Here is a 56331-nt window from a genome sequence, read left to right as displayed (position 1 = left end):
GGCCCGTCGCCGATCACGACCAGGCGGAACGCGAGCCCGTCGCGGTGCAGCAGCGCGGCGGTGCGCAGCAGCCGGGCGAGGTTCTTCTCGGCGCGCAGCCGCGCGACCGTGCCGATCACCGGGCCGTCGCCGGGCGGGGCAAGCGTGGCGCGCGGACCTTCGGGGTGAAAGCGGGCGAGGTCGAGCCCGTTCGGGATGTAGTGCAGCCGCTCCCCGGGCAGCCGCCAGGTCTCGCGCGCGGCCTTGAGCAGTGTCAGCGAGGGCAGAGCGACGGTCGAGCGGCGCAGGACGAGCCGGCGGAACAGCACCCTTCGCGGCTTCTGCCCGCCGGCTTCGTCTGGACCGAAGCCGTCCTCGGTGTGGAGGTGGCGGATGCGCGGCGGGATCAGGTTGGCGGCCGCCCACTCGATCGCGCCCCAGTTGCTGGTGATGATGACCGCCGGGGCGAGCCGGTGCAGGAAGCCCCGGATGCGCCGGAAGCGCAGAGGGCCGTCGCCCGGCCCGACCGGCGACGGCAGCACGGCGAACGCGACCCCTGGCTCCAGCCGCTCGGCGCAGTCTGCCCGGCCGTCGAGCGCGACGATGGCGTGGCGCCAGCGGCCGCCGAACCGGTTGGCGAGCGCGGCGAACCGCACCTGGGCGCCGCCGATCGCGAAGGTCGGGAAGACGTGAAGCAGCAGTGGTGCCGTTCCCGGCGGCGGGGCTGGACCCCGGGCAGGCGCGGCAGGCATGGTCAGGCGATCCCCCGCTGCGAAGGACCGACCGGATGATCCGTCTGGCCCTGCTGCTCGCCCTGCTGCTGACCGCGCCGGCCGCGGCCGAGACGCTGCGCGTCGGCCCCGGCGAGCGCTTCACCGTGCCGAGCCAGGCCGCGCGCGTCGCCCAGCCGGGCGACCGGGTGGTGATCGCGCCCGGCCTCTACCGCGACTGCGCGGTCTGGCGTGCCCCTGACCTGACGATCGAGGCAGGGGGTGGCGAGGTCGTGATCACCGGGCCGATCTGCGCGCAGAAGGCGCTGTTCGTGATTGCCGCCCCGCGGGTGACGGTGATCGGGCTGACCTTCCGCGGCGCGGCCTTCGCGGGCGGCAACGCCGCCGGCATCCGCGCCGAAGGGGGCGATCTGCGCATCGTCCGGTCGCGCTTCGAGGACAACCAGAACGGCATCCTGACCCACCACAGCCTGCCGGAGGCCCGGCTCACGATCGAGGACAGCGTGTTCGTCGGCAACGGTGCGCTGATCCACGAATGCGCCCATGGGCTCTATGCCGGGCAGTGGGCGCTCGTCGCGATCCGGCGCAGCCGGTTCGAGGCCACCCGGATCTGCCACCATGTGAAGTCGCGCGCGCGCGCCACCGAGATCGAGGACAGCGCGATCCTGGACACGCCGGGCAATCGGGCGAGCTACCTGGTCGACATCCCCAATGGCGGCGACCTGCTGCTGCGCAACACCGTGCTGCGCAAGGGCCCCGATCACGGCAATCCGACCACAGCGGTGATGATCGGGGCCGAGGGGGTGCGCCACCCCACCACCAGCCTGCGGGTGACCGGCAACCGGTTCGAGAACCTGATGCCGCGCGGCACCCATTTCGTCGAGAACCGCACCGCCACGCCGGTACTGGTGGAGGGCAACGAGATCCGCGGCGCGGTCGTGGTGCTGGTCGGGCCGGGCGAGGTGCGCTGAGCTCACCGCGCCAGCTCCCGGGCAAGCCCGGCCACCCGCCGGGCATTGCCGGCCCAGGTGCGCTCGCGGCCGATCACCTCGTCGCGCGCCGCCTGCCCGAGCCGGGCGCGCAGGGCCGGGTCGGCGGCGAGGCGGCGGATCGCCTGCCACAACCCGTCGGACTGTTTCACGTCAAACAATATCGCGGTGCGCCCGTCCTCCAGCACCTCGCGGATGTTGGGCTGGTCCGGCGCGACGATCGCCCGCCCGGCGGCCATGTACTCGAACACCTTCAGGGGCGAGGCGTAGGGCACCACGGCTGGCTGCAGCGCAACGTCGAAGCCGGCGACGAGCCCGGGGATCGCCTCGCGCCTGGCGAGCCCGGTGAACTCCACCCGATCCGCGATGCCGAACTCTGCGGCGAGGCGTTCGAGCCCAGGCCGCGCCGGCCCCTCCCCCACCACGCGCAGCTTCAGCCGCGTCGGGCCGTCCCAGGCGGCGATGCCGCGCACCACGGCATCGAGCCCGTGCCAGTCGCGCACGAAGCCGACGAAGCCGAGCACCAGCTCGGCCTCCGGGCCGGACTGGCGCGCCGCAGGCACCTCGGGGAAGTCTTCCAGGTCGATGCCGTTCGGGATGACGACGATCCGCTCGGCCGGCACCCCGGCGGCCGTCACGTGCCCGCCCAGCACCGCGGTGACGGGAAGCACCCGGTCGGCGCGGCGCCAGACGAAGCGTTCGGACCAGCGGGCCAGCCCCTTGAGCGCGAGGCCGCCGAAGCGCGCGCGCTCCTCGGCCAGCGGCGCGTTCACCTCGACCAGGAAGGGCAGGCGCCGACGACGGGCCACGAGCGCACCTGCGAGGTAGAACAAGTTGTAGCGCTCGTAGAGGGCATCCGGGGTGAATTCGCGTGCAGCCCGGTCGAGCTTCAGGAAAGCGGGGAGGCTGTAGGCGAGCTCCAGGAGTTCGACCGCGAAGCGCGGCAGCAGACGGCGGATCAGCGGCACGAGCCGGCTCTCGCCCCCCAGCTCCGCCTGGTCGTAGGCGGACGGCCCGACCACGCGCACCTCGTGGCCGTCCGCCCGCAGCGCGGCGACCAGGGCGTCGAGATGCACGCCCTGGCCGTCGCGCGACTGGATGCGGTGGCTGTAGAGGATCCTCATCGGCGGATCCGACGCAGCAGCCGTCCCGCCGCCTGGCGCGCGAGCGCGGCCAGCCCGGCCGGGTGGCGCGGATCGGCAAGAACGAGGCCGATCAGCTGCACCCGGTCCGCGACCCAGTGCGCCTTGTAGGCGTCGTCGCCCCGGCCGAAGTCGAGCGTGCGCACCCGGTCCTCCGTTATGAGATGGCGCAGCATCATGGCGGTGAGCACCGTGCCGGGCGAGGCCGTGCGCTCGGTCTCCAGGTGGAAGAGCTTGGGCACGGTGGCGCGCGCCCCGCCCTGGTCGAGGATCCAGTACTGCGCGGCGAGCGGCGTGTCGTCGGCGACTCGGGTGAGCACGCCGAGTCGCAGCGCGCCGGCAGCGGCGGCGGCCCGCATCAGCGCGGCGTCGAAGTCCGGGAAGGGTTCGGCGGGCTTCCAGGAGCCGGCACGCACCGCGTGGAACGCCTCGATCCCGGCCTCGAGCGCCGCACCGGGGGCGGCGATCAGGCTGAAGCGGGTTTCGCGCGCGGCCCGCTTCCCCTTGCGCTCGACCGTATGGCGCAGGCTGGAGGGGCGGCCGGCGAGGTAGTCCTCCCAGCCCTGCCCCTCCGGCAGGGTCTCGCGCCAGACGCCGACATGGTCGAACCGCGCCGACCGGATGCCGCTGCCGCGCAGCCCGGCGAGAAAGGGGGCGAGCCAGGCGCCGGCGGGATCGATCGCCTCCAGCAGCACGGGCGGGCGGAGCCGCAGCAGGGCGCCGAAGCCCTGCCCGGCGTCCTGCCAGCCGGTGGCGCCGAGCCCGGGAGGACCAAGCGGGCGCCAGTCCTGGGTGTAGGGCGTGGTCAGGCTGCGGAGCGCCTCGCCGGTGCGGAGCAGCGGCACGGCGCCGGCGCCGCAGCGTGCGGCGACCGGCTCGGCGCCGAGCGGCAGGGCATGCGCGAGCGTGGTGTCGTACCAGATCCGACCTGACCAGAAGGCGCGCGGGTCGAGCAGCGGCTCGGCCCAGCCGGGCAGGCCGGCGCGCGGCAGGGGATCGAGGCGGGGAGGCGGATCGTCCATGACGATCGTTGCCCGCCTGCTAGCCCTGGGGGCCGGTCTCGGCCAGCAGGGCGGCGAGATCGCGGGAGAGCACGGGGAGATCCTGCTGCACGGTCCGCCAGACGACCGCATCGTCAACCACCGCATAGCCGTGGATCAGCAGATTGCGGAACGCGACGGCCTGCGCGAGGCCCGGGACGCGGGCGGCAAGGTCGGGAGCGACCTTCGCCAGGCGGTTCAGGGCCTCGCCGACCACCTCGCACTGGCGCTCGACGGCGGAGCGCAACATCCGGTCCGCTCGATACTCCGCGAGCGTGTGGCCGCGGATGAACACCGCGACCGTCTCGGCCGCATCGTGCGCGTCCCACAGCAGGCCCCGCGGGTCAGCCCGCATAGAGCGGGGTACGGGCGCGCTCCATCTCGGCGCGTACGAACGGATTGCGCAGCCCGGAGGCCATGATGAGGTCGACCGGCCGGCCGAGCAGCTTGGCGAGTGCGTCACGCAGGCCGAAGAAGGCGCCGAGCGAGGGGGTGGCCTCGGGCACATACTCGACGAGGAAATCCACGTCCGACCGGACGGGATCGAAATCCGTCCCCCGCGCCGCCGAACCGACCACATCGAGCCGACGGACGCCGAAGCGGCGGCAGAGTTCGGCAATTTCAGCGCGGTGCTGATCGAGCTCGGGAATCATCCGAGTGGCTCCTTCCGATTCCCCATAGCACGGCCGGGCGGTCAGCGGCCCGTCCTGGAATCAGCGGGGCCGGGCGCCCCCCCGAGGCCCGGCCCCGCCTCGCCTCCCCTGAAGGGGGCGATCAGGCGTGGACGGTGCTGCGCTGCGTCCGCCACGCCAGCCCGAGCCCCAGCAGGGCGAGGCCGAACAGGGCCAGCCCGGCGGGTTCGGGGATCGGAGCGGCATCGGCGCTCCAGCTGAAGGTGCCGGTGAGTGCGCCGCCCGCGGTGTTGCCGCTGAACGCCCAGGTGCCGAGGGTGTCGTCGAAGCCGGCGAGCATCAGCGTGCCGCGGCCCATCAGCCCGAGGGTGTTGTCGGTCTGGGTGGTGATCCAGAGCTGCGCGAGGTCGAAGGAGAGCCCGCCGACCGAGAAGAACCCCGCGATCGGGGCGAAGGGCGCGAACGGCAGATCCGTGATCGTACCGACCGAGGCGATCGGGATTCCGGCGAGATCGCCGGTCGAGCCGGTGACCAGGAAGATGCCGGAATTGCCGCTGCTGACCGGGCCGGCGTTCAGGCCGAGGAAGTCGATCCCGACCGCCTGGCTGAACGGCACGTTCACGCCGGCCGCGTCCTTGGCCTGGAACTGGAACGCCATCCCGATCGAGCCGGAGATCGGCGCGGCGACGGCGGCGGTGGCGGAGGCCGCGAGGACCGCGCCGGCGAGAAGGAGGGATCGGATCTGGCGCACGGGAGCTCCTGTCGGGTCGGGTGGCGGCCGCGGGTGGACCGCAGCCGGAGACGGGAGCCGATGTGCAAATGACGGGCCAAGTCAACAAAACTGGGACATTCAGCTACACGCCCAGCGTGCAGTCGTCTGCCGTGTAAGATTTCCTGACACACACGAGCCGCGTGTGCCGCGGCCGGCGGAACCTGTCGGGGGTTGGGGGTATGGCCAGGGTGATCGCATGTGCCCTTTCCCCGACCAGGCGGGAGAGAGGGTTGGGTGAGGGGGCTGGCGCCGAGAGCCCGCCAACGGACGTTTGCAACGCTTCCCACCCTCACCCCGACCATCTCCCGCCCAGGCGGGAGAGGGAGAAGCGCGTGGCGCCCAGACACAAGCAGCGGCCCCTTGCGGGACCGCTGCCTCGTCACGGGGTAGCCCCCCGACCACCCCGGAAACGCCCGAGAGCCGGGCTTGCGGCCTTGCGCCGCCGGTCACGATCCAGCAATGGCCGTGCCAGTGTCAGCATTTCAAGGGGTTGTGGGCCTGGCCGTCCGTCCGTGACACTGGACTGTAAAATCCGCCGACACGATCCGAAGCCGGGCGGGCCTGCCGCCGCCAGGGAAGCCTGGGGATGTAAAGTTTTCCGACGCCCCGACGGGGCGCGCAAACGAAAGCAGCGGTCCCTTGCGGGACCGCTGCCTTGGTGGAGCGGCACGGGGCCGCCCCGATCGGAAGGCTAGCCCAGGTTCAGGCGGCGCGCCGGCGGGCGGCGAAGCCGAGGCCGAGCAGGCCCATGCCGAGCAGCGCCAGCGAGGCGGGCTCGGGGATGACCGCGGCGGTGCTCGAACTCCAGGAGAACGTGCCCCCCAGCGAGTTGGCAGTGAGGACCCAGTCGCCGGGTGTCGGATCGAAGCCAGGCAGGCTCAGGATACCGGTCCCGCTGAGCTGCAGAGTTGAACTGTTCTGGCTGATAATGCTGACCGTGTTGAGGTCGAAGCTCAGCGTGGCGACGCCGTCGAACGCGGTGAACAGCGGCGAGACCGGCGGCGGCACCGAGACGAACTGGAAGTCCGTCATGGTCAGCGTACCGGCCGCGGTGCTGACACTGCCGAACGAGGCGAGAGTACCGCTTGCCCCGGTTGCGAAGCTCGCGCCGAAGTCGATGCCCGTCGCGGCAGCGAGGGTGGTCGGAGCGCTGAAGCCGTCGATGGGCGTGAACCCGCCCGCCAAGCTGATGCCGCCCGTGATCGGCGCCGCATCGGCCGCCGCGCCGAGGCCCACCACCATCGCACCGGCCAGAAGCGCTGTCCTGAACTTGCTCATCGTCCTGTCCTTTCGGAACCGTGTCCCCTGGGTAGCGCCCCCGGCGCCACGCTCACCACGCATAGAAGCAATGCATGTGCCAGTGGCGGATTCCGGCGGGTTAGCGGCTGGGTGGGGTGGGCTCCTGACCCCGACCGTAAAGTTTTCCGACGCGGTTCCTCGGCCCACCCCCCCCGGCCCCGCGGAGAGGCAGGAAAAGCCTCGGTTTCCACCGCCGCCGGCAAGCCTCCCGGCGGGGTCGGGCGGGGGAAGGCGTCGGAAAACTTTACACCCGCGCGCCCGCGCCGGCCCCGTCACCGCCGCCGCGGCCGGTCCGCCAGAAGCTCCGCCGGGCTCGCCACGGTCAGGGCCGGGAACAGCCCGGTCCTGTGGCGCGTGTTCCAGGTGATCAGGAGCGGGATGCCATGGACGACCGCCACCTGTCCGATCAGGACGTCGTACAGCCGGGCGCCGATGCCGTCCGTCGCCGCATAGGCGCGCACGACATCGAAGCCCTGCGCCGGCGTGAGTCCGACAAGCGCCGTCACGGCGCGCAGGCTTTGCAGCGCCGCCCAGGCCTCGGCAGCGGTGAAGCGGAACGGTGCCGGCGGTCCGGTCCGGGTCAGCGTCGCATAGGCCTCGGCGTAGCTGTGCGCGCCGACGGCGTAGCGCCGCGGGTTCCCCTCGGCCAGCAGCGTGAGCGAAGGGGCGTGGTGCTCGTGCGCCTCGGCGAGGCAGGCGATGACGACGGTGCTGTCGAGCAGTCCGGCCGGCGCGCTCACGCCGGCCGGTCACGGGAGGCCGCGAGGGCGGCCTCGGCCTCGTCCAGCGTGATCGGGGACGGACCAGCAGCGGGCCGCGCCGCATCATGGCTACGCAGAAGACGGCATTCTGCCTGCGCGCCTTGGCGTTGCCACAGAGGCCGGGCACAACTTACGATGGTGTGACTGGCGCCGCGGCCGCCTCGCACCAGATCTGTGGTGGATCCGCAACAGGAGCGCGGGCCATGTCGACGACCAGGGATGCGGACGGAGGCAGACGATGACCAGATTCGGACCCGAAGGCCGCCCGGCGCGGGCCGCTTCCCTGCCCGCCGAGACCGAGGCCGTCCTGCCGGAACGGCTGTCCTGGCCCGCCGCGGCGGCGGTGATCGCGGTGGTCTCGCTCGGGCTCTGGGGTGTGATCGGGCTCGGGATCGCCTGGCTGATCGGCTGAGCCTCTTTCCGGGTTTCCCGATTTCGGGCTTTCCGGCCCCTCCTACCCCGCCCCGGCCAGCCCCGGCCGCCCGGCCCTGAGCCACGCCACCACCTCCGCCAGCCCCTCCGCGAGCCCCCTGGGCGGACCGAGCCCCAGCAGCGCGCGCGCCGCCTCGGCCGAGCCCACCGAGTGGCGGATCTCCCCCGCGCGGGGCTCGCGGTGCGCGATCGCCGGCGCCACCCCGCAGAGCCCCGCGATCGTGCGGGCGAGCTCCAGCACCGAGGTCGCCTGCCCCGTGCACAGGTTCAGCACCGGGGCGTCGGTCGAGGCCGCCGCCAGTCCGGCCAGCAGCCCGGCGACGATGTCGGAGACCGCGATGAAGTCGCGCGTCTGGCCGCCATCGCCGTAGACCTCCACCCCTTCGCCGCGGGCGAACCGGTCGCAGAAGATCGAGATCACCCCCGAATAGGGCGAGCGCGGGTCCTGGCGCGGCCCGAACACGTTGAAGAAGCGCAAGCCCATCGTCGGCACGCCGTGCACCGCGCCGGCGACCCGCGCGTGCAGCTCCGAGCCGAGCTTGTCGGCGCCATAGGCCGAGAGCGGGCGGCAGGGCGCGTCCTCGGTGATCGGCAGCCGCGCCTGCTCGCCGTACACCGCCGCCGAGGAGGCATAGACGACCGGCACGGGCGCCCTGCCCCGCCCGGCCCGGGCCGCGTCGAACACCGCGATCGTGCCGCCCAGGTTCACCCGGTGCGCGCCCAGCCAGTCCTCGGTGCAGCGCTGCACGGAGGCGATCGCGGCGAGGTGGACCACCCCGTCCACCCCCGCCATGGCAGCGCGCACCGTGGCCGGATCGGCGACATCGCCCACCACCAGCTCGGCGCCGGGCGCGAGATTGGCGCGCGACCCGGTGGAGAGGTCGTCGAGCACGCGCACGGCGTCGCCGCGGGCGATCAGCGCGGCGGCGAGGTGCGAGCCGATGAAGCCGCAGCCGCCGGTGACGAGGTGGAGGGGCATGGGGGGCTGCTCCTGGGCTCAGGCGGTCCGGCGGGTGAACCGGGCGAGCGCGCCGCCGGCCATGCGGGCGAGATGCGACTCGGCCGACTGGCCGGGCCGGCCGGAGGCCTGCCACAGCGCGAGGGTGACGGTGAGATAGACCGCCGCGCCGGCGGCGGCCTTGATCCCGAGCGTGGCGGCGATCGGCCAGGGCAGGCTGAGCCGCACGGCCGCATCGGCCGGAATGGCGAGCACCGACCCGGCCATCAGCGCCGCGGCGAGGGCCGGCCGCCACAGCGCGCCGAGCATCCAGCCCGGCCGCTGGCCGAGCAGCCGTCCGGCCATCGCCTGCCACAGCGCGACATTGAGGCACGCGGCGCCCAGCATGGCCCAGGCCGCGCCGATCAGCCCATACGTATCGGCCGCATAGACCACCGATCCGAGCCGCAGCAGCATCACGCCGTAGCCGGTCAGCACCATGCGGGCCTGCCGGTCCAGCACGATGAACAGAGTGGCGAGATACCCCGCGAGCGCGTCGAACAGCGCGAACATCGCCACGATCGGCATCAGCGGCACGAGCGCGGTCCAGCGGTCGCCCAGGAACACGAGCGTCACCTCGCGCGCGGTCAGCGCGATCCCGGCCGAGAGCGGCAGGATCACCAGCCACTGGAGCGCGAGCCCCGCCAGCACGTAGCGGACGAGCTCGCCCGGGTGGTGCCGGACCTTGGCGAACCCGGCATAGGCCGGCTGGCCGAGCGGGGCGGCGATCTCGCTGATCGGCAGGGCGGCGATCTGGTAGGCGATCTGGTAGAGCCCCACCGCCGCCATGCCCTGGAACCGGCCGATCACCAGGTTCATCATCTGCTGGTTGATGATCGCCGAGATGTTGCCGAGGAACAGCCATTTGGAGAAATGGAAGAACTCGCGCCAGGCGCCGAGCGCGAGGCGCGGCCGGTGCGGGGCGAGCCGATAGCTCAGCGGGATCATGACGATCCGGCTGAGCGGCGCGGCCAGCACCAGGGCCCAGTAGCTGCGCAGCCAGAACGCGAGCGGGATGACGATCGCGAAGCCGAGCAGCTTCTGCAGCACGTGGTAGCGCAGCAGCGTGTCGAACCGGAGCTCGCGCTGCAGATCGAACATCCGGATGCTCTCGAGCGACTGCATCAGCGCCGTCAGCGCCATCACCCACATCACCGGCGCGACCCGGGGCTCGCCCATGAACCCGGCCTGCCACCAGGACGTGCCGGCAATGCCGCCGGCGACCACCAGGCCGCGCAGCACGGTGAGGGTGAAGGCGGTGTCGTAGTGCACCCGCTGCGGCTCGCGCATGCGGATCAGCGCCAGCCCGAAGCCGGTCGAGGTGAGGCCCTCCAGGGCGGTCTGGACCACCGCGGCGACGCCGATGATGCCGAAATCCTCGGGCGTCAGCAGCCGGGCCAGGATCACCGTGCTGACCAGGCCGATCCCGCGCAGGATCACCCGCTGCAGGATCGCGTAGAGCGAGGCGAGCGCGACCCGTTGGCCGAGCCGGGGCGCGGCCGGCGGCGGGGGGGGGCCGCTCACGTCGCCGGGGGCCGCATCCAGAGCACGTCGCCGCGCAGCGTCCCCTCCAGCCGGACCGTGCCGCCGTCAGGGCGGAGCCCATGCGGGTCGAGCCCGAGGCCGCGCAGCAGGGCGGCGATGTCCTCGATGCGGTGGCCGTAGCGGCCGGCGTGCTGGGGCTGGAGCTCGGTCTGGATGACGATCCCGGGGCTCGCCGCGATCGTCCGCGCCGCGCCGTGCAGCACCGGCAGTTCGAACCCCTCGACGTCGATCTTGAGGTAGTCCACCGCGCCGAGCCCCTGCCCTTCCAGGGCATCGTCCAGCGGGACCATCGCGACCTCGGTCGTGCGCGTCTCGGCGGCGGTCGCGACATGGGTCTCGCCGGGATTGGCGGGGCTGAACGCCATCGCGATCCGGCCCGGCCCCGCGCCGAGCGCGAGGTTCAGCGCGGTGACGTTGGCGAGCCCGTTGGCGGCGACGTTGCGGGCGAGGAAGCCGAAGGTCACCGGATGCGCCTCGAAGGCGATCACCCGGCCCGCGGGACCGACCAGCCGGGCGGCCGGCAGGGTGTAGCTGCCGACATTCGCCCCGGCATCGACGACCACCGCCCCCGGCCCCAGGCGGCGGCGGATGAACGCCCAGATCAGCGGGTCGCGCGCCCCGGCGACCGCCATGGCGAAGGAGCTGAAGTTGTTCGGCATGGTGGCGAGCACCAGCCCGTCCGGTGTGCGGGCGGTGATCTCGCCCCCGCCGAGCTCGGCCAGGGTGAAGCGCAGCGCGCGGCCGAGCGTGGCGAGCGGGGCCTCGGCATAGGCCGGGCTGTGGCGTACCCAGAGCGGCCGCCAGCAGAGCGCGCGGATCGGGACAGAGAGGAACGGATGGAGCGAGGTCACGGACGGACTACTCCCACAGCCGGCTCACGCGGAGGTTAACCGGCAACTCCGTCGCCGGTCCTGGGGGCGAGGTGCACTACCAGCCGTCACACCCGGGCCGGCGTGCGCGCGGCATCGCTCATGAGGTCTGGCTTTCGTGGCGACGCACAGCGAAGTCGGCTGTCACGGGTGTCATCGGGAAGCGCTGCGGGAAGGAAACAAGATTGTGGCGGACGAAGATCTCGTGGAACTTTGGCGAATAGGCCCTGAGCGGCAGCAGCGTCCCGTTCAAACAGATCCGCGCGATCCCATACCCGCCTTCCTCAAGCACGTCGAAGAAGTCACGCATGGCGATCCGCCTGACCACGTTCGAACCGATGAACTCGAAGTGAATCAGCCCGATCCGGCCCTCGGCCAGTAGCCGGCGCGCGCCCTTGAGCACGTTCAGGTCGAAGCCCTCAGTGTCGATCTTGAGCAGATGGATGGTGTCGATGTCCCGCTCCTCGGCGAAAGCATCCAGGGTGGTACACGTCACCTCATGGCTGACCGGAGCCATCCCGCCATGAAGCATGATCACACCGGGATCGAGACTCGCCTGGGTGGAGCCGTCGGTATCAGGGAAATCATAGAGGCTGGCCGTTCCGGCGGTGTCGCTGACCGCGACGTTGATCGCCTCGAAGCGATGCGTCTCGGCGGCCCGCAGGAGCCTGGCGAATGTGCGTGGATGAGGCTCGAACGCGACGATGCGCGCCTCAGGAGCGAGGCTGCGGACGTAACGGGCATAATCCCCTGCATTGGCGCCGACATCCAGCACAGTGCCAGTGCGGAAGCCCGGAGCCGCTCGGCGCAGGAAACGCTCCTCGCCGCGCGCAAGCCCTGAGGGGCCGGTGGCGTTGTTGCCGATGCCGTTGCAGCGCAATGCGAACTCGTAGATCAGCCGGCCGACGCCAGCGAAGCGCGGCCGGTTCAGCAGATAGACCGCCGGGGCGGCGAGATGCTCGATGGCCGCCCGGCTGCGCGACGGCTTCCAGCGTTCCAGGTTGACCATGGAGTGCGGGCCTCAACTGCCGGGGACCAGGACAGTCTCTATCCTCGCGGGACACGACCAGCGGGTAAAGGAGAACTCGCAGGCGGCACTCCGGTCAGCCCGACCATCCGGCCGCGGTCGCGCAACCGCTTGAGCGAGGCCGGCGCCCAGGCCGCGCCGCCGCGCGGCGGGCGCACGCCGAGGCGTAGCAGCGCAGCGCCGAGCTCGGCGAGCGTGGCGTCGGGGCGGCCGCGCAGGTAGGCGGCGGCGGCGAGCTCGATGGCCCGGAACCGCCCCCCTGCCCTGCCCCGGCGCCGGGCCGGCGTGAGCACGGCGGCGTCGAGCAAGCCATGGCAGACGAAGCTGCGCGCGAGGCGCTTGAGGCGTGCGACGGAGAGCGTCAAGGCGCCCGGCGGCAGACCGGCGTTCACCGTCCGCGCGACTTCCGGCCAGGGGGTGGTCGGACGCAGGCATCGGACCGGGCCGAGCCAAGTCTCGGCGGCCGGTAGCGCGCGGGCGAGTCGGGCGTCCTCGCGTGCCCGGGCCAGCCGGGCGATGGCGGCGGGATCGCGCGCCACCAACCCCGGATTGCCCCCTCGCCTGCCCCGCGCCCGCGCTGCGGCGAGCCCGGCGCGGGTGCGCTCGCGGATCAGCGCCCGCTCGAACTCCGCGACCGCGCCGAGGATCTGCAGCACGAGCGTGCCCGAGGGTCCCGCGGTGTCGATCGGGTCCGACAGGGAGCGAAACCCCACCCCCCTCGCCTGCAGTTGAGCGATCACGGCGAGCAGGTGGGCGAGCGAGCGGGCCAGCCGGTCGAGCCGAGCCACGACCAGGGTGTCGCCGCGGCCGATCCGAGCCAGCAGCCGACCGAGCGCAGGGCGCCCGGGGTCGGCTCCCGAGGCGGTCTCCTCGACGATCTCCGCGCAACCGGCGGCTTCAAGGGCTGCGCGCTGTGCGGCGAGATCCTGTTCCGCGGTCGAGACGCGGGCGTAGCCGATCAATCTCATGCGCTTTCATATCTGGGCACATATAATCAAACCACCATTTGAAACGGCGCCTCAGAAGGGAATGCCACCTGCCAGCGTCTGCCTGTGGCATGCCGGCCACGATCCCGCGCCCTTGTTTGTCGGCTTTCAGGATTTCCCGAAACCCGGCTTGCCTGAGACACTGAAACCCGGCTGTCCTGGTTTCCGGCTTTCCGGCCGAGTCGGAGGAGGGACGGGATGGCGATCATCACCTTCGCCCAGGTGAAGGGCGGCAGCGGCAAGACCACGCTCGCGAAATGCACCGTGGCCGAGTTCGTCGCGCGCGGCCGGTCGGTCGCGGCGATGGATCTCGATCCGAACCGCCCGCTCGGGCGGTTCTTCGCCCGCATCCCCGAACTTGCGGGCGTCGAGGTCGCCGTGCCGGATGGCGAACGACGCGTCAGCGTATTGGTGCGCGATCTCGCCGCGCGCCACGACACCGTGGTGATCGACCTGATGGGGGCGGCGACCAACGACACCCAGGTGGCGATGGCGCTGTCGGATCTGGTGATCGTGCCGTCGCAGATGAGCGAGGACGATTTCCGCGGCGGGATCGAGACCTGGCGCCAGATCGAGGAGGCCGAGGCGGTGGCGCGCCGGCCGATCGGCCGCGGCGTGCTGATGGTGCGCACGTCGTCCGGCGCGGTGCGCCCGCGCGTCGAGGGCTTCCTGCGCGAAGCCTACGAGAGCGCCGGCGCGCGCGTGCTCACCGCGAGCTTCGGCGAACGCACGGTGTGGAAGGAGATGAGCTACGCGCACTGGGTGCCGCCGCTGCACGATCGCGACAGCCACGCCGCGCAGAACTTCGCCGCGATCTTCGACGAGATGCTCGGGCTGCTGGCCGCGCTGCCGGCGGATGCGGCGGCCTGAGGGGAGGGGAGGGATGAGCCAGACGACCCGCCGACCGGGGCTTCAGCCGCCGGTGATCGAGCCCGCGACGCGCGCGCGTGTGGCGCCCGACGATCCGCGCTTCGCGGTCGCCGAGAGCCTCGAGCGGCCCGAGGTGATCCGCGAGGCGGTTGCCGCGGGCCGGGTGCGCGCGATCAACACCGAGACCGCGACCGGGCTGCTCGCGCCGCCGGCGCGCGTCTCGCGCCGCACCGCCCCGGAGGTGGCGCTCTCGACCAAGGTGCCGGACTACGTGCTGCGCCAGTTGCGCCGGCGCTATGCCGAGAGCGGGGTGACGATCCGCAACCAGATCCTGTTCGCGCTGCGCCTCGCCGGAGTGGAGGTGCGGGATGCCGACATCACCGACGAGCGCAAAAGCCGGAAATAGGGAAAGCGGGAGAGCGGGCAACACGGAAAGACAGTCAGTCGCAAAGATGGAAGGCCCGAGAGCAGGGCGACGGAACCGGAGGGGCTTGGCGTCTCACGACATCGGCTTGTCGAACCGTGCGCCGCGATAGGCGAGCATATCGAGTGACGTCATCGCCACCCGGTAGCCGTGGCCAAGCAGCAGCTCGGCCATCGCGACCTTGTCCGCCCGCGACAGGTTGGCGTGCTCGGCCATCACGATGCTCGGTGCGAGGGTTGCCAGGTCGACCATCCGCAGGATCTCGAGATCGTAGCCCTCGGTGTCGATCTTCAGGACGTCGACCGTCTGCCGCCTGGCGTGCGCGAGCACGCTCACGAAGGAGAGCACCGGGACGTCGCGGGCGACGATGCGCTGCTCGATGTCCGGATACCAGCTGCGGGCCTTCAGCAGCACCGCCCGGTCGAACGAGGAGTGCAGCGAGATTCGCTCCACCTCCTTGTCCGAGGCCGCCACCGAGTAGATCGTGCCCATGCCGTCGCTCGGCCCCACCGCTGCGTTTACCAGCGTCACGTGCGGCAGGGTCTCGTAGTTCCGCGTGAGTGCGGCGAACGCCTCCGGGATCGGCTCGACCATCACGCCGGGCCAGTTGAAAGCCCGGATGAAGGGGTAGAGGGGGTCGTGGGTGACCCCGTCATTCGCTCCGATGCCGAGAAAGAACGGCCGCGGCCGCGTCAGCATCAGATGCCCGGCGAGGAACTCGAAATCGAGCGCGAGCTGGTGTTCACGCCGTGCCAGTACCTGTGGCGGCAGCCACGAGAGGGTATAGCCGCGCGCCGCGAGCTCGCTGTTGAGCCGCCGCTTGAGCCAGCGGACGGCGCGGGGGATCACGGCGCTGCCTGTCGCCCGACGGGAGGGCGCATGCGTCAGCCGCCGGGGAGAAAGATGAAGTTGTAGGCGTAGGGATCCATCGGCCGGCCCGTCGCGTCTTGGCGCTGATGGCGCGCCTTGTCGAAGGCGTGGATGCTGTGCAGTCGCTGGCGCAGCAGGAACAGCCCCTCGTAGCCGCGTTCCCCCAGGAACCGGAACACGTGCTCAGGCGCCTCCGGGTTCAGGATCGGGGCGCTCTCAACCAGCAGCGCCGGCCGATCCCGCTCGAGGATGCCCGCGGCCCCCCGCAGCACCGCGAGCTCGTGGCCCTCGACGTCGATCTTGATGAAGCCGACAGGCTCCGGCACCACCTCGTCGAGCGTCACCAGCTCGCAGGTGACCGCGCGGAGGTCATCGCGCGCGGTGACGGGGTTGGCCGCCTCTAGGGTCGCGTTGGCGACCGCCGGTTCGCCGCTCGCCTTGCTTGGCACCAGCAGCTCGGCGGTCCCCGCATGGTCGGAGACGGCCGCGCGCCGGACCACGGCCGAGGGCGGCATCCGCAGCGCCAGCCGCTCGGCGGTCTCGGGGAAGGGCTCGAAGCAGTAGACGCGCGTGGCGAGCCGGGCGAGCCGGCCGGCATAGCCGCCGTAATTGGCACCGACATCGACCGCCGCCCGGTTCGGATCGACCAGATGGTCCAGCAGATGCCACTCGGCTTCCTCGTGGTTGCCCTGCCAGGTCCAGAGGACCTGCCGGACCCGGAAGCGGAGCCGCCGGTAGAGGCCCGGCCGTCCAAGAAAGCTCGCGAGGCTTTCTCCGGGATAGAGCAGCGGCAGCATGGGCTGGGCTCCTCAGGCGGCCCGGTTGGTCAGCAGATCGCGGATCAGCGCGGCGCCGGCGCGGGCGAAGCGCTGCCGCTCGAAGCGGTAGCTGCCGATGAAGTGGCCGAACCGCACCCGGCTCATGTCGGCCTCGGGGCCGATCGTGGCGTAGTCCGGATGCGGCAGCACCACCGGGTCGGGCGAGTTCGCCACCACGAAGTTGGAGGCGACCTGCTCGGTGCCCCATTCGCGCCACCGCGCGCGCCCCAGGATCTCCTCCATCCGGACATGGAAGTCCTCGGCGAGCGCGCGCGTCACCCCGCCCTTGGCGAAGCCCGCGAAGCCCGAGGAGCCGCGGATGTAGTTCAGCCGCGCGCGGTCCGGGTGCTGCGCGAAGGCATACTGGGTGGCGTCGATGATGTGGGTGGGGGAGGGGACGTTGGCCTCCATCCAGGCGACCGCCTCGTCGAAGCTCTGCAGCGGAATGCCCTCGGCCAGCGTGAAGGCGCGGTTGGCCGCGATCGCGTCGCGTGCCTCGGGGATGTCGCCGATCGCCAGCGTGTCGGCGTCCATCTGCACCACGTAGTGCCGCTCGGACCAGTCGAGGCAGGTGAGCAGCCGCTCCCAGGTGCCGCCCCGCTGGCAGCGCCCGACCGGGATGTCCTCCAGGATCACGAACTCGACCGCGCCGCCGAGATGGCGGCTGAGCGCGTCGCGGCGCGGCTGCGGCAGGTCGCGGTCGATGATGAGGACGAACCGCCCATGGCCGAGCCGCCGGTACAGCACCTTGGCGGCCATCAGGTACATCGCGATGTCGCGCTCGGCGATCATGCTGAGGATGCGCAGGTCCGACTCGACCACCCGCACGGGCGGCGTGTCGTGCACGGCGGCGATGATCCGCTCGAACTGCCAGTAGTTGTACCGCTGCCGCAGCCTGTAGAGCATCCTCTCCGCCCCGTCGTCGCACCGCTGGTACCCTGGGTCGCGGCGCGCGGCCGGCCGGGCGGGCGCCACAGAACCCGCTCGGCACTGGCTTGGCAAGGGTGAGGCTGCGATCTCGCCCGCGCGCGGCGGCGGATGCCCGCTACACGCCGAAGAAGGCGCCCGCGGCCGCGTAGAGGCCGGCCTCCTCGGTGCCGACCGTCAGGGCGCTCGCCAGCACCAGCTCGGCGCAGCGGCCGGGCCACGGGTTGTGGCCCTGATTGTTCGTCCCCAGCGTCACCTGCGCATTGCTGGTGGTCAGCGCGTTGTTGCCGCCGGTCGACACCTCGACCGCGCGGGCGGTGAAGCCGACGCGGTTGCGGTCCGCGGCGCTGATGACGTTGCGGTGGCGCGCGTAGAGGATCACGTTCTGGCCCGCCGTGGTGGTCTGGGAGTGCTTCACCCCGCCATTGCCCAGCAGCAGATAGGGCGGGCCGCTGTCCGTCATCAGCTGCAGCTCGGCGACCGCGGCGATCCGCTGGAACCCGGCGACGGAGCTGTGCATCTGCACCGCCGTGTAGAGCGCCAGCGTGTCGCCGGCGGGCAGGACCGTGAAGGTATGGTCCATCCGCCGGTTCGAGCCGAACAGCGCGCCCGCGCGGTTGTTCGCGCCCACGCGCGTGAACCCGCCGGAGGCGCCGCCGAGCGGCTGGACCGAGGCATTGGCCTGCTGGAGATGTGCGCCCTCGGTGGACTGGTCGTAGATCGTGCGGATGAACCAGTTGCTCGCGCCGGCGAAGCCCGTCACCGCCGCCTCGTCGAGCACGTGGTGCCCGCCGCTCGGCACGAAGCCGATATCGGCTTCCGCGTTGTCGCTCGCACGGCGGATGCGGATCAGCGGCCCCGTGTAGGTCTCCACCAGGCGGCGCGCGATCGACCAGACGCCGATATAGGTCAGGCTCGGCGCGGCCGCGCGGTGCACCCAGGGCTGCGCGACGTTGACCGTGACGACCGCGCTCGACGGATTGGCGGCGTTGGCGGCGTTGTACATCTGGATGGTCGGGGTGATCTGCGCCACGTCGCGCTTGCGCACCGGTCCGGCCGTGAACAGGCGCACCTGCGCGCCGTCGATGGTGAGCGGCGAGGCCAGCAGGCCGGCGTCGTTGCCCGCGATGATGGCCGCGCTGCCCGGCGGGTCGCCGGTGTAGGCGATCGTGCTCTCGGCCTGCTGGCCCGCGGTCATCGTCTCGCGCAGTTCGATCGTCTGTCCAAGCGTGACGACCGATGCCGTCACGTTCTCGACCACGCCGACCGAGACATCGATCGTGGCCTGGCCGTGCGCGTTCTCGACGCGCAGCGTCAGCGGATAGGTGCCGAGGCTCAGCGTCGCCCTGGTGCGCACGACGTAGCTGTTGCCGGTCGCGGGCACGAACTCGAACAGCGTCGTGTTGCCGCTCGCGATGCTGGGGGTGATTGGCGCATTGCCGCGCACCGCCACGGTATAGATCGTCGTGCCGACCGGCGCGCCGACCAGCACCTCCTGCGGGCTCGCTGGGGTGACCGAGAGGATCTCCGCCGGCACCGCGGTCGTGGTGATGCTCACCGTCACCGGCGCGGACAGGATGGGCGTGGTGGAGTTCTGGTTGTAGGTCCGCGCGCGCACGGTCACGCTCGACGTGCCGGCGGCGGGCGGGTTGCCGGCGAGGCTGATCGCGCCGCCCTGGCTGATCGTGAACGGATCGCCGGCGGGCTGCGCCGTGATCTCCCACGCCTTGGTTGCCGGCGTCAGCCCGGAGTCGCTGTTGCGCGGGATCGGCCCGGTGAACCGCACCACGCCGACGATCGCGCCGGGCGCCGCATCGCCCGCGACCTGGAAGGACTGCCCCGGCACGATCACGGGCGCGCTGTCCCACTGCCAGGTCACGCCGAGCGACGTGACCGTGTTCGACATGAAGAAGCTCGAGAAGAAGTCGTTCGGCTGGGTGCGCGGATGCGGGTGCGCCTGCGCGTTCTGCCGCTCCGAGCGCAGCAGCACGAGCGAGTCCGCGACCCGCGCCTTCAGCCCGACCGGCAGGTCGAGATCGAGCATCAGCGCGAGCCCGGACAGCGTGTTGCGCTGCCAGTCGCCCTCCTGCTGTCCAGCCGACCAGTCCTCCGGCACGGTCGGCATGCCGGCCGCCTGCGACTTGGCCCAGGCTTCGGCCCAGGTCTGCGCGTTGAACGGCGGCTGGGGGTTGCCGCGCACGTTGATGTTCCCGCCGGCGAGCGCGCTGCGATAGGGATAGCCGCCGTCGATCACGCTGCCGGTGCGGAACGTCGTCCAGCCCTCGACCACCTCGGCCAGGTTCGCGCCGCCTACGCCGGCCTTCATCGCCGTGCCGGCGCCGTAGAAGATGAAGGAGTACATGAAGCCGGCGAGGTGGTTCTCGTCGGCGTGGAGCATCGGCGTGCCGATGACATTCGCCGTGAACATCGACCGGACGAGCGGCAGCACGTCCTTGACGCTGTTCACCCAGGCTTCGACGTTGCGGTCGTAGAAGAGGCGGTGCGCGCCCTCGTAGCCGTCGGGCAGGATCGTCGCGCAGTCGACGATGTCGCGGAAGTCCCAGGCCCAGGAGCGCGTCTGCGGTGCCCAGGGCCGCACCGCCCAGGCGCGCCCGGTGGTGTGGTCGGGGGTGAAACTGCGCCAGTCCGGCACGTTCGCCCCGAGCGCCCCGTTCGCCTTGATCTGCTGGTCCATCGACGCCCAGGCCGAGCGTGCGGCCAGCCCGTCATAGGCGAGGCGGCGGCCGGACAGCAGCGCCACGGTCCAGTTGAACGAGCCGTGATGCGCGTGGTCGATCGTGATGTGGTCGGTGGTGTTGTGGGTCGGCCGCTGATCGGACGGCAAGCCTGTGGCGGTGGCGCGCGAGGTGCCGGCGGGCGAGGCCGAATGCGCCGTGTACGCCATCCTTGGCCAGTCCACCGGGTTGAGCCAGCGGCCGAGATCCCAGTCGTAGAAGTACATGCCGCGCGTCGAGGCCGCCTCGAACTGCCGGTGCGCGAGCGAGATCGCGTTGCGGTAGCCGTCGCGCAGCCACATCGCGCAGGCGAAGGTGCGGTAGCCGATCTCCGGCCGGCCGCCGACATCGCCGGCGCCGCGCGCCAGCCCCCAATGCCAGTAGGGATCGGTCGGCACCGCGCTGCCGGCGGCCAGCACGTTGTCCACCGAGCCGGTCACATGCGGAGTGCCGATCGCCTGGCTGCGGTCGTAGTCGAGCTGCACGCCGGCGCGCACCAGCAGGTCGAGGTCGGGGCGGACGAAGGGCCGCTCGGGCATCGCCGCGCCGACCGCGCGGCCGCGGCGGCGGATCCACTGCGAATACTGCAGAAGCTGGCGCGCCGCCCCCGAGCTCGGCCGCTGATCGTAGACCGTCGTCCCGTCGATCGTGATGGTGTAGCCGAAGGTGGCGATGCCGCCGCCCGAGTGCTGCACCCGGTCGTTCGAGAAGCAGACATCGAGTTCGAGAAACCCCTCCTTGGTGACGACCACGTCGACCATCAGCCGCACGGAGGTCACGCCGCAGGCCGATTGCGGCACCGCGGTGGCCACCCGCGTCGAGAGCGCGAGCGGCCCCTGGTGCCAGCGATCCGCGCCGATCGCGCCGAGCACGTCGAACACCCAGGGGCTGCCGCTCGCCGGATAGACGGTGACGACGGCGCTGCGGCCGGAGAGCGCGGTCGTGAAGGCGAGCGTGCTGCCGGGGTCGGGATGCGCCGCGCCGCGCACCAGCTCGGCCGTCAGCGTCGCCTGGTCGGCGAGGGCGGGAAGCTCGGCGGCGAGCAGCGCGGTCTTCACGCTGCCGTCGGTCCAGGTGCTGAGCGGGTTCAGCTGGGTGCGCAGCGGCGCCTGGGTGTCCGTGCGGCGCAGCACCACCGGGTCGGCGGGGGCAAGCATGCCCCGCTCGAAGGCGTGTCCGAACAGGGCGACGGTGTCGGTGGTCGTGCCCGTGCCCTCGAACACGAAGGCGGCCTGCGTCGCCTGTGCCGCGCCTGCGACGATCTGGATCGGCTCGCTGTCGGCGACTGGGGCGATGTCATCGAAGGCGACCCGCAGGACGTAATCGCCTTCCTGGGCCGGCGTGGTGAGGGTGGCTGACCACTGGCCCGCGGAGAGCGTGGTGGCGGCGACCGGCGCGGAGATGTCCTGGCCGTTCTGGCGCCAGACGAGGGTGATCGCCGTGGGGCTGCCGCCATAGGTGCCGGAGACGAGGATCGGCGCACCCGGTGGCTGCGGCGAGACCGGCGTGGCGATGCTGATCTGCGGCAGGACAGGGGTGCGGCGGCGGAGCAGTGCTCCACGGGAGGGGAGGATGCGGGGCATGCGGGGCTCCGGAATGACGGTAGCGCGATGGCGGCGGACAGGCACGCGACGGCATCCCCGCCGTCCCGGCGGGCCGTCTCGGCACTCACACGACGGGGATCGCGACGGGTCGGCGTGCCGCATTGCGTGGGCAGGCGGCGCCGGCAGGGCGGGTGGCATGGCGGGCGCGGTCGGGCAGGCGCAACTCGCCCGATGGCTTCACCAGCATAGAGGAATATAATCCTTGAGGTCAAGCTGCGCGGCGGTTCCGTGCGGTATCAGGCGGCGGTCGCCAGGTCGGCCGGCGATTGCGTGCGGGCACGAGCGAGCCGACGGAACTCGGCGGCGAGTCGGGCATAGGTGCGCTTCGGCTTCAGGCCGACGAAATGCGGGAAGGTCGGCGACAGCCGCACCACCCGGGTGGGCAGCACCGGCAGGCCGAACAGGAAGTTGCTAAGCTTGAAGATCTCCGATTGCCCGGCGCGGATGTCGAACCGGCAGAAGGCGATGCGCCAGGTCGAGACCATCCACGAGTTGTTGCCGAAATTCGGCATCAGCAGCCGCTTCAGGTCCTTCATGCCGAGGAAGATGCCGAGATAGAGCTCGAAGCTGTGGCTGCCCTTGCCCTTGTAGTTGGAGATCGCCAGGGTCTCGATCTCCTTCAGGTAGAATTCTTCCAATTCCGAAAAGAAGTGCCGGCTCTCGTCCGAGCGGTCGAAGTAGAAGATCCCGGCGTTCATCACGACCATGTACTCGAGCCCGCGCTCGCGCAGGATGTCCTCGATCATGATCCCCTTCCACTCGCCGCGCCGCTCGGGGCTGCCGGTGATGCAGAAGAAGTGCTGGATGGCGTGCGCCCAGTAGCGGTCGACGTCATGCTTCATCAGCAGGCAGTCGGCATCGACGAACATCGTCTGATCGTAGGGCGAGGCCTCGAACAGGCGGATCTTGTTCATCACGTGCGGGTAGCGCGCGTCGCGCGGGATCACCACGAGGTCGTCGAAGAAGGCGGCGAGCGCAGGGTCGAGCCCCTCGGCGAAGTCGTGCACCAGGCAGACCCGCCGTTTCGGGTCCATCACCTTGATCGAGGCGGCGAAATTGGCCGCCATCTCGACATACTTCCGGTCCCCCGTGGCGAGGGTGAGATAGCCCTGGGTCGTGCTCATGACGTCCTCGTTCGTCCGGAGACGGCCGTGCTGCGGAAGGGGAGGGAGGGCACGCTACAGTGCCGAGCCCTGGGCGGGAACCCGTGCGATCAGCACGCCGGCGCGGCCGCCGCGCGGCAGCGCCGGCGCGGCGAGGCTGATCAGTCCGGCCCGCGCCGAGCCGTCCGGGTGGCGCGCGAGCACCTGCAGCGCCGCCTCGATCGGACGATCCCCGGCGACCAGCCTGAGCGCCACGCCGTGCCCGCGCGGCAGGGCACCCGGCGGGAAGGCGTGGCCGACCAGCATCACGGTGCCGGCGGGAGTGCCGTGGCCTTCGAGCACCAGCCCGCCGATATCGCCCGCGCGCCGCGGTGCCGGCATGGGCGGCGGCGGCGGCAGGGCACGGGGCGGCGGCCGCCGCTGCTGCGCGATCGCCGGCGGCACCGGCGAGGCGCAGGCGGCCGCGATCGAGAGCGCGAGGGGCGCGAGCTCGCGGCGGGTGAGCTTCATGTCTCTCGATGCCCCAGCACGCGGCGGAACAGCGCGAGCTGGCCGGCCGTGGTCTCGTCCCAGCCGAACCGCTCGGCATAGGCGCGGGTGGCGGCGCGATCGGCCGGGGCGGCGAGCACGCGGCGGATGCCGGCGGCAAGCGCCTCGGGCGTGGCCTCGTCGAGCACCAGCCCGGCCTCCGGCGCCGCGACCGCCTCGCGCGAGCCCCAGGCTGGCGTCGCAACGACCGGCGTGCCGCAGGCCATCGATTCCAGCAGCACGTTCGCCCAGCCCTCGCGCGAGGAGGCGAGCACCATCACGTCCGCCGCGCCGTAGTAGAGCGGCAGGCGCGCATGCGGCACCGGCCCGACCAGGCGCACGCGCTCGGCGACGCCGAGGCGCGCGGCGAGCGCTGCGAGCGCGGATCGTTCCGGCCCCTCGCCCGCGATCACCAGGCGGTGCCCGGGCAGACGCGCGAGCGCCTCGATCGTCAGGTGGTGGCGCTTGCGCTCGATCAGCAGGCCGACCGAGAGCAGGGTGGGGCCGTCGAAGCCGAGCTCGGCGCGCGCCGCCGCGCGGTCGGGCAGGGGGCGGAACGTGTCCAGGTCGACGCCGTTGCGCAGCACCGTCACCTTCTCCGGCGCCGCACCGAGCGAAACGAGCCCCTCCTTCAGCGCCGCACTGACCGCGATCAGCGCGTCGGCGCGCGCGATCGCGGCGCGGATCAGCCGCCCCGGAATGCGGTAGTGCGGCAGCTGGGACGTGTCCGACCCGCGCGCGGTCAGCACCACGGGCACGCCGTAGTCGCGCGCGAGCCACACCGCCGCGACGCCGTCGGGGTAGAGGTAGTGCGCGTCGATCGCATCGAAGGCGACGCCGTCCGCCACCATCCGCGCGACCGCCCGCTTCGCCGCGCGGTGGAGCGTGAAGGGATTGGAGACCATCCCGAGCCCGGGTACGGCGAGGAAGCGCGGGTGGTGCACCGTGATGCCGTGGCGGGTCTCGCGGATCGGGATTTCGGGAAAGCCGGCTTTCGGGCGTCCGTCCGGGCCGCGGCCGGGAAACCACGGCACCGGGGCGAGCACGGTGCTCTCAGCCGCGTCGCCAGCGACCAGGTGCCTGAGCCTGTTCTCGACGAACACGCCATGATTGGGCTGGGCGGGGTTTGGGTAGAGCGTGCTGAAGGTCAGCAGCCGGAGTGGCCGCGACAGGGCTTGCTGGCATGGCCGCGCTGCCTCGGCGCGCCCGGCCTCGGGCGCTCTCGCCGCCGCCGTCGCCGGCGTCGCGCGCGGCGCCGTCAGCGTCGGCGTGCATGTCGAAGGGCCACCAGAACTGGGTGCGGTACGGCTCCGGGGCGATGCTCCAGGCGCAGAGCCAGACGATCCCGAGGAGCATGATGAGGTAGTAGAGGCTCTCCATCCGAGATCTCCCTGTTCGGTCGCGGCGTCTCTCATGGCCTGAGGCCGGCGCGCGCCGGACCCAGCGGCGGGGTGGCGGCGACCGGCGCGCGCGCGCGCCAGCCGGCGGCGGATGCGGAAGCGGCGGCGGGGGCCGTGCGGACGGCCTCGCTCACCAGTCGATGCACCGCCCCCATCGTGATCATCAGCGTCCAGAAGCAGTCCCAGTAGGCGAGCGAGACGAACGAGCCTGCCGACATGTACGCGACCATCGCCACCTGGGTCATGCGCGCGAGGTCATGGGCCCAGCGGAGATCGGGCCGGTGGCGTGTCATGCGCACGATCCGCAGCGTGTAGAACCCGCCGGTGAACAGCATCGCGAACCAGATCCCGGCGACGATGAAGCCCTGCTCGCCGATCACCTCGAACCAGATGCTGTGCGCGGCGCGGGCCGCGACACCCGGCATGACCTGGTCGACGACCGCCTGGATGTACATCGCGCGGAACCCGCCGCCGAGCAGCGGCCGGGCGCGCGCGATCTCGAACGAGGCCAGCCAGACCGTGACCCGGCCCATCGCCGAGCCGTCCTCCTCGTAGTTGAGAATCGTGTTCATGCGCTCGGTCCAGCTGTCGGGCATGAACGCGAGCGCCAGGCCGACGAACAGCGCGATCGCCACGCCGGAGACGATCTTGCCGCGGCTGCGCGCCCACAGCACCACCGCGGTTGCCGCCAGCCCGACCAGGGCGCCGCGCGACTGGCTGCCCACCACCGAGAACAGCGTGGTCGCCATCGCGAACGCGAAGCCCAGCCGCACCATCCGGTGGCGCGACTGCAGGCGCAGGTAGTTCATCAGCGGCAGCGAGACCAGCAGCGCCGCCGCCAGCTGGTTGCGGTCGGAGATCATGCTGTTCGGCGGTCCCAGCACGATGTGGCCGCCGCCGGATTTCAGCGTGAAGATCCCCCCCTTCACGCCGAAATAGCCGAGCGAGACCACGATCAGCCAGATCAGCGCGTGCACCCGCCTGCGGCTGTCCAGCAGCGAGGCGGTCAGCAGCACACCGAGCATGATCTTGAAGACGCGGTCCCATTTCGGCCAGACCATCTCGGTCGGACCGAGTGCGGCGAAGGAGGTGATGGTGATCCCCACCATCAGCAGCGCGACCAGCACGGTGAGGACGTTGAGCGGGATGCGTCTGGGCTCGCGCGCGACGAAGCAGCCGACGATCGTCACCATGAACACGATCGCCGCCCAGGGCAGCGTGGCCGCGAACCCCCAGGTCAGCTGATGGGGGCTCATGAACGAGATCCACGACCACAGCAGCACGCCGACGAACGGCTGCGCGCCGGCAAGCCCCAGCAGCGGGACCATCAGCATGGTGAAGAAGAGGTCGCGCATCGCCCTGCCCGGCCGCCGCCCGTCGCCTGATCAGCCCCCGCGCAGCCGCGCGAGCAGCCGCTCGGCTTCTGCCCGCTCGGGGAACTGCGCGGTGGAGGCGACCACCGGCTCGATCACGCGCCGCGCCTCCTCGCGCTGCCCGGTCGCGTCGAGCGCCACCGCGTAGCGGTAGAACATCGAGGCATCCGGACGCTGCCGCGCCATCGACGCCGCTGCCGCCTGGCGCAGCAGCGGCACCGCGCGCGCGGCCTCGCCGGTGCGCGCCAGGATCCAGCCGAGCGTGTCGGCGGTCTCCGCCGAGGGCGCGAGGTAGTAGGCGCGCTCGGCGTACTGCCGCGCCTGCGCGAGCGTGGCCCGGCCCTCGGCCGTCTCGGGGGTGCTGCGCGCCTGCATCAGCCAGGCGAGGTTGTTCAGCGACACCGCGTCCTCGGGCCGCGCCGCGACCACCTGCACGAGCCGCCGCTCGGCCTCGACGGTCTTGCCGGTGCCGATCTCGATCTGCGACAGCAGCGCCAGGATCGGCGTGTCGCCCGGCTGGCGCTCGAGCCAGGCGGCGAGCGCGGCCATGACCTGGTCCGTCCTGCCGAGCCGCTGCAGGGCCGCCGCGCGCCGCTGCGCGAGCACGCCCGACGGCGCCTGCTGGTAGGCGGCGGCGTAGGCGGCGGCGGCCTCCTCGAACCGCTCCGCGCCCATCAGCAGGTCCCCGCGCAGCGTCAGCGAGGTCGGGCGGGTGGCCTCCTGGCGCGCCAGCCGGTCGGCGACCTCGAGCGCCGCGTCGAGGCCGCGGCCCTCACGCACCGTCTGGATCAGGGATTGCTGCAGCAGCGCATCGGTCGGCCGGCTGCGCAGCCCCTGCTCAAGCACCGTCTCGGCGGCGCGCGGATCGTTCGCGCGCAGGAGCAGCCCCGCCACCACGCGGCGGGCGAGCGGATTGTCCGGGTCCTGCGCCATCGCCGCGCGCGCGGCCTCCTCGGCCTCCCGCGGCTGCTCGGCGGCGGCGCGCGCCTCGGCCAGCAGCAGCAGGTGGCGGGTCTCGCGGCGGCGCTCGCGGAACGCGGGCGCATCCAGCACGGCGGCCGCCTTGGCCGGCTCGCCGGCGCGCACCAGCACCGTGCCGAGCGCCATCGCGAGCGCGGGATCGCCGGGCTGGGCGGCGTTCGCCGTCTCCAGCACGGCGCGCGAGGACGCCGCGCGCGGCCCCCCGGTTATCACCGCCGCGGAGAGCCGCGCGAGCGCCTCCGGGTTGCCCGGCTCGCGCTCCAGCACCTCGCCGAACAGCCGCTCGGCACGTTCCAGATCGCCCTGCATGGCGGCGACGCGGGCAAGCCCGAGCCGCGCCCGCACGCTGTTCGGATGGTCGCGCAGCACCGCCTCGAAGGCTTGCTTGCCGCCTTCGATGTCGAGCCGCACCACCCGGATCGTGCCGTCCAGCACGCCGGCGAGCTCGCCGCCGCGCGCGGCCGGGCCGAGCCGCTCCAGCTGGGCCGAGGCGGCCGCGAGATCGCCGCGGGCGAGTGCCGCGGATGCCAGGATCTCGCGCGCGCCGGCCTGGTCGGGGTTGCGCGCGAGGGCCGCCTCCGCCGCCTGCTGCGCGCCGCCCGCGTCGCCGGTGGCGAGGCGGGCGACCGCCAGCCGGGCGAGCACGCCGGCATTGTCGGCGGCGAGCTCGGATGCCTTGCTGAACGCGTCGAGCGCCTCCTGCCGGCGTCCCATCTGCGCATGCGCGCGGCCCAGCAGGTCATAGGCCTCGGCGTCCGCCGCGCCGCGCTGCGCCAGCCGGTCGAGCGTGCCGGCGGCGGCATCGGCGGCGCCGCGCTGCAGCTCGAGCGTGGCGAGCAGCTTGGCGCCGCGCGGATCCTCGGGCCGGCGCGCGACATGGCGGCGCGCCGCGTCCTCGGCCTGCTCGAGCTGGTTGAGCGCGCGCTTGACGGTGGCGAACAGCAACAGCCCGTCGGGGATGTTGGGCAGCTGGCCCTGGATCCGCTGCAGCGCCTCGTCCGCCGCCGGCCAGTCCTGCGCGCGGCCGTGCAGCATCGCGCTCATGTAGATCCCCAGCACCGCGCTTGGCGCGAGCCGCAGCACCCGGTCGATCTCCTGGCGCGCCTCGGCGTCGTTGCCCATGCGCAGCAGCACCTCGCCGCGGCGCAGCCGGGCGGGGATATGGCCGGGCGCGAGCTCCAGCACCCGGGCGAAGGTGGTGGAGGCCTCGGCGAGCTGGCCGCGCTCGAACTGGAATCCGCCCTTGCGCAGCAACGCGTCGGCGTTGTCGGGCTCGATCGCGAGCGCGCGGTCCACCGCAGCCTCGGAGGCGTCGCGGTCGCCGGCCACGGCGGCGACGGTGGCGGCGGCGAGCTGCGGATCGACCCGGTCGGGGGCGAGGCGGACCGCATCGGCGGCGGCGCGGGCAGCGTCCTCGCGCCGGTTCAGCGCGAGATAGGCCATGCTCCGTCCGGCCGCGACCTGGCCCGCGACCGCGTTCGGCACCTGGCCCTCCTGCATCGGGAACTCCCGCAGGATCTCCTCGAAGCGGCGCAGCGTCATGTAGGCGCGCAGCAGCAGCGCGGTGCCGTCCGCGCGGTCGTAGCCGCGCTCGAGCGCGGCGCGCGCCTCCTTCTCGGCGGTGTCGCCGTCGCCGAGATCGAGGCTCGCCCGGGCGAGCGCCGCCCGCAGCGCGGGATCGTCCGGACTGGCGCGCACGGCGTTGCGGAACTCGATCTGGGCCGCGCGCAGGTCGCCCCGCTGCTGCGCCGCGCGGGCGCGGTCGACCGAGGCGTCGGCCGGCACTGCCAGCATCAGCGCGGCGGCGAAGGCGAGGGGGGCGGCAATCCGCGTGGTGAGGGGTCGTGCCATGGCGTGTCTCCGTCAGACGGCGTCGATGGACGCGGCGGGGCTGCCAGCCTCGGGGCGCGGCAGCGGGATCCCGTGCGTATCGAGCAGGGTGTAGAGGGTGGGGCGGCTGATCCCGAGCAGCCGCGCGGCGGCGGTGAGGCTGCCCTGGCTGCGCGCAAGCGCGCGCTCGATCGTCTCGCGCTCGGCGCGCATCCGCGCGGCGCGCAGATCGAGATCGACCTCGCTGTCGGCCTCCTGCGCGGCGATCGCGGCGCGATCGGGAGCGGCGAGTTCGAGATCCTCGGCGTTGACCAGCGGGCCCTCGGCCATCAGCGCCGCACGGCGCACCCGGTTCATCAGCTCGCGCACATTGCCGGGCCAGGGATGGGCCGCGATCGCGGCGAGGGCGGAGGCATCGAAGCCGCGGAAGCGGCGGCCGAACTCGCGCCCGTCGCGGGCGAGGAAGGCGCGCGCGAGCAGGGCCGCGTCCTCGCCGCGCTCGCGCAAGGGCGGGATGCGCACGGTCACGGCGTTCAGCCGGTAGAGCAGGTCGGCGCGGAAGCGGCCCTCCTCGACCTGCTGCTCGAGCGGCTGGTTGGTCGCTGAGACGAAGCGCACATCGACCTTGATCTGGCTCCGCCCGCCGATCCGCTCGATCATCTGCTCCTGGAGGAAGCGCAGCAGCTTGGCCTGCAGGTTGCCGGGCAGATCGCCGATCTCGTCGAGAAAGAGCGTGCCGCCGTTGGCCTGCTCGATCTTGCCGATCACCTGGCGCACCGCACCGGTGAAGGCGCCCTTCTCGTGGCCGAACAGCTCGGCCTCGAGCAGCGTCTCGGGGATCGCGGCGGCGTTGATCGGGATGAAGGGCTTCGCCGCGCGCGTGCCCATCTCGTGCAGCGCGCGCGCGAGCGCCTCCTTGCCGGTGCCGGATTCGCCGAGCAGCAGCACCGGCACCGATACGGAGGCGAGCCGTTCCACCGTGCGGCAGACCTTCAGCATCCCCTCGTCGCCGGTGAGGAGGTCGCGGATCGGCGAGGGGCGGGGCTGGGCGGCGAGACGGAGGTTCTCCTCCTCGAGCTCGCGCAGGCGCAGCGCCCGGTCGAGCACGGTGCGGAGCAGCGCCAGGTCGGCCGGCTTCTCGCAGAAATCGTAGGCGCCGAGCGCGATCGCGCGCAGCATGTTCTCGCGGTGGTCCTGGCCCGAGGACACCACCACCGGCATGGTCGGCGCGAGCCGGCGCAGCGTCTCGAGCGCCGCGAACCCCTCGGCCACGCCCTCCGCGTCGGGCGGCAGGCCGAGATCGAGCAGCACCACGGCGGGTTGCTCGCGCCGCGCGACCGCTTCGGCCTCGACGCGATCATTCGCGATCAGCACGCGCCAGGCCGGGAAGCCCCACTTGTACTGGGCGCAGAGCGCGGGATCGTCCTCGACCACCAGGAGCTTCGGCTTGCTCATGCGCACCTCCGCACCTGCTCCTGCGCCGCCGGGGCGGCGGCGGCGTCCGCCTCGGCGCGCGGCAGGGTCAGGCGCATCGTGGTGCCTTCGCCCGGCTGCGTCAGCACCGCCAGATCCCCGCCCGCCTCGCGCAGCAGCTCGCGCGCCTGCCAGGCGCCGATGCCGCTGCCCTTCGCCTTGGAGGTACCGAGCGGGCGGAACAGCACGTCGCGCACGAACCCTGGGCTCATTCCCGGTCCGCGATCGGCGATGTCGATGACGATGCGGGCGCCGTCGCGGCGCAGCGCAATGCGGACCGGCTCATGCATGGGCGATGCGTCGATGGCGTTGTTGATGAGATGCGTCACCGCGGCATCGAACGCTTCCGCCCCGATCGCGGCAAGGCCCGGATCGTCCCCGGGCTCGACGATCACGCGGCTCTGACGGGGGGCGGCGAGCGCGGCGAGCCGCGCCGCCGGAGCCACGCGATGCGCGGGCTCGGCGCGCGCCGGGGCGGCCTCCTCCTCGGGCTGGCGCAGCCGCGCGATCAGGGTGTTGATCCGGTCGGTGGCGGCGCGCACCGTCAGCAGCACGTCCCGCTGGAACTCGGGGTCCTGCATGTGGTCCTCGGCGTTCGCGAGCAGCAGGCTCAGCTGGTGCGAGACGGTCTTGACGTCGTGCGCGACGAAGGCGAAGCGCTTGGCGTATTCGGCGAGCTTGCGGCTCTCGGCCAGCCGCTCGGCCGCGCGCCGCTCGGCGAGGAACATCGCCACCTCGCGGCCGAGCGTGCGCAAGAGATCGAAGGTCTCGCCGTCGAGCGGGAAGGGGGCGCGCGGCGGGGCGAGCAGCACGATGCCGGCGAGCCCCTCGCGATGGTGCAGGAGCGGCACGGCGATCCAGAGCGCGCCATAGGCGCGGGCGAGGTCCGCCGGCGTCGCCTCGCCGAGTTCGGCGATCCAGGTGCCGTCGCGCAGCAGCGGCAGCAGCGGATGCTCGGCGCCGAGGGCGAGCGGCGCATCGGGGCAGTTCCAGGACTGTGCCCAGGCGAAGCGTGGCGCGCCCTCGGTCTCCTCGCGGAGCAGCAGCAGCCCGGCCGGGCTGTCCACCGGATCGGCAATCGCGCGGATCGTGCGCAAGGCGGCCGGCGCCTCGGCATCGGCGGCGGAGAGAGTGGCGACGGTGCGCAGCCATTCCCGCCGATAGTCGTGCCTTGCGGTGAAGAAGTTGTCGACGATCTGCCGGCGCAGCCGCGAGCGCGCCGACTGCGAGGAGGCGGCAACCAGCAGCGCGAGGGCGGCGGCGGCGAGCAGGCTGATCTGCACCGCGCGGCCCCAGTCGGCGCCGAGATGGCGCACCGCCTCGCCGGCGAGCCCGATGCCGAGCAGGAATACGCCCCCCACCACCAGGGTCGCGCCATGGAACACCACCGCGCGGCTGACCGGCAGCTGGCGGCGCCAGCGGCGGTCGCGCACCGCGGCGAGCGCGAGCAGCGGCATCGCAAGCGCCATGACGACCGCGCGCGCGTCGAGCAGCGGCGGCGAGAAGGCGCGCGCCAGCACCGCGTCGGCACAGACAAGCACGTCGAAGGCGGCGAGCCCGCCGAGCGCGATGCAGGGCAGGTTGACGTGCCAGCGTGCCGCCTCGTCGGCGTTGCGGTAGATGTTCTCGGCGAGCAGCACGGTGACGAGCGCGAGCCCGAGCCGGGCGAGCAGGGCAGGCGAGCCGAGCGTGGGCAGGACGAGATCCGCGGTCGGGCCGGGCAGCAGCGCGGCGAAGCCGACCAGCACGAGCAGGAGGCCGGCGACCGCGAAGCGACGCATGGCCGGGGCGACCTCGGCGCCGCCGGTGCGGCGATAGAGCACCAGCAGCACCGCGAACCAGACCGCCGAGCGCAGCACGTCGGCCGCGCCCGACACCCCGTCGAGCGGCCAGTCGGGCAGGAACGCGACGGTGACGGCCCAGAGCGCGCCCGCCCCGCAGGCGGCGGCGAGCGCGAGCGCGATCCGGCCGCGTCCGGCCGCCAGCACGAGCGCGGCCCAGAACAGGCAGAACGCCGCGGCGCCGGTGTGCAGGACGACGGAGGCGGTCATGGCGCGGGTGCGGACGCCAAGGCTAGCGCGCCTCCTCCTGGAGCAGCACGACGCGGAGCGTGGCGAGCAGGATCCGGAGATCCAGGCCGAGGCTCTGGTGCCGCACATAGTAGAGGTCGTAACCGAGCATGCGGCGGGCCTGGGCGAGCGAGCCGCCGCGATCGAGATGGGTGACGGCCTGGTGCACCTGGGCCCAGCCGGTGACGCCGGGGCGCACCGCCTCGCGGTCGCGCCAGCGGACGATCCAGCGGGCGTGCTCGGCGGCCGCCTCGGGCGCCTCGGGGCGGGGCCCGACCAGGGCCATCTCGCCTTTCAGCACGTTGACGAGCTGGGGCACGTCCTCGATCCGGCAGAGCCGCAGCAGCCGGCCGAGACCGCCCGCGCGCACGCGCAGGCGGTAGAGCGTGAAGGGGCGGCCGCGCCGGCCGACCCGCGGCACGCGCGCCAGCACCGGGCCGGCACCGTCGAGCCGGGCGCTCAGCGCCGCGGCCGCGAGCAGCGGGGCGGCGAGGGCGAGCACCAGGCCGGCGAGCAGGATCTCGATCGCGCGGCGCAGTGCCGCCGGGGCCGGGCCGTCGCGGCGGGGCCGGGCCTCGGCGAGCCAGCCCGGCGGCAGGCGGTCGACGTCGAGGCAGGGTTCGGTCGCGGCGTCGCTTCTGGCGGGAAGGACGCCGCGGAGCGGTCTGGCCACGGCGCGGCGCGGCGGGCGATCGAAACGGGCGGCGGGGCCGGGCCAGTGTGTCATCGCGTCCTCCGCTCCGGGCGCGCGGCGGAGCTGGTCCGCGCGCACCCGCGTCGGCGCCGGCCCGAAGGCCGGCGGGGCGTCCCCCCATGGGTGGCCCCCCGGCGGGGCCCAAGACAAAATTTTTTCCAGAGTCCAGTCGGGAATGCACAAATCGCGAGAGCGCTCATGCTTTTTTACACGACCCGGTTGCCTTGCCCGCTCCTTCTACACCGAAGCGGCGCAGGACCGTGAGGGCGAAATGAATGCCGGGGCTCCCCGGAAGCGTCCCAAGGGTTGCAGGGTGGCTGTTGAGGCGAAAGACAACGTAGGGTTGCGGTATTCGGGTGAGTCGGTCGGGAAAAGTGGTCCTGCAGCGGAAAACAGTCTCGAAAATGCGTGTGGTTTAGTTTTTTTCTATTGTCTCCGCCGTCGGGCATTGCTAAGAACGGTCCATCGCCAGCAGGCGTCGCGTTGCATGCCGACCGTTCCGGCGGCCGAGGATCAGCCGTAATCTACAGGCCCGTACCGACAGGAGAGCGAGGCGACAGCGATGAACGGTCGATCCCCCCACCTCATAGCCCTCATGGTGCTGCTTGCGCTCGGCGCCTGCGGCCCGCGCAACGTCAACCTGCCGGCCACCGATCCCCGCCCGGTGCTGCCGGCGATGGACGCGCCCGAATACGTGATCGGCGCGGGCGACACGCTCAGCATCGTCGTCTATCGCCTGCCGGAGCTGAACGCCTCGGTGCCGGTGCGCCCGGATGGGCGGATCTCCACCCCGCTCGTGCAGGACCTGGTTGCTGCCGGCCGCACCCCCTCCCAGCTGTCCACCGCGATCGAGGCGGAGTTGCGCAAGTTCGTGCGCGAGCCCTTCGTCACCGTGCTGGTCACCTCCTTCGTCGGCCCGCCGTCCCGCCAGATCCGCGTGATCGGCGAGGCTGCCCAGCCCGTCGCCCTGCCCTACCGCGAGGGCATGAGCGTGCTTGACGTGATGATCGCGGCCGGTGGGCTCACCCGCTATGCCGCCGGAAACAGTGCGGAAATCATTCGCCGCGAGACTGTCGGCGGACCGGCCGAGGTGATCTCCGTGCGACTCTCCGACCTTCTGCGCGACGGCGATGTCTCCCAGGACCTGCCGATGCGCCCCGGCGACACGCTCGTCATCCCGCAGGGCTGGTTCTGAGACCATGGACATTGGCGCGCTGATCCGACGCTACGCCGCGGCCAGCTGGCGGCACCGCTGGAAGGCGTTGCTGCTGGCCTGGCTGGTCTGCGGCGTGGGCTGGATCGCGGTCTACCGGATGCCCGACGTCTACCAGGCGAATGCGCGCGTCTATGCCGACGTGGATGCGATCCTCGGCTCGGTGCTGCGCGACATCGCCACCGACGGCGCGCCCGAACGTCAGGTCGAGACGCTCCAGCGCACCCTGCTCAGCCGCCCCAACCTCGAGCGCGTGGTCGCGCGCACCGATCTCGACCTGCGCGTGACCGATCCTGCCTCGCGCGAGGCGCTGATCGAGCGGCTCGGCCGCGAGATCAGGATCATGCCGCAGACGCGCAGCCTGTTCCGCGTCGAGTTCCGTGACCACGAGCCGCGGATGGCGCATGCGGTGGTGCAGACCGTGATCAACCTGTTCATCGAGGCGGCCACCAGCACCGACCGCCAGCAGATGCAGACCGCGCGCCAGTTCGTCGCCCAGCAGCTCGCCAGCTACGAGACGCAGCTGCGCGCGGTCGAGCAGAAGCGCGCCGAGTTCCGCGCCCGCTACATCGACCTCCTGCCGTCGGACAGTTTCGGCGGCGTCAGCAAACTCGACCAGGCGCGCGGGCGGCTGACCGCGCTGCGCGGCCAGCACGAGGACTCCACCCAGCGGCGCATCCTGCTGCAGCAGCAGCTCGCCAATACCCCCGCCACGCTCGCCGGCCCGGCCACCGGCGGCGGCGGCGGCGGCGACCCGCGCCTCGCCACGGCCGAGCGCAATCTGCGCGACCTGCTGCTGCGCTTCACCGATCAGCACCCCGAGGTGCTCGCCACGCGCGCGATGATCGCCGAGCTGCGCGCGCAGGGAGCCCGCGGCGGCGGCGGGGGGGGCGGCAGCAGCAGCGCGCCGCGCGCAGCGGCCGGCGGCGGCGCGCCCAATCCGCTGCACGAGCAGCTGAAGCTGCGCGTGCTCGACAGCGACTCCGAGATCGCCTCGCTCGAGCGCCAGATCCGCGACGTCGAGGCCGAGGTCGAGCGGCTGGAGAACCTGCTGCGCACGGCGCCGCAGCTGCAGGCCGAGTATGTCAACCTCAACCGCGACTACGACGTGCTGCGGCGGAACTACGAGGAGCTGCTGTCGCGGCGCGAGTCGCTGCAGATCGCCGGGGCCGCGCGCACCGATGCCGACCGCGTGCGCCTCGAAGTGGTCGAGCCGCCGACCGTGCCGCTGACCCCGATCGGGCCGAACCGGCTGCTGTTCGCCACCGGCGTGCTGTTCGCCGGGCTCGGCGCCGGCGGCATGCTGGCGCTGCTGCTGGTGCAGCTCGACCGCGGCTTCTACACCGTGCACGACCTGCGCAAGCTCGGCCTGCCGGTGCTCGGCGCGATCTCCTCCGCCCGGCCGGTGCGCCGCGCCGGCGCCGCGGTCGCCTTCGCCGCCGGGCTCGCGCTGCTCATCGCGGCCTATGGCGTGGTGGTGGCGGGCGGTCCGGCGCTGATGGCGAAGGTCCCCAATCTGGTCGCGAGGCTGATCGCATGAACTCCGCGCCGAAGGGCCGCGCCCACCTGGTCGAGCGTGCCGTCGAGGCGATGGGCGGGATGGAGGCGCGCGACCCGCGCCCGGCCGTCCCGCCGCAGACCACCCCGCAGACCACCCCGCCGCCCACGCTGCCGGCCGCGGCTCCCGCGGCGCTGACGCCGCCCCCCAGGCCCGCCGCGCCGACCCAGCCGGCCGGGCAACCCGCCCCGGCCGCGCTCCCGCCGATCCCGCTCGACGTGATGGTGAAGGCCGGGCTGGTGTCCGGGTCGACCGGGCCGGGCCGGTCGCGCATCTCCGAGGAGATCGCGGTCACCCAGCACGCCGTGCTGCGCACGGTGAAGACCACGCCCTCGGTCGACGGCCGCTGCGGCCGCATGGTGATGATCGCCTCGGCCCGGCCGGGCGAGGGCAAGACCTTCACCGCGCTCAACCTCGCCGCCGCGATCGCGGGCTCGGGCGCGCGCCCGGTGGTGCTGGTCGATGCCGACGGCAAGCATCTCTCGGTCAGCCGCCTGCTCGGCCATGCCGAGACGCCCGGGCTGCGCATGCTCGCCGCCGAGCCGAACCGTGCCCCGCAGGCGCTGCTGGTGCCGACCGCGGTCCCGCGCCTCTCCTTCCTGTCCTACGGGCCGCACCCGGCCGGCCAGCCGGTCATGACACCCGGGACGATGATGACGGCGGCGCTGTCGCGGCTCGCCGCCGCGCTGCCCGACCACATCATCGTGCTCGACACACCCCCCTGCCTCTCCACCTCCGACGCCCCGATCCTCGCCCCGATCGTCGGCCAGGTGGTGATGGTGGTCGAGGCCGAGCGGACCCAGCGGGCCGAGGTCGAGGCGGCGCTCGATCTGGTCGAGGCCTGCCCGAACCTGCAGCTGTTGCTCAACCGTGCGGTATTGACAGCCAACGACACCTTCGGCGCATACGGCGGCTATGATGCGTACGCTGCGCCGCCGAGCGGCTAGGACCGCGCGCCGATCGTTCCGTCCCCCTGATGGTGCACGGCCCACTTTGTTCGGGCCGCTGCGGCATGCGGGGTGGTCCGGTGCCCTGCTCGCCCTGCTCGCTGCCCCGCCCGGCGCCGCGCAGACCGATCTCTCCCCCGCCCCGGCCGGCCCGCCGGCTCCGCCGGCCCGCGCCGCGCCGCCGCCCGCCCCGGGCACCTTCGTCGCCCCGGACTCGCCATTCCGCCCGGGCACACTCGGCTTCCCCTTCACCGCCCTCTACGCCGCTCCGGTCGGGCCGCCCCGTGCCTGGACCATCACACCGAGCCTCGGCCTCAGCCTGACCTTCAACGACAACATCCGCGGCACGCCGCGCAACCGGCAATCCGACCTGATCTTCGGCGTCACGCCGGGGATCCTGGTGCGGGCCGATACGGCGCGGATGCAGGGCACGCTGAGCTACGCGCCGACCGCCAGCTTCTACGTCAGCAACAGCGACCAGAATCAGCTGGTGCATCGCGGGTTCGGCCAGGTGTCGACGATCCTCGTGCCGGATCTGCTGTTCCTCGACGCCCGCGCCTCGGCCTCGGTGCAGTCGCTGTCGAGCGGCTTCGCCCAGGACGACAACACCGCGATCACTCGCAACGACCAGGTGCAGACCTTCACCGCCTCGATCTCGCCTTACATCGTACAGCGCTTCCGGAACCTGGCCACGCTGCGCGCAGGCTACACCTACAGCTTCACCGACCAGAGCCGCGCGACGGACCGCCGGGCGCCGAGCAACACCGGGTTCGGTCCGGTCGGCTTCAGCGCCTCGGAGTTCAGCTCGCACACCGGCTATGCGGTGATCCGCTCGGGTGAGGATTTCGGCCGGCTGCTGCTGCAGGGCAGCGTCAATGCCACCGAGTTCGACGGCCAGGGCATCTATGACGGCGCCTATCGCCGGGATGTGCTGCTGGAGGCCGGCTACGCCATCACCCGCGCAATCGCCGGGCTGGTCGAGGTCGGCTACGAGCAGCAGCGCTACAACACCGTGCCCGTGACCCGGTTCGAGGGGCTGATCTGGGCCGCCGGCGTGCGCTTCACGCCCAACGAGGCGACCTCCATCACCGTCAAGTACGGCCGCCGGGACGGCTACGATTCGGCCTTCGTGCAGGGCCGGACCGAGCTCGGGCCGCGCACCCGGATCTTCGCGAGCTACACCGACCGGATCAGCACCTCGGCGCTGAGCGCCTCGGATCTGCTGCAGGCGATCGTGCTCGACCCGCTCGGCAACCCGGTGGACGCGCAGACCGGCGCGCCGGTGCTGCCCTCCGGGGCGGGCTCGCTGCTCGGCATCCAGGGCGGGCTGTTCCGCACCCGCAGCGCCACGGTCTCGCTCAGCCACATGCTCAGGCGTGACGTCGTCACGCTCGCGCTGACCCACGAGAACCGCCGCCCGGTCGCGGCGGCGCCGGATCAGACCACGCCCCAGTTCGCGCAGAAGGCCTCCTCGATCAGCGTGAGCTGGTCGCGCCCGCTCGACGAGGCGACCAATCTCAGCGCCTTCGCCCGCTACGGCATCAGCACGCGGGAAGGCCGGGGCGACACCAACAACTATACCGCCGGCGCCGCGCTGACACATTTGATCAACCCGACCCTGGCAGGCTCGTTGAGCTACCGTGTGAGTTACCGCGACGGCGGCGGGCTCGACGGCAGCGTGCTGCAGAACATCATCGTGGCGGCGCTGCAGAAGACCTTCTGAGGGGGCCACCCCATGTATCTCGACTACTACGGCTTCACCGCGCATCCGTTCCTGATGACGCCGGATGCGCGGCTGTTCTTCGCCTCGAGCGTGCACGCGCGCGCGCATGCGCATCTGGTCTACGGGCTCGCGCAGCGCGAGGGCTTCGTGATCATCACCGGCGAGGTGGGTGCGGGGAAGACCACGCTGGTCGAGCGGCTCTGCGACGAGCTCGATCCCACAAGCTTCACCGTCGCGCGCATCATGACCAGCCAGGTTGCGGGCGACGATCTGCTGCGGCTCGTCGCCGACGCCTTCGGCGTCGCCTCCGACGGCACCAAGGCCGCCGTGCTGCGCGGCATCATGGACGCGCTGCGCGCAGGCGAGAGCGTCGGTCGGCGGCATCTGCTGATCGTCGACGAGGCGCAAGGGCTGCCGCCCTCGGCGCTCGAAGAGCTCCGCATGCTCTCGAACGTGACCGAGGACGGCCGCGCGCTGCTGCAGACCATCCTGCTCGGCCAGCCGCAGCTCCGCCGCACGATCGCCAGCCCCGATCTCGACCAGCTCCGGCAGCGCGTGCTCGCCTCCTATCATCTCGGCGGGCTCTCCAAGGACGAGACGCATGCCTATGTCGAGCACCGCATGCGCGCGGTCGGCTGGTCCGGCACGCCGCAGTGGGAGCCGGCCGCGCTCGACCTTGTCCATCGCTTCAGCTCCGGCATCCCGCGCCGGATCAACCGGCTCTGCGCGCGCGTGCTGCTCGGCGGCGCGCTCGAACACGCGCAGACGCTGACCGCGCCAATGGTCGAGATCACCGCGCGCGAGCTCGAGGAGGATCTCACCGGCGGGCAGCCCGCGGGCCGGGCGCCGCTGCGCGAGTTCGCCGCGCAGCATCAGCCGGCGCACGAGGGCGGGACGGTGCCGGCCTCGGCGATCGCGGATCTCGCGCGCCGGATCGAGATGCTGGAGATCCAGGCGGCGCGGCGTGAGCGCCTGTTCAACCGGCTGATGGACCTGTTCTCGGGGCTGGAAGGGCGGCGATGAGCGCTCCCGTCAACGCGATGAGCGTGGACGTGGAGGACTGGTTCCAGGTCCAGGCCTTCGCCGGGACGATCGGCCGTTCCGCCTGGGAGTCGTTGCCGCGCCGGGTCGAGGCGAACACCGAGCGCATCCTGGCGCTGTTCGAGGGCGCGGACGTGCGCGCGACCTTCTTCACCCTCGGCTGGGTGGCGGAACGGCACAAGGCGCTGATCCGGCGCATCGTCGCGGGCGGCCACGAGCTCGCGAGCCATGGCTACGGCCACGAACTGGTGCATGCGATCGGGCCGGAGGCGTTCCGCGCCGATCTCCGCCGCGCCAAGGCGGTGCTGGAGGACACGGGCGGCGTGACGGTGATCGGCTACCGCGCGCCGACCTTCTCGATCGGCCGGCGTTCGGCGCCGTGGGCGCATGCGGTGCTGGCCGAGGAGGGGCATCGCTACTCATCCTCGGTGTTCCCGGTGAAACACGACCTGTACGGCGAGCCGGACGCGCCGCGCGGCCCGCACTGGCCGGACCCCTCGGGCGTGGTGGAACTGCCGATGACCACGGTGCGCGTGGGCGGGCGCAACCTGCCCTGCGCCGGCGGCGGCTGGTTCCGCCTGGTGCCCTACGCGCTGTTCCGCGCCGGGCTCAGGCGCGTGAACGCCGGCGGCACGGCCGGACTGTTCTACTTCCACCCCTGGGAGGTCGATCCGGATCAGCCGCGCGTGGCGGCCGGGCGGCTCGCGCGCTTCCGCCACTATGTCGGGCTCGCGGCCATGGAAGGGCGCGTCGCCCGGCTGCTGTGCGACTTCGCCTGGGGCCGGATGGACCAGGTGTTCGCACCCACGATCGCGGCGTCATGAGCCGGAAAAACGGAGAGCCGGATGCCGCGTGACCAGACGATCGACTCCCTGCTCTCGTTCGCCGCACGGGCGATGCCGTTCAGCGGGGCGATCAAGCGCCGCATCAGGCAGCAGGTCGGCCAGCAGGTGATGAGCGAGCGGGTCCTCAAGGACCTGCCGGCCTTCGTGCCGAACTCCCGCGGCAGCCAGGGCCTGCTCGCCGACCTGACCTGGCAGTCGGTGCGCAGCACCTTCCCGCTGCTGAACCTGCTGCTGCGCCGCGATCGGCCGGCGGTGTTCGAGGAGGTGACCGCGCAGGCATTCTGCGCCGAGCGCCATGCCGAGGCCGAGGCGCTCGCCGCACTCCTGAACCGCTACGGCAGCGACAAGGCGAATTTCCACAGCTACCACTACGTCTACGCCAAGGTCTTCGCCGATCTGCCGCGGGTCTCGCGGCTGCTCGAGATCGGCCTCGGCACGCCGAACACCGCGATCGCCTCGCACATGGGCGTCGAGGGGCGGCCGGGCGCCTCGCTGCGCGCGTTCCGCGACTACCTGCCCGGTGCCGAGATCCACGGCGCCGATGTCGACCGGGCGATCCTGTTCCGCGAGGAGCGGATCGCGACGGTGTTCGTCGACCAGACGGATCTCGCAAGTTTCGCCGAACTGCGTGCGATCGCGGGCGCTCAGGGCTTCGACGTGATCATCGATGACGGGCTGCATTCGCCGGGCGCGAATCTGGCGGTTCTGCTGTTCGCGCTCGATGCGCTCTCCGCTCATGGCGTGCTGGTGATCGAGGACATCAAGGAGGACGCGCTGCCGGTCTGGCACGTCGTGCGCGCGCTGCTCTGGGAGGCGTGCGAGACCGCGCTGATCCGCGACGCCGCCGACTACCTGCTGGTGCTGCGGCCGCGCCGGTGAGCCGCCGCCCGGCAAGGCTTAACCGGCGCCGCGCTGAGAGCCACACGCATGCGGTCAGGGGGGAACACGCCGGATGCTTTCTTCAATGCTCCGAGCTGCCGGCCGAACCCTCCTCGACCGCTTCGGCTATGTAGCCGTCGCACAAGACGAATGGCGCCAGCTGCGGACCATGCGCGCCGTCCACAAGAAGGACGTGGTGGAGATCGAGGAGCTGTACCGGCGCTTCGTCTTCCCTGACCTGCCGCGGGACGGGCGACGGGCGGATGCGCTGCACGAGCTGCACGGCACCACCGTCGGCGAGGCGATCTACATCGTCCATCATCTGCACCAGGCACTCGCGCTGTCGGGCGATGTGTGCGAGTTCGGCTGCAACGAGGGCGCGACGTCGCGGCTGCTCGCGCAGGAGATCCTGCACGACCCGACCCGCACGCTCTGGCTGTTCGACAGCTTCGAGGGCCTGCCCGAGCCGACCGGGAAGGACCGGCTGATCGACGACATCGCCGGGCTCGGCTCGATGGCAGCGTATCGCGGCCAGATGCGCGCGACCGAGGACCAGGTGCGCGACAAGCTGGCCAAGGGAGGCTTCCCGCCGGAGCGGACGCGGCTGATCAAGGGCTGGATTAAAAAGACTCTCGCGCGGCCCGATGTGCCTGACACGGCCTGCTTCGCCTATGTCGATTTCGACTTCTACGAGCCGATCCGGGACGCGCTGCAGTTCCTCGACCGCGTGCTGCAGCCCGGTGGATGGATTGTGGTGGACGACTACGGTTTCTTCTCCGAGGGTGCGCAGCTTGCGGTCGACGAGTTCGTTGATGCCTCGGCCGGACGTTTCGTCCGCCACATGCCGCTGCCAATGGCCGGCAAGTTCTGCATCCTCGAACGCGCCGAACGCTGAGGAGACGCGCATGACCGTCCGCATTCGCGTCCTCGATGCGGCGAGTGCACCCGCCTGGGACGACTTCGTGCGCGCGACCGAGGCGGCGACGTTCTTCCATCGCTCTGGCTGGGAACGCGTGATCCGCGACGTGTTCGGCCACGCGACGCACTACGCGTATGCCGAGCAGGACGGCGCGATCGTCGGCGTGCTGCCGCTCGCGCGCATGAAGACGCTGCTGTTCGGCGACGTGCTCGCCTCGACGCCGTTCTGCGTCTATGGCGGCACCGCGGCCGCGACACCCGAGGCGGCCGCCGCCCTCGAAGCCCATGCGATCGATCTGCAGACGAAACTTGGCGCGCCCGCGCTCGAGTTCCGCCGCATCGCCGCCGAGGACCCGGGCTGGGCCGCCCGGCCGCCGCTCTACTACACGTTCCGGAAAGCCATCGCGCTCACCGGCGACGACGAGAAGGACATGGCGCGCAACATCCCGCGCAAGCAGCGCGCCGAAGTGCGCAAGGGCTTCAAGCGCGGGCTCACCTCGGTCTCGAACAGCGACACCGACACGCTGCACCGGGTCTATGCCGAGTCCGTGCGCAACCTCGGCTCGCCGGTGTTCCCGCGACGGTATTTCCGTGCCCTCGCCGAGGCGTTCCCCGACGAGCACGACGTCACCACCGTGCTGCACGAAGGACGCCCGGCCGCCGCGGTGCTGAACTTCCACTTCCGGGGCGAGGTGCTGCCCTATTACGGCGGCGGCACGGTCGCCGCGCGCCAGCTCTCGGCCAACGAGGTGATGTACTGGGAGGTGATGCGCCGGGCCGGCAACGAGCGGGGGGCGACGCGGTTCGATTTCGGCCGCTCCAAGTCCGGCACCGGCGCGTTCGACTACAAGAAGAACTGGGGCTTCGAGCCCGAGCAGCTGCACTACTGCTACCGGCTCGCCCCTGGCGCGGCGATCCCCGAGAACAACCCGAGCAACCCGAAGTACCGGCTGTTCATCGCGCTCTGGAAGCGCCTGCCGGTGCCGGTCGCGAACGTGCTGGGGCCGCCACTCGTGCGCGGGTTGGGGTAGGGTGCTCGTCCTCCTTCCCGCTGCTAGGAGATCGTATTGCCCAGCGCGAGTAGTGTGCGGTAATAGACCGCCTGGAAGGTCCCCCCTTCTGCACAAAGGGGGGACCCCCACCCTAGGACTTTGAGCCGCTGCCGGTCTTCCACTTCAGGTAGATGTCGAGGGCTCGGCAGAGGACCCCTAGGCCTAGAAGGCTTACAGTGATGGCCTCAAAGGGGCTCATCTTTTTGACCTCCTTCCAGGGCGCGGCCTTACGCAGGCCGCGCCCTCGTTCTACGTGCGGTCCGAGACTCTCCGATTGCATTTTGATGACAGTTGGATGAAGGCCGGGGTCCGGCTAAGGGCCGGCTAACATGCTGTTTCGACCGAGTTTCTACATTTTAAGCGAGAGATTTCTTGAACGCTGTTGTCACAATCATCTTTTGGCTTGCCTACGCAAGCGTCAGCCAAGGGCTGCGAGCGCCGCCTCCGGCGCGCGATCGAGGATCCTGAGCAGCGCCCTGGCGGGGCCGGCAGGCAGGCGCTTGCACTGCTCCCAGTTCCGCGTGCACGCCACGGCGGGCTCCGGCCGGGCGCCTAGGGGTCGGTACGGCGGGCGTCGAAGGCCTTGCCGCGCGGCCGCGCACCCCGGTCAGCGGGGCAGGCCGCGCCCGGCCAGCGTCTCGACGGTTCGCTCGCGGCACGCGGCGATGGGCGGGGGGACCGCCGCGACGCTGTCCACCGTGGCGTCCGGGTATGCGCGGCACATCGCGCCGAGCGCGGCGGGGCGGTCGCCGAGCAGGGCGTAGTTCGCGGCGAGCTGGCGGTTGACCCAGGCGGCGGCGGGGTTCGCCAGCACTTCCTTCCGCAGCCAGAGCGCGGCGGCGCCGTACCGCCCGGCGATGAAGAATCTGGCCGTCCGCGGATGGGCTGACCGAAAGCGGATAGCCGCCGCGTGCACCGCCGGGCCTCATCCGGCCGTGGAACCGAGGAGGCGAGCGATGAACACCGAAGGCATGCTGCGCAGGGACCTTCTGGCCCGCGGGGGCGCCGCGGCGACGCTCACGGGGCTGGCGCTCGCTCACGCCGCGGTCCCCGCCTGGGCCTTCCCGAGCAGGACCGGCGAGGAGGTCCTGCCCTGGCTCGACCAGCCGGCGGCCAACCCGGTGCCCGACGTCGTCCGCAACGTCCTTCGCTGGGAGGAACTCGGCTCCTGGATCACCCCCAACGAGAGATTCTTCCAGATCGGGCACTACGACTGGCCGGCGCTCGACGAGGCATCCTGGAAGCTGGAGCTTTCCGGCCGCGTCCAACGACCGCGCACCTTCTCGCTCGCCGAGATCAAGGCCCGGCCGCGGCGCGAAGTCGTATTCACGCTGGAGTGCGCCGGCAATCACGGCCCGCCCTTCTTCGTCGGCGGCATCGGCAACGCCCGGTGGGCGGGCACGCCGCTCGCCGCGGTCCTGGAGGAGGCCGGGGTGCTGCGGGACGGCATCGAGGTGGTGTTCTTCGGCGCCGACACCGGAGAGGAGGTGGTGCGCACGGTCCGGACGCGGCAGCACTTCGCCCGCAGCATGTCACTCGCCGACGCGATGAGCCCGCAGAACCTGCTCTGCTACGAGATGAACGGGGTGCCGCTGCCCCAGGCGAACGGATTCCCGCTGCGGCTGATCGCGCCGGGCTGGTACGGCATCGCCAACGTGAAGTGGCTTGAGCGGATCGAGGTGCGCGACCGGCGCTACATGGGCCGGTTCATGGCGCGGGACTACGTGACCCTCCGGGAGGAGCCGCGCAACGGGCGGATGGTGGGCGTGGAGACCTCGGTGGGGCGGGCGCTGCTCAAGTCCGCGCCGGCGAGGGTCACGCGGCTGGAGGGGCGGCACCGGATCGTCGGCGCGGCGTGGGGCGGCGACGTGGCGCGGGTCGAGGTGCAGATCGACGGCGGCGCGTGGGTGCCGGCCGTCATCGACCGCACCGAGGACGCCGAGTTCGCGTGGAAGATCTGGTCGCTGGAGTGGGCCGACCCGAGGCCGGGCGAGCACGCGGTCACGTCGCGGGCGACCGACGCCGCGGGGCGGGTGCAGCCGGCGATGGACGACCCGTTGATCGCCAACAAGCGCACCTACTGGGAGAGCAACGGGCAGGTGACGCGGCGCGTCCGTATCGGCTGAGGGAACCCGACTGGGCGGGGGTAACTCCGCGCCGACGCTCGCCCCGCCGTACGACGCGCTGCTCGCCGCCGGCGTGGACGCGGGGCGCATCTATCAGGATCTCGCCTCCGGCCGGCACGACGACCGGCCAGGCCTTGCCGCGTGTCTCAAGGCGCTGCGGCCCGGCGACACGCTCGTGCTGTGGCGACTGGACCGCCTCGGCCGCGACCTGCGGCACCTGGTCAGCACCGCGGAGGAGCTGCGCGGGCGCGGGCGGGATCGCCCATGCGGGCAGCGGTGTGGCCTTCACCTTCGCGGGCTTCGCCGACCTGTTGCCGGGCGGCGTGGTGGCGATCGCGCCGGGCTTCGCAGCCCTGCTAGACGCCGAGGGTGTGCCGAACGCGGGGATCCTCGCGGGACTGCGCCGCGCGCGGCGGTAGGCCCGGGGCAACGGACATGCTGTAAGGGGCGCCGATGCCCCGCCGCCTGCTCTTCCTGGCCCACCGCATCCCCTATCCGCCCGACAAGGGCGAGAAGATCCGCGCCTGGCACATGCTCGACCACCTCGCCGGCTCCTGGACGGTGGAGCTCGGCTGCCTGGTCGATGACCCGCGCGACCTCGACCACCTCGCGACGCTCCGCGCCCGCTGCGCCCATGTCGAGGCGCAGCGGCTGCGCGGCCGGTGGCAGGCAGCGGCACGGGCACTGACCCGGCTGCGGCCCGGCCAGCCGCTCTCGCTCGGCTGGTTCCACCACCCCATGCTCGCCGCCTGGGTCCGTCAGGGGCTGTGCGACCGCCGCTGGGACGCGGCCCTGGTCTATTCCTCGGCCATGGCGCCCTACGTGATGGGACCCGAGGCGCACCGGCCGGACTTCCGACGCGTGCTCGACATGGTCGACGTCGATTCGGCCAAGTGGCAGGCCTACGCCGCCGGGGCGAAGCCGCCGATGCGGCTCGTCTGGGCGCGCGAGGCGCGCACGTTGCTCGGCCTCGAGCGGCGCGCCGCCCTCGACTTCGACCGCACCCTGTTCGTCTCCGAGGAGGAGGCGCGGCACTTCGTCACGCTCGCGCCCGACTGTGCGGGGCGCGTCGATTGGGTCGAGAACGGGGTGGATCTCGCCCGGTTCGATCCCGCGCACGACTGGCCGAGCCCCTACCCGGACGGGGTCGTGCCGATCGTGTTCACCGGCACCATGGGCTACCGCCCGAATGTCGAGGCGGTGGCATGGTTCGCCGCGTCCGTGCTGCCGCTCCTGCGCCGCCGCGCGCCGCCGCCCTCGTTCTGGATCGTCGGTGCGAACCCTGCGCCGGCAGTGCAGGCGCTTGCCTCCCTGCCCGGCGTGCACGTGACAGGCACGGTGCCGGATGTGCGCCCGTATCTGGCGCATGCCGCGGTCGCGGTTGCGCCGCTCGCGATCGCGCGCGGCATCCAGAACAAGGTGCTGGAGGCGATGGCGATGGCCCGGCCCGTGGTCGCGACCCCGGCGGCGTTCGAGGGTGTCCGCGCTGTCCCGGGCCAGGACCTGCTGGTGGCGGAGGGTGCGGCGGCGACCGCTGCCGCCGTCGCCTCGGTGCTGGACGGGGCGCATCCGCGGCTCGGCACGGCCGCGCGCGCGGCCGTCCGGGCCGCGCATGACTGGGCGGCCACGCTCCGGCGCCTGGACGCGGTGCTGACGGCGTAGGCCGTTCCGCGCGGCGTTGTCCGCAGGGGGAGCCACCTTGTTCTCGCCACAGTCAGGCTCCAAGCCGACAACCGTAGCGAGAATTCATCGTCAGGCGCTGACGCCAGTCTGACAGACCGCGTTACGCATGGCGTCTCGGACCCCCCCGTTCCCGGGTGTGCCACTCCGGCGCCTCGGGCCCCCCCGACTGCCGAGAGCCCGGAGACACGAATGCCCGATCCGATCACCCAGGTGACGTTCCAGAATGCTGGCGTGCTGACCCTCGCGGGCGGTTTCGCGTCCTTCGGCCAGACCTTCCAGGCCGGCGACCTGCTGCCCGGCCAGCAGTTGCTGGCCGAGATCGGCGGCCAGCTCGTCGCGGTGCAGGTCGATGTGCGCAACACCCACCCCGACGGGTCGGTGAAGATGGCGGTGCTGACCATGGAGCGGCCGGAGCTCGCGCCGTGGCAGGAGGCGACCGCGACCCTGCTCGCCGGCGGGGCCGCAGCGCCGGCCGCGCCGGTCTCGCTCGCGCAGGTGCTTGCCGGGCACAGCGCCAGCCTGACGCTCGCGATCGAGGACGGCCGGGCGCCGCTCGGCATCGACATCGGCGCGGCCGTCACGCAGGCGATCGCGACCGGCACGGCGTCGTTCTGGCAGCAGGGCCCGTTCGCGACCCAGGCGCGCGTCGAGATCCCGGTCGAGAACTCCTCGCTGCGCGTGGTGCTCGACGTCACCGGCTACGCCGATGGCGAGATCCGCTTCACCGTCGGGCTCAACAACGACCGCGCGATGGAAGCGGTCGGCGGGCGGCTCAACTATGTCGCCACCGTCACGCTGGACGGCGCGACGGTGTTCGAGCAGGGCCTGAGCCATGGTCAGTACCAGCGGGTCAGCCTGGACTTCAGCTCGAACGAGGCGCACGGCATCCAGGGCCTCGGCGCGCCGCAGGAAGGCTGGCTGAACATCAAGCACGACATCGAGTACCTGAAGGCTGCGGCAGCGATCTTCCAGTACGACACCGACTTCGTCATCAACCCCGGAGACCTGCGGCACTACTACGAGCAGGTCGCCAACAACCCCCAATGGGGCGAGATCTTCTGGAACCACGGGGTCGCCCAGTCCATGGGCAATGCCGGCGGGCGGCCGGACATCGGCTACACCACCGCGCCGAACGCCTCCTGGATCATCAGCCAGGATGCCGCGGCGGCGGACTACGCGCTCGGCCAGGCCAAGGTCGCCGGCTACGTGCCGTGGAACTTCTATGACATGGCCAACGGCACGGTGCTCACCACCGAGCACTATCCCCGGCTCTGGACCGACGGGCGCGGCGGCACCGGCACTCCCGGCAGCAGCGCCTCCACCGGCCTCACCCAGCAGGTCTCCACCGACACCGGCTGGGGGCCCGACCGGGCGCACCAGCCCGACCTCTCCTTCGTGCCCTACCTGCTGACGGGCGAGCGCTGGATCTACGACAACGTCATGACCCAGGCCTCGCACTCGCTGATGGATGTCTGGCCGGCGGTGCGCGGCAACGGCGAGGGCATCGTCATCCGTGACGCCCAGCTGCGCAGCGCCGCCTGGTCGATGCGCCAGCTCGAACACGCCGCCTGGATCGCCGAGGACGGCAGCACCGAGGCGGCGTTCTTCACCAAAACGATCGCCGACAACTGGAACTGGGTTCTCGCCAACGCCAACGCCTGGACCGCGACCTATGGCGAGATCGCCGGGTTCATTCCGAGCGCGGCCTACGGCGATCACATCCCGGTCTGGCAGACCAACATGTTCGCCGGCGTGGTCGCGCTCTCCGCGCTGCGCGGCAGCACGGAAGCGCTGCAGGTGCTGGACTTCATGTCCAACTTCCTGCTCGGCGCGCTCAACTCGGCCAGCAAGGGCTTCGATCCGCACAACGCGGCGGTGATCACGATCCCGACCGCCGTGAACGGCACGCCGCTGACCCGCTGGAGCGATGTCGCGGACGTGATGCGCGCCGCCGGCACCTATGCCGACGGGGCGTTCACCTACACCGAGCAGGAATACCACCGGATGCTGGTGGGCGGCCTCACCATGGCCTACGCCGCCACCGGCGACGCGCGCTATCGCGACGCGGTCGAGACCTTCCTCGCCCTCGCCCCGCCCGGTGCGCGCACCGACAACTACGTCCGCGTGCCCCAGTTCGCGGTGACGATCCGCGAGCTGCACGATCTCTACATGAACGATCCGCTCTACCCGACCACCGCGAACAAGCCGGCCGCGCACGTGATCGGCACGGGGCCCGACGAGATCGTGCTGAAGATCTCGCAGGACTGGTTCAATGGCAGCGCCCAGTACGTCATTTCCGTCGACGGCAAGCAGGTGGGCGGCGTGTTCACCGCCTCGGCGCTGAAGTCGCTCGCCGAGGCCGACACCGTGACGATCCGCGGCGATTTCGGCGACACCGTCACCGTGCGCGTGCAGATGACCAACGACCTCTATTTCGGCTCGCTCGCACGCGACCGCAACCTCTACGTCAACGCGATCAGCTACAACGGCGAGGATCTGCCGACGCGCGCCTATCTCGCGAACAACACGCCGCAGGATTTCGTGTTCAAGGCCGACGGGACGATGATCAGCCCGCCGGCGCTCGTGAAGCCGGAGCCGAACGTCATCGCGATTCCCGAGATCGACCCGCTGCCGCCGAAGACGGTGGCGCTCGGCGACGGGCCGGACGAGGTGGTAATCCGGCTGAACCAGGACTGGTACCTCGACTCCGCCAAGTACGTCGTGCTGCTCGACGGCAAGCAGGTCGGCGGGGTGCAGGAGGCCGCGGCGTTCCGCTCCGCCGGCGAGACCGACACGCTGATCATCCGCGGCCATTTCTCCGACGGTCCGGTCAAGCTGGCGATCCGTTACGTCAACGACCTGAGCGACGGCTATGGCCGCGACCGGAACCTGTACGTGCAGTCGGCCACGCTCAACGGCGAGACGCTCGACATCGCGCCGAAGAAGAGCCTGATGGCGCAGAACGAGACCGCCGTGATCGCCTTCGAGCGCCCGGACCTGACGCCGAAGACGGTGGTGGTCGGCAGCGGTCCGGACGAGATGGTGTTCCAGGTCAACCAGAACTACTGGCAGGGCAAGTCCGAGTACGTCGTGCTGGTCAACGGCGTGGAACTCGGCGGGCGCCAGACGGTCAACGCGCTGCTTGCCAATGGCGAGTACGACACCGTGATCGTGCGCGGCAGCTTCCCCGACGGCACCGCGGTCGGGCTGAAGTTCATGAACGACACGCATGCCGGCTGGAACAAGGGCCGCGACATCTTCGTCCATGCCGCCGAGATGAACGGCGCGGCGCTTGCGGTATCGCAATGGGGGCTGCTCTCCAACGGCGCGGTTTCGACCGCGACGGTCGGCGTGCCGGCGCCGCCGCCTTCCACGGCGCCGTTGCAGGTTGCGCCGATCTTCTTCCTCGCGCCGGTTGCCGAGCTCACGCCGAAGACCGTCGAACTGGGCGAGGGGGCCGATCAGGTGGTGGTACGGCTGAACCAGTCCTGGTTCGACGGCTCGGCCGAGTATGTCGTGCTGGTCGACGGAGTACAGCTCGACGGCGTGCAGGTGGCCTCGGCGCTGCGCGCAAAGAACGAGACCGACACGCTGATCATCCGCGGCGAGTTCGACGCCAACACGACGATCGCGATCCGGTTCACCAACGACGCGTATTACGGCAACACGAGCGCGGATCGGAACCTGTTCATCCAGTCGGCGACGTTCAACGGCCTCGCCGTCGCCGTCGACCAGAAGAATCTGCTGCTGACCGGCGACACCGCCATGATCGGCCTGTCGGCCACGCTGCCCTCCGTGCCTCCGCCATCGCCGCCGCCGGTCTCGGAGGCGCCCCCTCCACCCCCGCCACCGCCCTCCGAACCTGAGCCGCCGCCCACGCCGCGCGAACCGGCGATGCATGTGTTCGGGTCGGGGCCGGACGAGGTGGTGTTCCGCATCTCGCAGACCCCGTTCGAGGGCTCGGCGTTCTACGCCGTGATGGTCGCCGGCGTGACCTACCCCGCGCGGCACACGATCGAGGCGCAGGCGCTGAAGTCCGATGGGGTGGCCGACACGGTGATCGTGCGCGGCGACTTCACCGGGACCGTGCCGATCGCCGTGCTGTACCGGCAGGATCTCGGCGAGCGGGCGCTGCACATCGAGGGGATCACGGTCAACGGCCATGCCGTGCCCGGCAGCGTCGTGACCATGGCGGATGCGGGCATGCGCGGCTTCGAGGTCAACGTCCTGCCCAGAATGCCCGAGGCGGAGCCGTCGCCCCCGGCGCCAGCGGAGCCCGAGGCGGAGGCACCGCCCGAGGCCCCCGCCCCGCCCCCCGCGGCTTCCGACCCGGGCGACCGCCCGCTGCTGTTCCACTTCTCTGACGACGGCGGCCGCGCGCACGGACTCCTCCGGATCGAGGCCAATGGCGAGCTCGTGTTTGCGCATCGGCCGCCGCTGCGCGAGCCGGGCGCCGGACTGCCGCAGACGGTCGCGATCGACGTCGCGGCGGCCGGCAGCACCGAATTCGTGCTGCGCTACGACACCGCCGACGCCACCCTGCCGGCCGCCGGACCGCGCCTGGCGCAGGTCGTGCACGACGGGCTCGACCTGCCGACCCTGCGCCATGATTTCGGTGCCTCCGGCCTGTTCCGGTTCACCGTCCATGCCGGCAGCGCGGCGGACGAGGTGCTGGTCGGTTCGGACGGCGCCGACGTGTTCCTGCTCAACGGCGGCGCCGACCGGATCACCACAGGGGCGGGCCAGGATCTGCTGGTCGTGCGGGCCCCCGGCGCCTACCGGGTGACCGACTTCAACCCGGCACAGGACCGTCTGCTGTTCGAGGGCATGGCGGCGGCGAGCCTCTCCGTCACGCAGGCCGGCATGGACACGGTGATCGGCTTCGAGGGCGGCAGCGTGGTGCTGGAAGGGCAGCGCAGGCTTGCGCTCGACACGATCGTGCTGAACCCCGAGGCGCTGTTCGCCTGACCGGCGGCGGCGGGGGTGGTTCCCGTCCCCCGCCGCTTCGCCGGGAGGACGGGAGTTCGGTGCGCCGCGGGCACGGAATCCTGTCGGAAAACCTTACACCCCGGCACGAACGATGCCGCGGCGCAATGCAAGGGCGAAGCGGATCAGGAACTTCGCGCACCTGGCACAACCCTTGCTGACCGCCGGGACCATCCGTTCAACCTGATCTGCCGGGAGCAGCCATGTCCTCGTTCAGCCTCAAGACCACCGCCCTTGCCGGGGCCTTCGCCGTCGGCCTGACCGCCGCGGCCCAGGCCGCGCCGGTCGTCACCCAGCCCTTCGCCAACGATGCCGCGTTCAACGCCTTCCTGACCGAACCCGGCGTGGCCGAGGCGTTCGTCGCCCAGGGCCGCGTCGGCAGCAACACGCTGTCGGGTGACTACGAGATCGGTCTGCACACACCGCCGAACTTCACCAATGCCGGCCCGATCGCCGGCGGCTCGACGCAGTGGATCTGGGGCAACAACAGCGGCAACAATGCTCCGGTCGCCTTCACCCTGGCGCGGGTCGGCGATGCCGTCACCTTCAGCATGGGCAACTACTCGGCAACCTACACCGACGCCCTGGTGGAGGACGTCAACGCCCTCGCCCTGCGCCTGCGCACCTCGGGCGCGAGCAGCCTGAACATCACCGATCTGATGCTGGACAGCGACCTGGTCGGCAGCGGTTCCTTCGCCAGCGTGAACGCGAACGGCGCGGAATGGTGGCTGATCGAAGGCATCACTGGCGACTTCACGCTGGCCGGCAAGGCGACGCTGAACTGGACGGGCAGCAAGCCCGGCTCCTCGGCGCTGTCGTTCCAGATCAAGGGTCTGGTCACGCCGGTGCCCGAGCCGGCCTCGCTCGCGCTGCTCGGCATGGGCCTCGCGGGCCTTGGCTTCGCCGCGCGCCGCCGCCGCGGCTGATCCGGCCCGGCTGGAACCGCCACGAAGGGGCGGCACCGCGAGGTGCCGCCCTTTTCGTGTTTTGACCCCGCCCGCCCGTTCTGCGACACATCACGCTAGGATCGAGACGCCGCCACCACCACCGCGGAGCCCCCGATGAACGCGATCGGCCAGACGGTCGCCCCGCCCCCCGCCGCGACCGAAGCGACGCCCGCGCCCGCGGACTGGCGGCCGGCCGCGCTCGCGCTGCTGGCCGGGCTCGCCGCGCTGCTCGCGGTGTTCTGGACCGAGGCGGCAGCGGCGGTGCGGGTCTGGGAGACCTCCACCGCCTACAACCATTGCTGGCTGATCGCGCCGATCGCCGCCTGGCTCGCCTGGCAGCGCCGCCACCGCCTCGCCGTGCTCGCGCCGCGCCCCCAGCCCCTGCTCGCGCTGCTGGCAATCCCGCCCGCCCTCGCCTGGCTGGTGGCGGAGCGGCTGGGCATCATGGAGGGCCGCCAGCTCACCGCCTGGGCGCTGATCCAGGTCTTCGTGCTGAGCGTGATCGGCTGGCGCGCCGCGGCGGCGATGGCGATCCCGCTCGCCTACACGATCTTCCTGGTCCCGTTCGGCGGCTTCACGGTGCCGTATCTCCAGCTCATCACCGCCCGGTTCATCGAGGTCGGGCTGACCCTCTGGGGGATCTCGCACTACTCCGAGGGGCTGCTGATCGAGACCCCGGCGGGGCTGTTCCACGTCGCCGAGGCCTGTGCCGGCTTGCGCTTCGCGATCGCCGCCCTGGCGTTCGGCGCGCTCTATGCCGCGACCATGTTCCGCAGCCCTGGGCGGCGGCTGATCGTGATGGCGCTCGCCATCATCGTGCCGATCATCGCCAACGGCATCCGCGCCCTCGGCATCGTCATCGCCGCCGAGTATCTGGGCAGCGCCGAGGCGGCGGCGGCCGACCACGTGATCTACGGCTGGGGCTTCTTCTCGGTGGTGCTGCTGCTGCTGATCCTGGCCGGGCTGCCGTTCCGCGAGGACCGGCCGGAGAAGCCCGGCGAGGGCTGGTGGCGCCGGCTGGCCCGCCCCGCGAGCCCTGCCCGGCCGCGGCCGGCGATGCTGGCCGGGGCGGCGGTGCTGGGGGTCGCGCTCGCCGCCGCAGGGCCCGCGGCGGCGGCCACGTTGCAGGCCGAGGGCGCGCGCGCGCCCGACGAGCCCGCGCCGCGTCTCGCCCTGCCCGCGGGCTGCACCACGACCGACTGCGCCGGCTTCACGGTCTCCGCCCGCGTGCTGGTGTTCCCCCAGGCCGCGACCTGGAACGAGGTCGCCGGCGCACGGCGGCGGATCGCGCAGGAGCACGACCAGGATCTCACCTTCACCGTGCCGATCGGCGGCGGCGGCGCCTGGCGCGTGCGCCAGCAGGGCGCCGAGGGCCGGCTGGTCGCCACCGCCTCGTGGCTGGATGGGCGCGCGGTGGGCGACGGGCTGCGCAGCCGGGCGGACCAGGCGCTGAACAGCCTTGCCGGCGGGCGCGGTCATCCGGTGGTGGCGGCGGTGGAGCTCAGGGCGCCGGAGGGCACGGTCCCCGTGCAGGGCCGGACGGCGATCCAGGCGCTGCTCGAGGCGCAGGCCGAGGGGTTGGCGGCCCAGGCGGCGTCGCTGTCGCGGCGCTGAGGGGCCCTCACCCTGGCCCTCTCCCGCACGCGGGAGAGGGGACGCGCCGGCGCCACCGGGTTCCCTCGCCCCCGCAAGGGGGAGAGGGTCAGGGTGAGGGGGGCCGCCCCCGTCGGAAACCCTTACACCGCCTCAGCCGAACCCGAGCACCACGGCAAGACAGCGTTCGAGCGCCAGCATCTCCTCGCGCGCGAGCCGCCCGACCGTGCCACGCGCGCGGTCGCGCCGCACCGCGGTGACCTTCTCGACCATCACCCAGCAGGGCGCGGCGAGCGGCAGGGCGGGGCCGGGCGTGACGGGCACGCGCAGGAGTGGCGCGTCCCGGCCCTCGGTGGTGAGCGGACAGACGATCAGCGAGCGCGTCCCGGCGAACAGGTCGGACTGCACCACCACCGCCGGGCGCGGCTTCCCGGCATAGTCGCCGGCGCCGCGATCGGCGATCAGCACCACGTCACCCCGGTGCACGGGGCTCCTCGTCCTCCGCGTCGAACACCGAGACGCGTTCGAGGAACTCCATGGTGTCGTCGAAGCCCGGAGTCGCATCGACCAGGCGCGCCTGGCGGCGTGCCTCGGCGGCGAAGCCAGGCGCGCGGGTGTCGGGCACCCAGATCTGGACCGGTCTCAACCCACGCGCGCGCAGGCCGGCGCGGTGGGCGGCGACGCGGGAGCGGGTCGGGCGCGCGGGCGGGGGCATTTGTTACATGTAACACTGTGGGGGGCGCGGTCAAGCGGGCGTGCGGTCGCGGCGGCCCTCACCCTGTCCCTCTCGCATGCGGGAGAGGGGACGCGCCGTCGCCACCGGGTTGCCTCCCTCGTCCGTGGGAGAGGGCCAGGGTGAGGGCCGGCGGCCTCGCGCGGAAGTTGAAAACGACCCCAGCACGAAGTCATGTCGGAAAATCTTACACCCGCCCCAGCCCAGGTGCGCCGGACTGTCACAATCAGCGGCAATCCGGTGTTGGCCCGGAACATGCATTGATATTGCACGAGCCAGACAGGCGCCATGATGCGGCGGCAGGTCGAGAAACGGAGCAGATTGATGCAACTCGGCAAGGTTGCTCTCGGGGGATTGGCCGGCGCGGCGATGCTGGCGATCGGCGGGATGAGCGGCGCGGCGTACGCGGCCCCGAGCTGCGGGGGGACGGCCGCCACCAGCGATGTCTCGCTGACCATCAACTACCCGCCCTCGGTGAGCTACTACGCGACCTCGTGCGCGGCGATCTCTCCCGCCAATGCAAGCCCAGGCGCCACCACCACGGCGTTCAACAATGCCCTGACGGCCCCCGGCGCGGCGGACGATTTCGTGTTCATCGTCCGCGACGACACGAACGGTGGCGCACCGAACGCCGGTTCGGCCTTCGGTCTCGACTTCACCCTGTCGGCCGCCGTCGGCAGCTCCAGCGGAAGCTACATCCTGACCTGGACCGACCCGGCGCCGAGCGACTTGCCGATGATCATCGATCTCGGCATCAACCTGAAGGCTTCCACGGGCGACGCGGCCTACATCCTGCCGAACGTCCTGCTGACGGTCAGCCCGAACAGCGGCACCGGCACGTTCGAGATCGTCCTGCCGAACCCGGGCGGACAGATTCCCGCCCTCTCGGGCCTGTCGATCCTTGGTCGGTTCGTTGGCAACCCGCCGCCCAACGGCACCCCGGTGCCGGAGCCCGCGTCGCTTGCGCTGCTCGGCATGGGTCTGCTCGGCCTCGGCTACGCGCTGCGCCGGCGCAGCGCGCGCTGACGCGCGCTCCCCGCTGACGGCGGCCTGAGACAAGGGCCGGGAGGGCGACCTCCCGGCCCTTCGCTTTTCGCCGTTCCCCCTCACCCCAACCCTCTCCCCCTCGCGGGGGAGAGGGAGTCGTGCGGCGCCGCCAGGTCCCCTCTCCCGCGTGCGGGAGAGCG

The 56331-nt window shown here is 72.1% G+C and carries 49 protein-coding genes and 1 pseudogene (1 of these 50 only partly in view); 21 read left to right on the top strand and 29 right to left on the bottom strand.

Annotated elements, in window-relative coordinates:
- A protein-coding gene (locus ACTIFU_RS02430) for a glycosyltransferase (RefSeq protein ID WP_439576691.1) crosses the window boundary here: on the bottom strand, positions 1 to 731 show its 5' portion. The gene continues 400 nt to the left of window position 1, outside the view; 731 of the gene's 1131 nt are visible here — the first part of the coding sequence; it begins with the start codon at positions 729 to 731; the stop codon falls past the left edge of the window.
- Positions 732 to 766: 35 nt separating this feature from the next.
- Here ACTIFU_RS02430 and ACTIFU_RS02425 point away from each other — a divergent pair, with 35 nt between their 5' ends.
- On the top strand, positions 767 to 1681 hold the full coding sequence (locus tag ACTIFU_RS02425) for a hypothetical protein (RefSeq protein WP_439576690.1): 915 nt from the start codon (positions 767 to 769) through the stop codon (positions 1679 to 1681).
- 2 nt (positions 1682 to 1683) lie between these two features.
- Here the strand turns inward: ACTIFU_RS02425 and ACTIFU_RS02420 are convergent, their stop codons facing one another.
- The 7 genes from ACTIFU_RS02420 to ACTIFU_RS02390 form a co-directional block, all read right to left on the bottom strand.
- The gene (locus tag ACTIFU_RS02420; RefSeq protein WP_439576689.1) at positions 1684 to 2823 is read right to left on the bottom strand and encodes a glycosyltransferase family 4 protein; all 1140 of its coding nucleotides are present in this window, start codon (positions 2821 to 2823) and stop codon (positions 1684 to 1686) included.
- Positions 2820 to 3863: a GNAT family N-acetyltransferase gene (locus ACTIFU_RS02415; RefSeq protein ID WP_439576688.1), complete on the bottom strand. Its 1044-nt coding sequence runs from the start codon at positions 3861 to 3863 to the stop codon at positions 2820 to 2822. Before ACTIFU_RS02415 ends, ACTIFU_RS02420 begins: the two co-directional genes overlap by 4 nt.
- A gap of 19 nt (positions 3864 to 3882) precedes the next feature.
- Positions 3883 to 4236: a HepT-like ribonuclease domain-containing protein gene (locus tag ACTIFU_RS02410; RefSeq protein ID WP_439576687.1), complete on the bottom strand. Its 354-nt coding sequence runs from the start codon at positions 4234 to 4236 to the stop codon at positions 3883 to 3885.
- Positions 4226 to 4534, bottom strand: a complete 309-nt coding sequence (locus ACTIFU_RS02405; protein ID WP_439576686.1) for a nucleotidyltransferase family protein — start codon at positions 4532 to 4534, stop codon at positions 4226 to 4228. Before ACTIFU_RS02405 ends, ACTIFU_RS02410 begins: the two co-directional genes overlap by 11 nt.
- A 121-nt stretch (positions 4535 to 4655) precedes the next feature.
- On the bottom strand, positions 4656 to 5264 hold the full coding sequence (locus ACTIFU_RS02400; RefSeq protein WP_439576685.1) for a PEP-CTERM sorting domain-containing protein: 609 nt from the start codon (positions 5262 to 5264) through the stop codon (positions 4656 to 4658).
- 723 nt (positions 5265 to 5987) lie between these two features.
- Positions 5988 to 6563 (bottom strand): PEP-CTERM sorting domain-containing protein, encoded by a 576-nt coding sequence (locus ACTIFU_RS02395; protein ID WP_439576684.1) that lies wholly within the window; start codon positions 6561 to 6563, stop codon positions 5988 to 5990.
- A 293-nt stretch (positions 6564 to 6856) separates the two neighbouring features.
- A complete protein-coding gene (locus ACTIFU_RS02390; protein WP_439576683.1) occupies positions 6857 to 7324 on the bottom strand; it encodes a type II toxin-antitoxin system VapC family toxin in 468 nt (155 codons plus the stop codon).
- Between the two features lie 259 nt (positions 7325 to 7583).
- Between ACTIFU_RS02390 and ACTIFU_RS02385 the strand changes: the two genes are divergently transcribed.
- Positions 7584 to 7757: a hypothetical protein gene (locus tag ACTIFU_RS02385; protein ID WP_439576682.1), complete on the top strand. Its 174-nt coding sequence runs from the start codon at positions 7584 to 7586 to the stop codon at positions 7755 to 7757.
- Between the two features lie 42 nt (positions 7758 to 7799).
- Here ACTIFU_RS02385 and ACTIFU_RS02380 read toward each other — a convergent pair whose 3' ends face one another.
- The 5 genes from ACTIFU_RS02380 to ACTIFU_RS02360 all read right to left on the bottom strand — a co-directional run bounded on the left by ACTIFU_RS02380 (position 7800) and on the right by ACTIFU_RS02360 (position 13183).
- Positions 7800 to 8756: an NAD-dependent epimerase/dehydratase family protein gene (locus ACTIFU_RS02380; protein WP_439576681.1), complete on the bottom strand. Its 957-nt coding sequence runs from the start codon at positions 8754 to 8756 to the stop codon at positions 7800 to 7802.
- Positions 8757 to 8774: 18 nt separating this feature from the next.
- Positions 8775 to 10298 carry a lipopolysaccharide biosynthesis protein gene (locus ACTIFU_RS02375; RefSeq protein WP_439576680.1) on the bottom strand — a complete coding sequence of 508 codons (1524 nt, stop codon included), beginning with the start codon at positions 10296 to 10298 and terminating at the stop codon, positions 8775 to 8777.
- Positions 10295 to 11170 (bottom strand): FkbM family methyltransferase, encoded by an 876-nt coding sequence (locus ACTIFU_RS02370; protein WP_439576679.1) that lies wholly within the window; start codon positions 11168 to 11170, stop codon positions 10295 to 10297. The genes ACTIFU_RS02375 and ACTIFU_RS02370 overlap by 4 nt, the downstream gene beginning before the upstream one ends.
- Before the next feature lie 118 nt (positions 11171 to 11288).
- On the bottom strand, positions 11289 to 12197 hold the full coding sequence (locus ACTIFU_RS02365) for an FkbM family methyltransferase (protein WP_439576678.1): 909 nt from the start codon (positions 12195 to 12197) through the stop codon (positions 11289 to 11291).
- A 38-nt stretch (positions 12198 to 12235) separates the two neighbouring features.
- Entirely contained in the window at positions 12236 to 13183 is a 948-nt protein-coding gene (locus ACTIFU_RS02360; RefSeq protein ID WP_439576677.1) for a recombinase family protein, read from the bottom strand.
- Positions 13184 to 13399: 216 nt separating this feature from the next.
- On the opposite strand from ACTIFU_RS02360, the gene ACTIFU_RS02355 reads away from it, so the two are divergent.
- Positions 13400 to 14071 (top strand): ParA family protein, encoded by a 672-nt coding sequence (locus ACTIFU_RS02355; protein ID WP_439576676.1) that lies wholly within the window; start codon positions 13400 to 13402, stop codon positions 14069 to 14071.
- A gap of 13 nt (positions 14072 to 14084) precedes the next feature.
- Positions 14085 to 14477: a hypothetical protein gene (locus ACTIFU_RS02350; protein ID WP_439576675.1), complete on the top strand. Its 393-nt coding sequence runs from the start codon at positions 14085 to 14087 to the stop codon at positions 14475 to 14477.
- A 93-nt stretch (positions 14478 to 14570) separates the two neighbouring features.
- On the opposite strand, the gene ACTIFU_RS02345 is transcribed toward ACTIFU_RS02350, so the two are convergent.
- From ACTIFU_RS02345 to ACTIFU_RS02285, 13 genes are all read right to left on the bottom strand, one after another.
- Entirely contained in the window at positions 14571 to 15344 is a 774-nt protein-coding gene (locus tag ACTIFU_RS02345) for an FkbM family methyltransferase (protein WP_439576674.1), read from the bottom strand.
- A 35-nt stretch (positions 15345 to 15379) separates the two neighbouring features.
- On the bottom strand, positions 15380 to 16162 hold the full coding sequence (locus ACTIFU_RS02340; protein WP_439576673.1) for an FkbM family methyltransferase: 783 nt from the start codon (positions 16160 to 16162) through the stop codon (positions 15380 to 15382).
- Between the two features lie 12 nt (positions 16163 to 16174).
- On the bottom strand, positions 16175 to 17089 hold the full coding sequence (locus ACTIFU_RS02335; RefSeq protein WP_439576672.1) for a hypothetical protein: 915 nt from the start codon (positions 17087 to 17089) through the stop codon (positions 16175 to 16177).
- Between the two features lie 139 nt (positions 17090 to 17228).
- Complete coding sequence (locus ACTIFU_RS02330) at positions 17229 to 21428, bottom strand: arabinofuranosidase catalytic domain-containing protein (protein ID WP_439576671.1); 4200 nt, start codon at positions 21426 to 21428, stop codon at positions 17229 to 17231.
- Between the two features lie 85 nt (positions 21429 to 21513).
- The gene (locus ACTIFU_RS02325; protein ID WP_439576670.1) at positions 21514 to 21636 is read right to left on the bottom strand and encodes a hypothetical protein; all 123 of its coding nucleotides are present in this window, start codon (positions 21634 to 21636) and stop codon (positions 21514 to 21516) included.
- Positions 21637 to 21685: 49 nt separating this feature from the next.
- Positions 21686 to 22573 carry a hypothetical protein gene (locus ACTIFU_RS02320; RefSeq protein ID WP_439576669.1) on the bottom strand — a complete coding sequence of 296 codons (888 nt, stop codon included), beginning with the start codon at positions 22571 to 22573 and terminating at the stop codon, positions 21686 to 21688.
- A 54-nt stretch (positions 22574 to 22627) separates the two neighbouring features.
- Positions 22628 to 23062 (bottom strand): hypothetical protein, encoded by a 435-nt coding sequence (locus tag ACTIFU_RS02315; RefSeq protein ID WP_439576668.1) that lies wholly within the window; start codon positions 23060 to 23062, stop codon positions 22628 to 22630.
- Positions 23059 to 24183 (bottom strand): glycosyltransferase, encoded by a 1125-nt coding sequence (locus ACTIFU_RS02310; protein WP_439576667.1) that lies wholly within the window; start codon positions 24181 to 24183, stop codon positions 23059 to 23061. Before ACTIFU_RS02310 ends, ACTIFU_RS02315 begins: the two co-directional genes overlap by 4 nt.
- Before the next feature lie 308 nt (positions 24184 to 24491).
- Positions 24492 to 25835: a putative O-glycosylation ligase, exosortase A system-associated gene (locus ACTIFU_RS02305; protein WP_439576666.1), complete on the bottom strand. Its 1344-nt coding sequence runs from the start codon at positions 25833 to 25835 to the stop codon at positions 24492 to 24494.
- Between the two features lie 30 nt (positions 25836 to 25865).
- Positions 25866 to 28685 (bottom strand): XrtA/PEP-CTERM system TPR-repeat protein PrsT, encoded by a 2820-nt coding sequence (gene prsT, locus ACTIFU_RS02300; RefSeq protein ID WP_439576665.1) that lies wholly within the window; start codon positions 28683 to 28685, stop codon positions 25866 to 25868.
- 12 nt (positions 28686 to 28697) lie between these two features.
- Positions 28698 to 30119, bottom strand: coding sequence for a PEP-CTERM-box response regulator transcription factor (prsR, locus tag ACTIFU_RS02295; protein WP_439576664.1), 1422 nt, complete (start codon positions 30117 to 30119; stop codon positions 28698 to 28700).
- Positions 30116 to 32188, bottom strand: coding sequence for an XrtA/PEP-CTERM system histidine kinase PrsK (gene prsK / locus ACTIFU_RS02290; RefSeq protein ID WP_439576663.1), 2073 nt, complete (start codon positions 32186 to 32188; stop codon positions 30116 to 30118). Before prsK ends, prsR begins: the two co-directional genes overlap by 4 nt.
- A 22-nt stretch (positions 32189 to 32210) precedes the next feature.
- On the bottom strand, positions 32211 to 32933 hold the full coding sequence (locus tag ACTIFU_RS02285; protein ID WP_439576662.1) for a sugar transferase: 723 nt from the start codon (positions 32931 to 32933) through the stop codon (positions 32211 to 32213).
- Positions 32934 to 33462: 529 nt separating this feature from the next.
- On the opposite strand from ACTIFU_RS02285, the gene ACTIFU_RS02280 reads away from it, so the two are divergent.
- From ACTIFU_RS02280 to ACTIFU_RS02240, 9 genes are all read left to right on the top strand, one after another.
- The gene (locus ACTIFU_RS02280) at positions 33463 to 34095 is read left to right on the top strand and encodes an XrtA/PEP-CTERM system exopolysaccharide export protein (RefSeq protein ID WP_439576661.1); all 633 of its coding nucleotides are present in this window, start codon (positions 33463 to 33465) and stop codon (positions 34093 to 34095) included.
- Between the two features lie 4 nt (positions 34096 to 34099).
- A complete protein-coding gene (locus ACTIFU_RS02275; protein WP_439576660.1) occupies positions 34100 to 35653 on the top strand; it encodes an XrtA system polysaccharide chain length determinant in 1554 nt (517 codons plus the stop codon).
- On the top strand, positions 35650 to 36618 hold the full coding sequence (locus tag ACTIFU_RS02270; RefSeq protein ID WP_439576659.1) for a P-loop NTPase: 969 nt from the start codon (positions 35650 to 35652) through the stop codon (positions 36616 to 36618). Before ACTIFU_RS02275 ends, ACTIFU_RS02270 begins: the two co-directional genes overlap by 4 nt.
- 46 nt (positions 36619 to 36664) lie before the next feature.
- A complete protein-coding gene (locus ACTIFU_RS02265) occupies positions 36665 to 38341 on the top strand; it encodes a TIGR03016 family PEP-CTERM system-associated outer membrane protein (protein ID WP_439576658.1) in 1677 nt (558 codons plus the stop codon).
- 12 nt (positions 38342 to 38353) lie between these two features.
- Positions 38354 to 39364 carry an AAA family ATPase gene (locus ACTIFU_RS02260; RefSeq protein WP_439576657.1) on the top strand — a complete coding sequence of 337 codons (1011 nt, stop codon included), beginning with the start codon at positions 38354 to 38356 and terminating at the stop codon, positions 39362 to 39364.
- A complete protein-coding gene (locus tag ACTIFU_RS02255) occupies positions 39361 to 40206 on the top strand; it encodes an XrtA system polysaccharide deacetylase (protein WP_439576656.1) in 846 nt (281 codons plus the stop codon). Before ACTIFU_RS02260 ends, ACTIFU_RS02255 begins: the two co-directional genes overlap by 4 nt.
- A 21-nt stretch (positions 40207 to 40227) precedes the next feature.
- Positions 40228 to 41106, top strand: coding sequence for a hypothetical protein (locus tag ACTIFU_RS02250; RefSeq protein WP_439576655.1), 879 nt, complete (start codon positions 40228 to 40230; stop codon positions 41104 to 41106).
- A gap of 169 nt (positions 41107 to 41275) precedes the next feature.
- Positions 41276 to 42001, top strand: a complete 726-nt coding sequence (locus tag ACTIFU_RS02245; protein WP_439576654.1) for a TylF/MycF/NovP-related O-methyltransferase — start codon at positions 41276 to 41278, stop codon at positions 41999 to 42001.
- Positions 42002 to 42011: 10 nt separating this feature from the next.
- Positions 42012 to 43055, top strand: a complete 1044-nt coding sequence (locus ACTIFU_RS02240; protein ID WP_439576653.1) for a FemAB family XrtA/PEP-CTERM system-associated protein — start codon at positions 42012 to 42014, stop codon at positions 43053 to 43055.
- A gap of 628 nt (positions 43056 to 43683) precedes the next feature.
- Here ACTIFU_RS02240 and ACTIFU_RS02235 read toward each other — a convergent pair.
- The gene (locus ACTIFU_RS02235; protein WP_439576652.1) at positions 43684 to 43992 is read right to left on the bottom strand and encodes a hypothetical protein; all 309 of its coding nucleotides are present in this window, start codon (positions 43990 to 43992) and stop codon (positions 43684 to 43686) included.
- Between the two features lie 40 nt (positions 43993 to 44032).
- Here ACTIFU_RS02235 and ACTIFU_RS02230 point away from each other — a divergent pair, with 40 nt between their 5' ends.
- The 7 genes and pseudogenes from ACTIFU_RS02230 to xrtA all read left to right on the top strand — a co-directional run bounded on the left by ACTIFU_RS02230 (position 44033) and on the right by xrtA (position 54432).
- The gene (locus tag ACTIFU_RS02230; RefSeq protein WP_439576651.1) at positions 44033 to 45202 is read left to right on the top strand and encodes a sulfite oxidase; all 1170 of its coding nucleotides are present in this window, start codon (positions 44033 to 44035) and stop codon (positions 45200 to 45202) included.
- A 10-nt stretch (positions 45203 to 45212) separates the two neighbouring features.
- Positions 45213 to 45443: pseudogene (locus ACTIFU_RS02225) on the top strand (recombinase family protein); the annotation flags it as partial.
- Positions 45444 to 45480: 37 nt separating this feature from the next.
- Positions 45481 to 45621, top strand: a complete 141-nt coding sequence (locus tag ACTIFU_RS02220; protein ID WP_439576650.1) for a hypothetical protein — start codon at positions 45481 to 45483, stop codon at positions 45619 to 45621.
- A gap of 34 nt (positions 45622 to 45655) precedes the next feature.
- Positions 45656 to 46864 (top strand): TIGR03087 family PEP-CTERM/XrtA system glycosyltransferase, encoded by a 1209-nt coding sequence (locus ACTIFU_RS02215; RefSeq protein ID WP_439576649.1) that lies wholly within the window; start codon positions 45656 to 45658, stop codon positions 46862 to 46864.
- 210 nt (positions 46865 to 47074) lie between these two features.
- Positions 47075 to 51853, top strand: a complete 4779-nt coding sequence (locus ACTIFU_RS02210; protein WP_439576648.1) for a carbohydrate-binding domain-containing protein — start codon at positions 47075 to 47077, stop codon at positions 51851 to 51853.
- A 221-nt stretch (positions 51854 to 52074) separates the two neighbouring features.
- On the top strand, positions 52075 to 52797 hold the full coding sequence (locus tag ACTIFU_RS02205; RefSeq protein WP_439576647.1) for an FxDxF family PEP-CTERM protein: 723 nt from the start codon (positions 52075 to 52077) through the stop codon (positions 52795 to 52797).
- A gap of 135 nt (positions 52798 to 52932) precedes the next feature.
- Positions 52933 to 54432 (top strand): exosortase A, encoded by a 1500-nt coding sequence (gene xrtA, locus ACTIFU_RS02200; RefSeq protein ID WP_439576646.1) that lies wholly within the window; start codon positions 52933 to 52935, stop codon positions 54430 to 54432.
- A 132-nt stretch (positions 54433 to 54564) separates the two neighbouring features.
- Here xrtA and ACTIFU_RS02195 read toward each other — a convergent pair whose 3' ends face one another.
- Together ACTIFU_RS02195 and ACTIFU_RS02190 are read right to left on the bottom strand one after the other, a co-directional pair.
- Complete coding sequence (locus tag ACTIFU_RS02195) at positions 54565 to 54897, bottom strand: type II toxin-antitoxin system PemK/MazF family toxin (protein WP_439576645.1); 333 nt, start codon at positions 54895 to 54897, stop codon at positions 54565 to 54567.
- The gene (locus tag ACTIFU_RS02190; protein WP_439576644.1) at positions 54884 to 55126 is read right to left on the bottom strand and encodes an antitoxin MazE family protein; all 243 of its coding nucleotides are present in this window, start codon (positions 55124 to 55126) and stop codon (positions 54884 to 54886) included. The genes ACTIFU_RS02195 and ACTIFU_RS02190 overlap by 14 nt, the downstream gene beginning before the upstream one ends.
- A gap of 309 nt (positions 55127 to 55435) precedes the next feature.
- Here ACTIFU_RS02190 and ACTIFU_RS02185 point away from each other — a divergent pair, with 309 nt between their 5' ends.
- Positions 55436 to 56170: a PEP-CTERM sorting domain-containing protein gene (locus ACTIFU_RS02185; protein ID WP_439576643.1), complete on the top strand. Its 735-nt coding sequence runs from the start codon at positions 55436 to 55438 to the stop codon at positions 56168 to 56170.
- The last annotated feature ends 161 nt before the right edge of the window (positions 56171 to 56331 follow it).

The organism is Elioraea sp. (assembly GCF_051860475.1).
Lineage (GTDB): Bacteria > Pseudomonadota > Alphaproteobacteria > Acetobacterales > Acetobacteraceae > Elioraea.
Note: the sequence above shows the minus strand (reverse complement) of the source record. Positions and strands in the feature narration are given on the sequence as shown.

Coding starts and splice junctions, on each gene's coding strand:
- ACTIFU_RS02215 (WP_439576649.1), top strand. CDS start 45,656: ATGCCCCGCCGCCTGCTCTTCCTGGCCCACCGCATCCCCTATCCGCCC.
- ACTIFU_RS02305 (WP_439576666.1), bottom strand. CDS start 25,835: ATGCGCGACCTCTTCTTCACCATGCTGATGGTCCCGCTGCTGGGGCTT.
- ACTIFU_RS02315 (WP_439576668.1), bottom strand. CDS start 23,062: ATGAAGCTCACCCGCCGCGAGCTCGCGCCCCTCGCGCTCTCGATCGCG.
- ACTIFU_RS02230 (WP_439576651.1), top strand. CDS start 44,033: ATGAACACCGAAGGCATGCTGCGCAGGGACCTTCTGGCCCGCGGGGGC.
- ACTIFU_RS02355 (WP_439576676.1), top strand. CDS start 13,400: ATGGCGATCATCACCTTCGCCCAGGTGAAGGGCGGCAGCGGCAAGACC.
- ACTIFU_RS02380 (WP_439576681.1), bottom strand. CDS start 8,756: ATGCCCCTCCACCTCGTCACCGGCGGCTGCGGCTTCATCGGCTCGCAC.
- ACTIFU_RS02425 (WP_439576690.1), top strand. CDS start 767: ATGATCCGTCTGGCCCTGCTGCTCGCCCTGCTGCTGACCGCGCCGGCC.
- ACTIFU_RS02405 (WP_439576686.1), bottom strand. CDS start 4,534: ATGATTCCCGAGCTCGATCAGCACCGCGCTGAAATTGCCGAACTCTGC.
- ACTIFU_RS02415 (WP_439576688.1), bottom strand. CDS start 3,863: ATGGACGATCCGCCTCCCCGCCTCGATCCCCTGCCGCGCGCCGGCCTG.
- ACTIFU_RS02185 (WP_439576643.1), top strand. CDS start 55,436: ATGCGGCGGCAGGTCGAGAAACGGAGCAGATTGATGCAACTCGGCAAG.
- prsK (WP_439576663.1), bottom strand. CDS start 32,188: ATGACCGCCTCCGTCGTCCTGCACACCGGCGCCGCGGCGTTCTGCCTG.
- ACTIFU_RS02395 (WP_439576684.1), bottom strand. CDS start 6,563: ATGAGCAAGTTCAGGACAGCGCTTCTGGCCGGTGCGATGGTGGTGGGC.
- ACTIFU_RS02245 (WP_439576654.1), top strand. CDS start 41,276: ATGCGCGCCGTCCACAAGAAGGACGTGGTGGAGATCGAGGAGCTGTAC.
- ACTIFU_RS02320 (WP_439576669.1), bottom strand. CDS start 22,573: ATGAGCACGACCCAGGGCTATCTCACCCTCGCCACGGGGGACCGGAAG.
- ACTIFU_RS02385 (WP_439576682.1), top strand. CDS start 7,584: ATGACCAGATTCGGACCCGAAGGCCGCCCGGCGCGGGCCGCTTCCCTG.
- ACTIFU_RS02420 (WP_439576689.1), bottom strand. CDS start 2,823: ATGAGGATCCTCTACAGCCACCGCATCCAGTCGCGCGACGGCCAGGGC.
- ACTIFU_RS02250 (WP_439576655.1), top strand. CDS start 40,228: ATGCCGCGTGACCAGACGATCGACTCCCTGCTCTCGTTCGCCGCACGG.
- ACTIFU_RS02325 (WP_439576670.1), bottom strand. CDS start 21,636: ATGCTGGTGAAGCCATCGGGCGAGTTGCGCCTGCCCGACCGCGCCCGC.
- prsT (WP_439576665.1), bottom strand. CDS start 28,685: ATGGCACGACCCCTCACCACGCGGATTGCCGCCCCCCTCGCCTTCGCC.
- ACTIFU_RS02335 (WP_439576672.1), bottom strand. CDS start 17,089: ATGCTCTACAGGCTGCGGCAGCGGTACAACTACTGGCAGTTCGAGCGG.
- ACTIFU_RS02360 (WP_439576677.1), bottom strand. CDS start 13,183: ATGAGATTGATCGGCTACGCCCGCGTCTCGACCGCGGAACAGGATCTC.
- prsR (WP_439576664.1), bottom strand. CDS start 30,119: ATGAGCAAGCCGAAGCTCCTGGTGGTCGAGGACGATCCCGCGCTCTGC.
- xrtA (WP_439576646.1), top strand. CDS start 52,933: ATGAACGCGATCGGCCAGACGGTCGCCCCGCCCCCCGCCGCGACCGAA.
- ACTIFU_RS02280 (WP_439576661.1), top strand. CDS start 33,463: ATGAACGGTCGATCCCCCCACCTCATAGCCCTCATGGTGCTGCTTGCG.
- ACTIFU_RS02330 (WP_439576671.1), bottom strand. CDS start 21,428: ATGCCCCGCATCCTCCCCTCCCGTGGAGCACTGCTCCGCCGCCGCACC.
- ACTIFU_RS02350 (WP_439576675.1), top strand. CDS start 14,085: ATGAGCCAGACGACCCGCCGACCGGGGCTTCAGCCGCCGGTGATCGAG.
- ACTIFU_RS02210 (WP_439576648.1), top strand. CDS start 47,075: ATGCCCGATCCGATCACCCAGGTGACGTTCCAGAATGCTGGCGTGCTG.
- ACTIFU_RS02285 (WP_439576662.1), bottom strand. CDS start 32,933: ATGACACACTGGCCCGGCCCCGCCGCCCGTTTCGATCGCCCGCCGCGC.
- ACTIFU_RS02255 (WP_439576656.1), top strand. CDS start 39,361: ATGAGCGCTCCCGTCAACGCGATGAGCGTGGACGTGGAGGACTGGTTC.
- ACTIFU_RS02190 (WP_439576644.1), bottom strand. CDS start 55,126: ATGCCCCCGCCCGCGCGCCCGACCCGCTCCCGCGTCGCCGCCCACCGC.
- ACTIFU_RS02205 (WP_439576647.1), top strand. CDS start 52,075: ATGTCCTCGTTCAGCCTCAAGACCACCGCCCTTGCCGGGGCCTTCGCC.
- ACTIFU_RS02365 (WP_439576678.1), bottom strand. CDS start 12,197: ATGGTCAACCTGGAACGCTGGAAGCCGTCGCGCAGCCGGGCGGCCATC.
- ACTIFU_RS02260 (WP_439576657.1), top strand. CDS start 38,354: ATGTATCTCGACTACTACGGCTTCACCGCGCATCCGTTCCTGATGACG.
- ACTIFU_RS02270 (WP_439576659.1), top strand. CDS start 35,650: ATGAACTCCGCGCCGAAGGGCCGCGCCCACCTGGTCGAGCGTGCCGTC.
- ACTIFU_RS02340 (WP_439576673.1), bottom strand. CDS start 16,162: ATGCTGCCGCTGCTCTATCCCGGAGAAAGCCTCGCGAGCTTTCTTGGA.
- ACTIFU_RS02410 (WP_439576687.1), bottom strand. CDS start 4,236: ATGCGGGCTGACCCGCGGGGCCTGCTGTGGGACGCGCACGATGCGGCC.
- ACTIFU_RS02275 (WP_439576660.1), top strand. CDS start 34,100: ATGGACATTGGCGCGCTGATCCGACGCTACGCCGCGGCCAGCTGGCGG.
- ACTIFU_RS02240 (WP_439576653.1), top strand. CDS start 42,012: ATGACCGTCCGCATTCGCGTCCTCGATGCGGCGAGTGCACCCGCCTGG.